Source organism: Burkholderia sp. E168m15, from assembly GCF_016586105.1.
GTDB lineage: Bacteria > Pseudomonadota > Gammaproteobacteria > Burkholderiales > Burkholderiaceae > Burkholderia > Burkholderia orbicola.
Map to the genome: position 1 here is coordinate 1 of NZ_BCPO01000075.1, position 54003 is coordinate 54003.

At 67.9% G+C, this 54003-nt stretch carries 62 protein-coding genes, 1 tRNA gene, 1 other RNA gene and 1 riboswitch (1 of these 65 only partly in view); of the genes, 30 read left to right on the forward strand and 34 right to left on the reverse strand.

Annotated features, from left to right (window positions below):
- The 3 genes from JMF86_RS12130 to JMF86_RS12140 all read right to left on the reverse strand — a co-directional run.
- The coding region (locus JMF86_RS12130) for a DoxX family protein (protein ID WP_201317002.1) at positions 1–239 on the reverse strand (239 nt) is incomplete at its 3' end.
- A 148-nt stretch (positions 240–387) separates the two neighbouring features.
- Entirely contained in the window at positions 388–525 is a 138-nt protein-coding gene (locus tag JMF86_RS12135) for a hypothetical protein (protein WP_164728347.1), read from the reverse strand.
- 73 nt (positions 526–598) lie between these two features.
- Positions 599–2101, reverse strand: a complete 1503-nt coding sequence (locus JMF86_RS12140) for a cobyric acid synthase (protein WP_041489325.1) — start codon at positions 2099–2101, stop codon at positions 599–601.
- A 74-nt stretch (positions 2102–2175) separates the two neighbouring features.
- Between JMF86_RS12140 and cobU the strand changes: the two genes are divergently transcribed.
- From cobU to JMF86_RS12160, 4 genes are read left to right on the forward strand one after another with little or no spacing between them, the layout of a single operon-like run.
- On the forward strand, positions 2176–2730 hold the full coding sequence (gene cobU / locus JMF86_RS12145) for a bifunctional adenosylcobinamide kinase/adenosylcobinamide-phosphate guanylyltransferase (protein ID WP_011545966.1): 555 nt from the start codon (positions 2176–2178) through the stop codon (positions 2728–2730).
- Complete coding sequence (cbiB, locus tag JMF86_RS12150) at positions 2724–3668, forward strand: adenosylcobinamide-phosphate synthase CbiB (protein WP_041489237.1); 945 nt, start codon at positions 2724–2726, stop codon at positions 3666–3668. Before cobU ends, cbiB begins: the two co-directional genes overlap by 7 nt.
- Positions 3661–4677 carry a threonine-phosphate decarboxylase CobD gene (gene cobD / locus JMF86_RS12155; RefSeq protein ID WP_011545968.1) on the forward strand — a complete coding sequence of 339 codons (1017 nt, stop codon included), beginning with the start codon at positions 3661–3663 and terminating at the stop codon, positions 4675–4677. The genes cbiB and cobD overlap by 8 nt, the downstream gene beginning before the upstream one ends.
- Positions 4674–5591, forward strand: a complete 918-nt coding sequence (locus tag JMF86_RS12160; RefSeq protein ID WP_011545969.1) for a cobalamin-binding protein — start codon at positions 4674–4676, stop codon at positions 5589–5591. Before cobD ends, JMF86_RS12160 begins: the two co-directional genes overlap by 4 nt.
- Positions 5592–5702: 111 nt before the next feature.
- On the opposite strand, the gene cobC is transcribed toward JMF86_RS12160, so the two are convergent.
- The 5 genes from cobC to JMF86_RS12185 all read right to left on the reverse strand — a co-directional run bounded on the left by cobC (position 5703) and on the right by JMF86_RS12185 (position 10085).
- Positions 5703–6287 carry an alpha-ribazole phosphatase gene (cobC, locus tag JMF86_RS12165; protein ID WP_011545970.1) on the reverse strand — a complete coding sequence of 195 codons (585 nt, stop codon included), beginning with the start codon at positions 6285–6287 and terminating at the stop codon, positions 5703–5705.
- Positions 6272–7024, reverse strand: coding sequence for an adenosylcobinamide-GDP ribazoletransferase (locus JMF86_RS12170; RefSeq protein ID WP_011545971.1), 753 nt, complete (start codon positions 7022–7024; stop codon positions 6272–6274). Before JMF86_RS12170 ends, cobC begins: the two co-directional genes overlap by 16 nt.
- 13 nt (positions 7025–7037) lie before the next feature.
- Positions 7038–8093: a nicotinate-nucleotide--dimethylbenzimidazole phosphoribosyltransferase gene (gene cobT, locus JMF86_RS12175; RefSeq protein WP_011694361.1), complete on the reverse strand. Its 1056-nt coding sequence runs from the start codon at positions 8091–8093 to the stop codon at positions 7038–7040.
- A 61-nt stretch (positions 8094–8154) separates the two neighbouring features.
- Positions 8155–8973 (reverse strand): ABC transporter ATP-binding protein, encoded by an 819-nt coding sequence (locus JMF86_RS12180; RefSeq protein ID WP_011545973.1) that lies wholly within the window; start codon positions 8971–8973, stop codon positions 8155–8157.
- The gene (locus JMF86_RS12185; protein ID WP_011545974.1) at positions 8970–10085 is read right to left on the reverse strand and encodes an iron ABC transporter permease; all 1116 of its coding nucleotides are present in this window, start codon (positions 10083–10085) and stop codon (positions 8970–8972) included. The genes JMF86_RS12180 and JMF86_RS12185 overlap by 4 nt, the downstream gene beginning before the upstream one ends.
- Positions 10086–10126: 41 nt before the next feature.
- A riboswitch (cobalamin riboswitch) is annotated at positions 10127–10376 on the reverse strand.
- Positions 10377–10530: 154 nt separating this feature from the next.
- Between JMF86_RS12185 and JMF86_RS12190 the strand changes: the two genes are divergently transcribed.
- From JMF86_RS12190 to JMF86_RS12210, 5 genes are all read left to right on the forward strand, one after another.
- Complete coding sequence (locus tag JMF86_RS12190) at positions 10531–10881, forward strand: ATPase (protein WP_006478092.1); 351 nt, start codon at positions 10531–10533, stop codon at positions 10879–10881.
- Complete coding sequence (locus JMF86_RS12195) at positions 10878–11192, forward strand: cell division protein ZapA (RefSeq protein WP_006478091.1); 315 nt, start codon at positions 10878–10880, stop codon at positions 11190–11192. The genes JMF86_RS12190 and JMF86_RS12195 overlap by 4 nt, the downstream gene beginning before the upstream one ends.
- Positions 11193–11273: 81 nt before the next feature.
- A non-coding RNA gene (gene ssrS, locus JMF86_RS12200) (6S RNA) lies at positions 11274–11455 on the forward strand.
- A gap of 70 nt (positions 11456–11525) precedes the next feature.
- A complete protein-coding gene (locus JMF86_RS12205) occupies positions 11526–11987 on the forward strand; it encodes an EVE domain-containing protein (RefSeq protein ID WP_006478090.1) in 462 nt (153 codons plus the stop codon).
- Positions 11988–12167: 180 nt separating this feature from the next.
- Positions 12168–12908: an SIMPL domain-containing protein gene (locus JMF86_RS12210; RefSeq protein WP_011545975.1), complete on the forward strand. Its 741-nt coding sequence runs from the start codon at positions 12168–12170 to the stop codon at positions 12906–12908.
- Positions 12909–13057: 149 nt separating this feature from the next.
- Here the strand turns inward: JMF86_RS12210 and lgt are convergent, their stop codons facing one another.
- Both lgt and JMF86_RS12220 read right to left on the reverse strand, forming a co-directional pair.
- On the reverse strand, positions 13058–13948 hold the full coding sequence (gene lgt / locus JMF86_RS12215) for a prolipoprotein diacylglyceryl transferase (RefSeq protein WP_011545976.1): 891 nt from the start codon (positions 13946–13948) through the stop codon (positions 13058–13060).
- Positions 13949–14037: 89 nt separating this feature from the next.
- A complete protein-coding gene (locus JMF86_RS12220; protein ID WP_006478087.1) occupies positions 14038–14952 on the reverse strand; it encodes a LysR substrate-binding domain-containing protein in 915 nt (304 codons plus the stop codon).
- A gap of 136 nt (positions 14953–15088) precedes the next feature.
- On the opposite strand from JMF86_RS12220, the gene ilvD reads away from it, so the two are divergent.
- Together ilvD and JMF86_RS12230 are read left to right on the forward strand one after the other, a co-directional pair.
- Positions 15089–16762, forward strand: a complete 1674-nt coding sequence (gene ilvD, locus JMF86_RS12225; protein ID WP_011694362.1) for a dihydroxy-acid dehydratase — start codon at positions 15089–15091, stop codon at positions 16760–16762.
- 124 nt (positions 16763–16886) lie between these two features.
- Entirely contained in the window at positions 16887–17213 is a 327-nt protein-coding gene (locus JMF86_RS12230; RefSeq protein ID WP_006478085.1) for a c-type cytochrome, read from the forward strand.
- A 147-nt stretch (positions 17214–17360) separates the two neighbouring features.
- On the opposite strand, the gene JMF86_RS12235 is transcribed toward JMF86_RS12230, so the two are convergent.
- Genes JMF86_RS12235 through JMF86_RS12245 form a run of 3 tightly spaced genes read right to left on the reverse strand, consistent with a single transcriptional unit; the run spans position 17361 to position 20104 of the window.
- Positions 17361–18116, reverse strand: a complete 756-nt coding sequence (locus JMF86_RS12235; protein ID WP_011545979.1) for a DUF2486 family protein — start codon at positions 18114–18116, stop codon at positions 17361–17363.
- Positions 18117–18141: 25 nt separating this feature from the next.
- Positions 18142–18558 carry a DNA polymerase III subunit chi gene (locus JMF86_RS12240; protein WP_006478083.1) on the reverse strand — a complete coding sequence of 139 codons (417 nt, stop codon included), beginning with the start codon at positions 18556–18558 and terminating at the stop codon, positions 18142–18144.
- A 34-nt stretch (positions 18559–18592) separates the two neighbouring features.
- On the reverse strand, positions 18593–20104 hold the full coding sequence (locus JMF86_RS12245) for a leucyl aminopeptidase (RefSeq protein WP_054928041.1): 1512 nt from the start codon (positions 20102–20104) through the stop codon (positions 18593–18595).
- A 122-nt stretch (positions 20105–20226) separates the two neighbouring features.
- On the opposite strand from JMF86_RS12245, the gene lptF reads away from it, so the two are divergent.
- The 3 genes from lptF to JMF86_RS12260 are packed head-to-tail and all read left to right on the forward strand — an operon-like array spanning position 20227 to position 22882.
- Complete coding sequence (gene lptF, locus JMF86_RS12250) at positions 20227–21321, forward strand: LPS export ABC transporter permease LptF (RefSeq protein ID WP_011694363.1); 1095 nt, start codon at positions 20227–20229, stop codon at positions 21319–21321.
- A gap of 3 nt (positions 21322–21324) precedes the next feature.
- Positions 21325–22473 (forward strand): LPS export ABC transporter permease LptG, encoded by a 1149-nt coding sequence (gene lptG / locus JMF86_RS12255; RefSeq protein ID WP_011694364.1) that lies wholly within the window; start codon positions 21325–21327, stop codon positions 22471–22473.
- Between the two features lie 25 nt (positions 22474–22498).
- On the forward strand, positions 22499–22882 hold the full coding sequence (locus tag JMF86_RS12260; RefSeq protein ID WP_011545983.1) for a sirohydrochlorin chelatase: 384 nt from the start codon (positions 22499–22501) through the stop codon (positions 22880–22882).
- A gap of 84 nt (positions 22883–22966) precedes the next feature.
- Here the strand turns inward: JMF86_RS12260 and cobA are convergent, their stop codons facing one another.
- From cobA to JMF86_RS12290, 6 genes are all read right to left on the reverse strand, one after another.
- Positions 22967–23716, reverse strand: coding sequence for a uroporphyrinogen-III C-methyltransferase (cobA, locus tag JMF86_RS12265; protein WP_011545984.1), 750 nt, complete (start codon positions 23714–23716; stop codon positions 22967–22969).
- Positions 23717–23776: 60 nt separating this feature from the next.
- Entirely contained in the window at positions 23777–25093 is a 1317-nt protein-coding gene (locus JMF86_RS12270) for a sulfate adenylyltransferase subunit 1 (protein ID WP_011545985.1), read from the reverse strand.
- A gap of 22 nt (positions 25094–25115) precedes the next feature.
- On the reverse strand, positions 25116–26078 hold the full coding sequence (cysD, locus tag JMF86_RS12275) for a sulfate adenylyltransferase subunit CysD (protein WP_006478076.1): 963 nt from the start codon (positions 26076–26078) through the stop codon (positions 25116–25118).
- A 76-nt stretch (positions 26079–26154) separates the two neighbouring features.
- Positions 26155–26904 carry a phosphoadenylyl-sulfate reductase gene (locus JMF86_RS12280; RefSeq protein WP_011545986.1) on the reverse strand — a complete coding sequence of 250 codons (750 nt, stop codon included), beginning with the start codon at positions 26902–26904 and terminating at the stop codon, positions 26155–26157.
- Positions 26901–27440 (reverse strand): DUF934 domain-containing protein, encoded by a 540-nt coding sequence (locus JMF86_RS12285; RefSeq protein WP_011545987.1) that lies wholly within the window; start codon positions 27438–27440, stop codon positions 26901–26903. Before JMF86_RS12285 ends, JMF86_RS12280 begins: the two co-directional genes overlap by 4 nt.
- Positions 27441–27465: 25 nt before the next feature.
- Positions 27466–29145, reverse strand: a complete 1680-nt coding sequence (locus JMF86_RS12290) for a nitrite/sulfite reductase (protein ID WP_011545988.1) — start codon at positions 29143–29145, stop codon at positions 27466–27468.
- Between the two features lie 214 nt (positions 29146–29359).
- On the opposite strand from JMF86_RS12290, the gene JMF86_RS12295 reads away from it, so the two are divergent.
- The 4 genes from JMF86_RS12295 (at position 29360) to JMF86_RS12310 (ending at position 32066) form a co-directional block, all read left to right on the forward strand.
- Positions 29360–30301 carry a CysB family HTH-type transcriptional regulator gene (locus JMF86_RS12295; protein ID WP_006478072.1) on the forward strand — a complete coding sequence of 314 codons (942 nt, stop codon included), beginning with the start codon at positions 29360–29362 and terminating at the stop codon, positions 30299–30301.
- A 70-nt stretch (positions 30302–30371) separates the two neighbouring features.
- A complete protein-coding gene (locus JMF86_RS12300; protein WP_011545989.1) occupies positions 30372–31556 on the forward strand; it encodes an ABC transporter substrate-binding protein in 1185 nt (394 codons plus the stop codon).
- A 102-nt stretch (positions 31557–31658) separates the two neighbouring features.
- Positions 31659–31743 (forward strand) — tRNA-Leu (locus JMF86_RS12305).
- 167 nt (positions 31744–31910) lie between these two features.
- Positions 31911–32066, forward strand: a complete 156-nt coding sequence (locus JMF86_RS12310; protein WP_201317003.1) for a hypothetical protein — start codon at positions 31911–31913, stop codon at positions 32064–32066.
- A 28-nt stretch (positions 32067–32094) separates the two neighbouring features.
- Here JMF86_RS12310 and JMF86_RS12315 read toward each other — a convergent pair whose 3' ends face one another.
- Positions 32095–32997: a LysR family transcriptional regulator gene (locus tag JMF86_RS12315; protein ID WP_011545990.1), complete on the reverse strand. Its 903-nt coding sequence runs from the start codon at positions 32995–32997 to the stop codon at positions 32095–32097.
- 120 nt (positions 32998–33117) lie between these two features.
- Here JMF86_RS12315 and JMF86_RS12320 point away from each other — a divergent pair, with 120 nt between their 5' ends.
- Together JMF86_RS12320 and JMF86_RS12325 are read left to right on the forward strand one after the other, a co-directional pair.
- Positions 33118–33855, forward strand: a complete 738-nt coding sequence (locus JMF86_RS12320; RefSeq protein ID WP_011545991.1) for an SDR family oxidoreductase — start codon at positions 33118–33120, stop codon at positions 33853–33855.
- Positions 33856–33898: 43 nt separating this feature from the next.
- Complete coding sequence (locus tag JMF86_RS12325) at positions 33899–34798, forward strand: SDR family oxidoreductase (RefSeq protein WP_011545992.1); 900 nt, start codon at positions 33899–33901, stop codon at positions 34796–34798.
- Positions 34799–34829: 31 nt separating this feature from the next.
- Here the strand turns inward: JMF86_RS12325 and JMF86_RS12330 are convergent, their stop codons facing one another.
- Positions 34830–35720, reverse strand: a complete 891-nt coding sequence (locus tag JMF86_RS12330) for an alpha/beta fold hydrolase (protein WP_011545993.1) — start codon at positions 35718–35720, stop codon at positions 34830–34832.
- A 106-nt stretch (positions 35721–35826) separates the two neighbouring features.
- On the opposite strand from JMF86_RS12330, the gene JMF86_RS12335 reads away from it, so the two are divergent.
- Positions 35827–36714, forward strand: a complete 888-nt coding sequence (locus JMF86_RS12335; RefSeq protein ID WP_041489238.1) for a LysR substrate-binding domain-containing protein — start codon at positions 35827–35829, stop codon at positions 36712–36714.
- Between the two features lie 98 nt (positions 36715–36812).
- Here the strand turns inward: JMF86_RS12335 and JMF86_RS12340 are convergent, their stop codons facing one another.
- From JMF86_RS12340 to copC, 4 genes are all read right to left on the reverse strand, one after another.
- Positions 36813–37742: a LysR family transcriptional regulator gene (locus JMF86_RS12340; RefSeq protein WP_011694365.1), complete on the reverse strand. Its 930-nt coding sequence runs from the start codon at positions 37740–37742 to the stop codon at positions 36813–36815.
- A gap of 166 nt (positions 37743–37908) precedes the next feature.
- On the reverse strand, positions 37909–38682 hold the full coding sequence (locus tag JMF86_RS12345; RefSeq protein WP_011545996.1) for an SDR family oxidoreductase: 774 nt from the start codon (positions 38680–38682) through the stop codon (positions 37909–37911).
- 177 nt (positions 38683–38859) lie between these two features.
- Positions 38860–39360: a DinB family protein gene (locus JMF86_RS12350; RefSeq protein WP_011545997.1), complete on the reverse strand. Its 501-nt coding sequence runs from the start codon at positions 39358–39360 to the stop codon at positions 38860–38862.
- 65 nt (positions 39361–39425) lie between these two features.
- Positions 39426–39800, reverse strand: a complete 375-nt coding sequence (gene copC, locus JMF86_RS12355; protein ID WP_011545998.1) for a copper homeostasis periplasmic binding protein CopC — start codon at positions 39798–39800, stop codon at positions 39426–39428.
- Between the two features lie 114 nt (positions 39801–39914).
- On the opposite strand from copC, the gene JMF86_RS12360 reads away from it, so the two are divergent.
- Complete coding sequence (locus JMF86_RS12360) at positions 39915–40631, forward strand: 16S rRNA pseudouridine(516) synthase (protein ID WP_011545999.1); 717 nt, start codon at positions 39915–39917, stop codon at positions 40629–40631.
- Positions 40632–40737: 106 nt separating this feature from the next.
- The gene (locus JMF86_RS12365; RefSeq protein ID WP_011546000.1) at positions 40738–40926 is read left to right on the forward strand and encodes a hypothetical protein; all 189 of its coding nucleotides are present in this window, start codon (positions 40738–40740) and stop codon (positions 40924–40926) included.
- Here the strand turns inward: JMF86_RS12365 and JMF86_RS12370 are convergent.
- Complete coding sequence (locus JMF86_RS12370) at positions 40909–41946, reverse strand: NAD-dependent epimerase/dehydratase family protein (protein WP_011546001.1); 1038 nt, start codon at positions 41944–41946, stop codon at positions 40909–40911. The genes JMF86_RS12365 and JMF86_RS12370 overlap by 18 nt on opposite strands.
- Before the next feature lie 107 nt (positions 41947–42053).
- Here JMF86_RS12370 and JMF86_RS12375 point away from each other — a divergent pair, with 107 nt between their 5' ends.
- The 3 genes from JMF86_RS12375 (at position 42054) to JMF86_RS12385 (ending at position 45031) form a co-directional block, all read left to right on the forward strand.
- Positions 42054–43085, forward strand: a complete 1032-nt coding sequence (locus JMF86_RS12375; RefSeq protein WP_006478058.1) for a CDP-6-deoxy-delta-3,4-glucoseen reductase — start codon at positions 42054–42056, stop codon at positions 43083–43085.
- Positions 43086–43377: 292 nt separating this feature from the next.
- A complete protein-coding gene (locus JMF86_RS12380) occupies positions 43378–44562 on the forward strand; it encodes an acetylornithine transaminase (RefSeq protein WP_011546002.1) in 1185 nt (394 codons plus the stop codon).
- A 13-nt stretch (positions 44563–44575) separates the two neighbouring features.
- Positions 44576–45031: a GNAT family acetyltransferase gene (locus tag JMF86_RS12385; protein ID WP_011546003.1), complete on the forward strand. Its 456-nt coding sequence runs from the start codon at positions 44576–44578 to the stop codon at positions 45029–45031.
- Positions 45032–45056: 25 nt separating this feature from the next.
- On the opposite strand, the gene JMF86_RS12390 is transcribed toward JMF86_RS12385, so the two are convergent.
- The 8 genes from JMF86_RS12390 to JMF86_RS12425 form a co-directional block, all read right to left on the reverse strand.
- Complete coding sequence (locus JMF86_RS12390) at positions 45057–45728, reverse strand: DUF2278 family protein (RefSeq protein WP_006478055.1); 672 nt, start codon at positions 45726–45728, stop codon at positions 45057–45059.
- Between the two features lie 223 nt (positions 45729–45951).
- Positions 45952–46668, reverse strand: a complete 717-nt coding sequence (locus tag JMF86_RS12395) for an ABC transporter ATP-binding protein (RefSeq protein WP_006478054.1) — start codon at positions 46666–46668, stop codon at positions 45952–45954.
- Complete coding sequence (locus tag JMF86_RS12400) at positions 46668–47444, reverse strand: ABC transporter ATP-binding protein (RefSeq protein ID WP_006478053.1); 777 nt, start codon at positions 47442–47444, stop codon at positions 46668–46670. Before JMF86_RS12400 ends, JMF86_RS12395 begins: the two co-directional genes overlap by 1 nt.
- A 23-nt stretch (positions 47445–47467) precedes the next feature.
- Positions 47468–48637 carry an ABC transporter ATP-binding protein gene (locus tag JMF86_RS12405; protein ID WP_006478052.1) on the reverse strand — a complete coding sequence of 390 codons (1170 nt, stop codon included), beginning with the start codon at positions 48635–48637 and terminating at the stop codon, positions 47468–47470.
- A gap of 19 nt (positions 48638–48656) precedes the next feature.
- Positions 48657–49607 carry a branched-chain amino acid ABC transporter permease gene (locus JMF86_RS12410; protein WP_006478051.1) on the reverse strand — a complete coding sequence of 317 codons (951 nt, stop codon included), beginning with the start codon at positions 49605–49607 and terminating at the stop codon, positions 48657–48659.
- 211 nt (positions 49608–49818) lie between these two features.
- Entirely contained in the window at positions 49819–50472 is a 654-nt protein-coding gene (locus tag JMF86_RS12415) for a hypothetical protein (RefSeq protein ID WP_011546005.1), read from the reverse strand.
- Between the two features lie 270 nt (positions 50473–50742).
- Complete coding sequence (gene ispH / locus JMF86_RS12420) at positions 50743–51723, reverse strand: 4-hydroxy-3-methylbut-2-enyl diphosphate reductase (RefSeq protein ID WP_006488968.1); 981 nt, start codon at positions 51721–51723, stop codon at positions 50743–50745.
- Positions 51724–51725: 2 nt separating this feature from the next.
- Positions 51726–52181, reverse strand: a complete 456-nt coding sequence (locus JMF86_RS12425) for a peptidylprolyl isomerase (protein WP_006488950.1) — start codon at positions 52179–52181, stop codon at positions 51726–51728.
- A gap of 135 nt (positions 52182–52316) precedes the next feature.
- On the opposite strand from JMF86_RS12425, the gene radC reads away from it, so the two are divergent.
- The 4 genes from radC to nadB all read left to right on the forward strand — a co-directional run.
- Positions 52317–53090, forward strand: coding sequence for a DNA repair protein RadC (radC, locus tag JMF86_RS12430; RefSeq protein ID WP_011546007.1), 774 nt, complete (start codon positions 52317–52319; stop codon positions 53088–53090).
- Positions 53091–53327: 237 nt separating this feature from the next.
- Entirely contained in the window at positions 53328–53561 is a 234-nt protein-coding gene (rpmB, locus tag JMF86_RS12435) for a 50S ribosomal protein L28 (RefSeq protein WP_004186391.1), read from the forward strand.
- A gap of 17 nt (positions 53562–53578) precedes the next feature.
- Positions 53579–53746, forward strand: coding sequence for a 50S ribosomal protein L33 (rpmG, locus tag JMF86_RS12440; RefSeq protein ID WP_006478046.1), 168 nt, complete (start codon positions 53579–53581; stop codon positions 53744–53746).
- A gap of 176 nt (positions 53747–53922) precedes the next feature.
- Positions 53923–54003 carry the 5' end (the start) of an L-aspartate oxidase gene (gene nadB, locus JMF86_RS12445; RefSeq protein WP_011546008.1) on the forward strand. It continues 1506 nt past the right edge of the window, so the window shows 81 of its 1587 coding nt (coding positions 1–81); the start codon lies at positions 53923–53925; the stop codon falls past the right edge of the window.

Here is a 54003-nt window from a genome sequence, read left to right on the forward strand (position 1 = left end):
AGCAGCACCAGCGCGGCGATGCGCACGCGGAACCCCGCGAGCAGCGCCAGGCCGCCCGCCAGTTCGACGAACGTGGTCAGGTAGGCGAGCCAGCCCGGCAGGCCGATCGACGCGAAGAACTGCGCGGTGCCGGGCAGCGTGAAAACAAAGACCTTCTGTGCGACGTGTGCGAGGTACAGCACGCCGAGGGCGACGCGCAGCAGCGTCGCGGCGAAATCGTTCAGGCGGTTGGCGTTCATGACGGAGTCCTTCGTGAGTGGATGGGAGTGGATCGCACTCTATTCGAATCGATTCGGCCGATAAACACGCCATACCGCTTAAATTGATTCCATCAAGGAACGAATCGACGCAAAAAAAGGGCATGACCGATCATGCCCTGCATCCCGCTCAGTAACCGCTCTTGCCTTGCGTGGCGTCGCCGCCGGACTGGCCGCCGCCCGGCGCATACGAATCGCACGCATGCGCCACCGCCGACACGCCCAGCAGCACCGCGAGCAGTACGCCCCACCACCGTCGCGCCCTCATCGTCGCCCTCCTTCGGGCGGACCTCCGCCCTCCTCTGTTGTACGCGATCGGGCGGAAAAAGCGAGGGCCGGCCTCAACGAAACTCGGCGTACAGCGCGTCGAGGTCGAGGTGCGCGGCGAACGTGTCGGCCAGCCGCTCCAGCGAAGCCTCGCGCAGCGCCGGGTAGTCGATGCGGGCCGCGCCGTCGAGCCCCGCCCACGCGAGCAGCGCCGCGCAGGCGTCGGGTGCGTCGAACAACCCGTGCACGTAGGTCGCGAGAATCTGGCCGTCGGCCGACAGCGCGCCGTCGGGACGCACGCCCTCCCGCGCGATATCGGCGGCCAGCATCAGCGCGGGCGTCTCGAGCGCCGGCCCGCGCGTGTCGCCCATGTGGATCTCGTAGCCGCGCACGGCGGCCGCGCCCGGCAGCGCGAGTTGCCCGGTCACGTTCTTCAGCGTCTTGTCGGGTTGCAGCGTCGTGTCGAAATCGAGCAGCCCGAGCCCCGGCACGCTGCCGGGCGCGCCTTCGAGGCCGAGCGGATCGTCGAGCGTGCGGCCGAGCATCTGCATGCCGCCGCAGATGCCGATCACCTTGCCGCCGTAGCGCAGATGGCGCCGGATCAGCGCGTCCCAGCCCGCATCGCGCAGCCACGCGAGGTCGCGCTGCACGCTCTTCGAACCGGGCAGGATCAGCAGATCGGCGTCGGGTACGGGGCCGCTCTTCCAATACGTGAATTCGACCTGCGGATGCGCGCGCAGCGGATCGAAATCGGTGTGGTTGCTGATGCGCGGCAGCGCGGGCACGACGACGCGCAACACGCCGGCATCGCTGCGAGCGGCGGCGCTGCGCGCCTGCGCGGGCAGCATGTCCTCCGCGTCGAGCAGCAGCCCGTGCAGATACGGCAGCACGCCGAACACCGGCTTGTCCGTCTGCGCGCGCAGCCAGTCGAGTCCCGGTTCGAGCAGCTTGAGGTCGCCGCGAAAGCGATTGATCACGAAGCCGCGCACGCGCGCGCGCTCGCTGTCCGACAGGCACGCGAGCGTGCCGACCAGATGCGCGAACACGCCGCCGCGATCGATGTCGGCGACGAGCACGACCGGACAGTCGACGCGCTCGGCAAAGCCCATGTTCGCGATGTCGCCTTCGCGCAGGTTGATCTCGGCCGGGCTGCCGGCGCCTTCGACGATCACCGTGTCGTACCCGGCGCGCAGGCGCGCATACGACTCGAGCACCGCATCGAACGCAACCGGCTTGTAGTCGTGATACGCGCGCGCGTCGAGGTTCATGCGCGCCTGGCCGTGAATGATCACCTGCGCGCCGCGGTCGCTCGTCGGCTTCAGCAGCACCGGATTGAAATCCGTATGCGGCGCGACGCCGGCGGCCAGCGCCTGCAACGCCTGTGCGCGGCCGATCTCGCCGCCGTCTGCCGTCACCGCGCTGTTGAGCGCCATGTTCTGCGGCTTGAACGGCGCCACGCGCGCGCCGCCGCGGCGCGCGAGGCGGCACAGGCCCGCGACGAGCGTGCTCTTGCCCGCGTCGGACGTCGTGCCCTGGATCATCAGCGTGCCGCGCGGCCGCGGCTCGGGTGCATTCATCGTGTGAAAGGTGTCGCGAAGCAAAGGCGGCATTATCGCCCGCGCCGGGTCGCCCGCGCCGTTACAATCACGCGATGATTCCGCACGACCTCACCTTCGTCCTCGGCGGCGCGCGCTCGGGCAAGAGCGCGCATGCCGAGCGGCTCGCCGCCGACAGCGGCCGCCCCGTCACCTACATCGCGACCGCGACCGCCGCCGATGCCGAATTCGCGCAGCGCATCGCGCATCACCGCGCGCGCCGGCCGGCCGACTGGGGCTTCGCCGACGCGAGCGTCGATCTCCCGGGCACGCTCGCGCGGCTCGACGATTCGCAGGCGTGCCTGCTCGTCGACTGCCTGACGCTGTGGCTCACCAACCTGCTGTGTCCCGCCGACGGCGAACCGCTCGACGATGCGCAGTACGCGGCGCAGGTCGAGCGGCTCGAACATGCGCTGCGCGGCGCGCGTGCCAAGGTGATCGTCGTCAGCAACGAGATCGGGCTCGGCGTCGTGCCGCTCGGGTCGGTCACGCGCCGCTACGTCGACGAGCTCGGGCGCCTGAACCAGCGCGTCGCCGCGCTCGCGACGCGCGTCACGCTGCTGGTCGCCGGGCTGCCGCTCGACCTCAAGGCAGGCGCGCCGTCATGCTGATGCTGTCGCTGCCCGTCGTCGCGATGCTCGCGGTCGCGGCCGCGATCGTCGACCGCGCCATCGGCGAGCCGGCCGGCTGGCATCCGCTCGTCGCGTTCGGCCGCTTCGCCGCGCGCATCGAAGCCGCACTGAACACGGGCCGGCGCGGCCGCGTAATCGGCGTCGCCGCGTGGCTCGCGGCGGTCGTGCCGCCGGTGGCCGTCGCGGCATGGCTCGTCGCCGTGCTGCCCTGGCCGTTCGCCGCAGCGCTGCACGTCGCGCTGCTGTGGTTCGCGCTCGGCGCGAAGAGCCTCGCCGACCACGTCGCGCCGATCGCCGCCGCGCTGCTGCGGCGCGACCTCGACGCGGCGCGCACGCTGACCGCGCGCATCGTGTCGCGCGACACGAGCCAGGCCGACGAAGGAGCGCTGTCGCGCGCGGCCGTCGAATCGGCGCTCGAGAACGGCAACGACGCGATCTTCGGCGCGCTCTTCTGGTTCGTCGTCGCGGGCGGCCCCGGCGCGCTGCTGTTCCGGCTCGCGAACACGCTCGACGCGATGTGGGGCTACCGCACGCCGCGCTTCCTGACTTTCGGCTGGGCCGCCGCGCGCATCGACGACGCGCTGAACTGGATTCCCGCGCGGCTCACCGCCGCGAGCTACGCGCTGCTCGGCGACACGGCAGCCGCGTGGCGCTGCTGGCGCACGCAGGCGCGCCACTGGGACAGCCCGAACGCGGGCCCCGTGATGGCCGCGGGCGCCGGCAGCCTGAACGTGCAGCTCGGCGGCCCGGCCGTCTATCACGGCGAAATCGAGGATCGCCCGGTGCTCGGCACCGGGGCCACGGCCACCGCCCTTCACATCGTCGCCGCGCTGTCGCTGGTCACGCGCACGCTCGCGCTGTGGCTCGCGCTGCTGGTCGCGAGCGGCGCACTCGTCATGGCCACCCATCATGTCTGATTCATCCATCGCGCACGGCGGCAACCTGCATGAAGCCGCCCGCCGCCACGGCATTCCGTACGACGCGTGGCTCGACCTGTCGACCGGCATCAATCCGGTCGGCTACCCGGTGCCGCCCGTGCCGGCCGACGCATGGCGCCGGCTGCCCGACGACGGCGACGGTCTCGCGGCCTGTGCCGCGCAGCACTACCACGCGCCCGATGCCGCGCACGTGCTGCCGGTTGCCGGCAGCCAGGCCGCGATCCGCGCGTTGCCCGCGTTGCTGCCGGCCGGCGACGCCGGCGTCGCGGCGCTCGCGTACGGCGAATACGCGCCCGCGTTCGCGCGCCACGGCCATCGCGTCGTCACGCTCGATATCCACGCCGATACGCTGCCCGCAACGCTGCGCCACATCATCGTCGGGAATCCGAATAATCCGACGGCCGAGTGCGTGCCGACCGCGCGCCTGCTCGGCTGGCATGCGCAACTGGCGGCACGCGGCGGCACGCTGATCGTCGACGAAGCGTTCGCCGATACGGGCGCCGCGCCCTCGCTCGCGCCGCGGGTCGATCGTCCGGGGCTCGTCGTGCTGCGCTCGGTCGGCAAGTTCTTCGGGCTTGCCGGCATTCGCGCGGGCTTCGTGCTCACGCATCCCGCGCTGATCGCCGCGCTGCGCGACACGCTCGGCGCGTGGACGGTCGGCGGCCCCGCGCGCCACGCGGTCGCCGCGGCGTTCGCCGATCGCGCATGGCAAGCTGCCGCCCGTGAGCGGCTCGCGGCCGACGGCGAACGATTGGCCGCGCTGCTGCGTGCGCACGGCTTCGCGGTTCGCGCGACGCCGCTCTTCAGCTGGAGCGACGACCCGCGCGCCGCGGCGCTGCATGCCGCGCTCGCGGCACGCGGAATCTGGACGCGGCACTTCCCGGCGCCGTCGAGCGTACGCATCGGCCTGCCGGCGAGCGAAGCCGAATGGCAGCGCCTCGGCGACGCGCTCGCGCATTGCGTGCCGCTGCTGAAGGCATCCGCATGAGCGCCCCCATGTTCCGCCGGCTCGCGCCGGCCGCGCTGCTGGCCGCGCTCGCTCACGCACCGCTCGTCCACGCCGACGTCACGACCCGCGACGACGCCGGCAACACGGTCACGTTACCCGCGCCTGCCCAGCGCGTAATCAGCCTCGCGCCGCACGCGACCGAGCTCGTCTATGCGGCCGGCGGCGGCGCGAAGCTCGTCGGCACCGTCACGTACAGCGACTATCCGGCCGCCGCGCAAGCGGTGCCACGCGTCGGCGACAACAAGGCGCTCGATCTCGAACGCATCGCCGCGCTGAAGCCCGACCTGATCGTCGTGTGGCGGCACGGCAACGCCGAGCGGCAGACCGACGCGCTGCGCGCGCTGCACATTCCGCTGTTCTTCAGCGAACCGAAGCATCTCGACGACGTGTCGTCGTCGTTGCGCCGGCTCGGCACGCTGCTCGGCACGCAACCGACTGCCGATGCCGCCGCGGCCGCCTTTACCCGAGACATCGCGACACTGCGCGCACGCTACGCGGCACGCCCGCCCGTCACGATGTTCTTCCAGGTGTGGGACCGCCCGCTGACGACGCTCAACGGCACGCATCTGATCAACGAAGTGTTCGAACTCTGCGGCGGCCGCAACGTATTCGCGTCGCTCAAGCCGCTCGCGCCGACCGTGACCGACGAGGCCGTGCTCGCGGCGAATCCGGAAGCGATCGTGACGACGAGTGCCGGCGCGACCCGTTCGAACGAACCGCTGCCGAGCCTCGCGCGCTGGCGTGCGTGGCCCGCGCTGACGGCCGTGGCGCGCAACAACCTGTTCGCGATCGACGGCGATCTGCTGACGCGGCCATCGCCGCGGATCGCGCAGGGTGCGGCCGCGCTGTGCGAGGATCTGGATGCCGCGCGTGCGCGGCGGCCGGTGCGCTGATTTCCCGCGCAGCGGCTCGCGCGTTCATCGCGCATCGGTGCCGGATGCGTCCGGCGGCCGAGCGCAGATCGATCCGTGTGCCGCGTCGTTCGCTTGCAGACGCAAGTGCACCTATGCGTCCCAGTGCACGACTTCCCATGTGCGCGTGTCGTCGTCCGTGCGCAGCCACACGACCCCGCCGGTCGGCACCGGCCGCGACAGCAGCGTATCGAGCGGCACGCGCAACACATGCGACGCGAATGCGCGGATCACGCCCGCATGCGTGACGACCCATTGCGGCCCGTCGAATGCCGCAAGCGCATCGGCCCGCCGCGCAACCCGCGCGACGAATCGCGCGACGCTTTCTCCGCCGTGCGCGCACGCATGCATCAGGTCGGCCGCCCATGCATCGAGCGCCGCGCGGTCGATATCGTCCCAGCGCTGCATTTCCCACGCACCGAAATCCATTTCCTGCCAGTCGGCATCGCGCCGCAACGGCACGTCGAAAGCCCGCGCGAGCCGTTCGGCAATCGATGCGCAGCGCGTCAGCGGGCTCGTCCAGACCTGCTCGGGTAACGGCGCACCGAGTTCCGCCAGATGCGCACGCACGGCCTGCGCACCGCCATCGGTCGAATCGGCGAGCGGCACGTCGCTGCGCCCGTAGCAGACGCCCGGCTCGATGCCGACGGCCGGATGGCGGATCAGGACGATGTCCATCCGAGCACCACGAGATAGATCGTCAGTTCGCCCAGTTGCTGCGTGAAGCCGAGACAGTCGCCCGTATAACCGCCGATCCGCTTCACGAAATAGCGGGCCAGCCACGCGCGCACGAGCATGAGCGCCACGCACGCGGCAACGCCCATGCGCCAGTCCGGCCAGAACAGCCACGGCAATCCGAACCCCGCCGCGACGCACGCCGCGCGTGCGCCCATCCGCTGCGCAACCGGCTTCGCCTTGCCTTCGGGCCGCACGTAGTCGAGCGACATCAGCAGGCTCACGGCCATCGCGCGGCTCGCCGCATGCGCGGCGATCATCGTCCATGCGGCGCGCAGCGGCAGCATCGCCGCCAGCGCCTGCCATTTCAGGCCGAGCGCGATCACGAGCGCGACCGCGCCGAACGTGCCGATCCGCGAATCGTGCATGATGCGCAGCACGTCGTCGCGCGTGTAACCGCCGCCGAACGCATCGCAGCTGTCGGCGAGGCCGTCTTCGTGGAAAGCGCCGGTCGCGAGCAGCGTCGCGGCCATCGACAGCCCGACCGCGATCGACGCGGGCAGCACGCGCAGTGCGACGAGATAGACGAGCGCGCCCCATGCGCCGACGCAGGCGCCGACGAGCGGGAAATAGCGCGCGGCCTGGTCGAGATCGCCGGCCGCGTAGCCGATCGAGCGCGGCACGGGCACGCGCGTGAAATAGCCGAGCGCGACGAAGAAGTAGCGCAGTTCGGCCCACATGCCGCGCGCGCGCTCAGGCGTCACGATTGTCGACGCCGGCGGACTCGAAGCTCGCCATCTCGCTGAGGAACGCGGCCGCCGCGCGCACCAGCGGCAGCGCGAGCGCTGCGCCCGTGCCTTCGCCGAGCCGCAGGTCGAGCGCGAGCAGCGGTTTCGCGCCGAAATGCTCGAGCATGCGCCGGTGCCCGGCCTCGTGCGACGTATGCGAGAACACGCAGTAGTCGCGCACGCCGGGCGCGATGCGCTCGGCGACGAGCAGCGCGGCGGTCGCGATGAAGCCGTCGACGAGGATCGTCATCCGCTCGCTCGCGGCCGCGAGGTACGCGCCCGTCATCATCGCGATCTCGAAGCCGCCGAACGTCGCGAGCACGTCGAGCGGCGCGATCGCATGCGAGTGCTTGACGAGCGCGCGGCCGAGCACCGCGCGCTTGTGCGCGAGACCCTGGTCGTCGAGGCCCGTGCCGCGGCCGACGCAGGCGTCGATCGGCACGTCGAGCAGGCGGCTCATCAGGCACGCGGCCGACGACGTGTTCGCGATCCCCATCTCGCCGAAACCGATCACGTTCGTGCCGAGCGACGCGTGCAGGCGTACCCGCGCCGCGCCGGCGGCCAGCGCCGTCATCGCTTCTTCACGGGTCATCGCCGGCTCCGTCGCGAAGTTGCGCGTGCCGCGCGCGACCGGCAGCGACACCAGCCGGTCCGATACCGGCAGCGGCGATACGACGCCCGCATCGACGATCTCGAGCGTGCTCTGTGCGACACCCGAGAACGCATTGATCGCCGCACCGCCGGCCAGGAAGTTCGCGACCATCTGCGCAGTCACCGCCTGCGGATAAGGACTGACGCCTTCGGCCGCGATTCCGTGATCGCCCGCGAACACGATCGTCACCGGACGCTGCACGACCGGCCGCTCGCTTAGCTGGATCAGGCCGATCTGCAGCGCGAGCGCCTCGAGCTGGCCGAGACTGCCGGGCGGCTTGGTCTTGTGGTCGATCACATGTTGGAGGCGCTTGCGCAGCGCGTCGTCGAGCGGCGCGATCGCGGGCGGGAATGGGGTGGGAGTCGTCATCGAGGAGCCGGGTCGTGGGCGCGGCATGCGCCGCGCATCGGAAAAATCGGAACAGGAAAGGTCATTGTCGCGCAGGCCACGCCGGCAGCAGCGCATCGCGGCCGTTCTCGCGGATCAGCACGAGCGGATAGCCGAACGCGTCGCTCGCGCGCTCGGGCGTCAACACGTCGTGCACGAGGCCGGCCGACGCATGGCCACGGCCGTCGAGCAATAGCGCATGCGTCGCGAAGCGCCGCGCGAGATTCAGGTCGTGACACGAAAACAATATCGTGCGCGGGGCTGCCGCGAGCCAGGCGGCCAGCGCAGTGAGGCAATCGATCTGGTGATGCAGGTCGAGATGCGCGAGCGGTTCGTCGAGCAGCATCAGCGGCGCATCCTGACACAGCGTCGCGGCCAGCGCGACCCGCTGCCGCTCGCCGCCCGACAGCGACATCACGTCGCGCGACGCGAGCGGGCTCAGGTCGAACGTCGCGAGTGCAGCGCGCGCGGCCGTGCGGTCGTCGTCGCGCTCCCAGCCCCAGCCGCCGAGATACGGAAAGCGGTTGAGCAGCACCGTGTCGAACACGGTCGCGCTGAACGCATCGTGCAATTGCTGCGGCATCAGCGCGCGGCGCCGCGCGAGTGGCTCGGGGCGCCACGCGGCAAGCGGCCGGCCGTCGATCTCGACGTGTCCGCCGGCCGGCGGCTGCAATCCCGCGAGCGTGGCGAGCAGCGTCGTCTTGCCCGCACCGTTCGGCCCGGCGACGCACCAGATCTCGCCGGGGCGGAACGCCTGCGTGAAGCGGTCGAGCAACGTGCGCGCGCCGGCCTTCAGCGTCAGGTCGACGGCCCTGTAGTGCAGGTCGCCGGCGGCGGCGTTCAGTGCCGCGGTGCCCGTCATCGCATCGGCCTCCTCAGCAACATCCACAGGAACACCGGCACGCCGATCAACGCGGTCATCACGCCGACCGGCAATTGCGCGGGCGCGATCGCGGTACGCGCGAGCAGGTCGGCCGCCATCACGCCGCCCCCGCCCGCGAGCATCGCGGCCGGCAGCAGCATCCGCTGGTCGTTGCCGAATGCGAGCCGCAACGCATGCGGCACGACGAGGCCGACGAAGCCGATCGTCCCGGCCGTCGTCACGGCAGCCGCGGCGGCCAGCGACGCGACGAGATAGATCCGCACGCGCAGGCGCGCGACCGGCACGCCGAGCGCCTGCGCGGTCGCGTCGCCGCGCAGCAGCACGTTCAGTTGCGGCGCGACCGGCAGCGCGACGCCTGCGCTCAGCAGCAGCGCGCCCCACGCGAACCATGGCGCCGTCGCGCCGTTCAGGTCGCCCGTCAGCCAGAAGATGACGCCGCGCAGCCGCGCGTCGGGCGCGAGCGACAGCAACAGCGTGACGAGCGCGCCCCACCCCGCCGCGATCACGACGCCGGTGAGCAGCAGCCGCGGCGACGCGTCGCGCGAGTCGCCCCGCCACAGCTCGCGCCGCGCGAGACCGAGCACCAGCGCGACCGATACGAGCGAACCGGCGAACGCGGATGCGTCGACGAGCCACCATGCGCCGCCCGCGATCATCGCGACGAGCGCGAAGCCGGCCGCGCCGCCGGACACACCCAGCACGTACGGCTCGGCGAGCGGATTGCGCAGCAGCACCTGCAACAACGCGCCGGCCAGCGCGAGCAGCGCGCCGCACGCGAAACCCGCGAGCGCGCGCGGCAGGCGCAGCGTCCGGACGATGTCGGCAAACAGGGTGTCGCCGCCGTGCGGCACGAGGGATGCGAGCGCCTGCCACGGCGACATCGGCACGCTGCCGATCGACAGCGACGCGACGAACAGCAGCGCGACCAACGCGGCCAGCGCGGCCCAGATGACGGTGGCGCGTGCGGCGCTCATGCCGCGCACGGCCGCGCGCACGACGCGCGGCGCATCCGCTTGCGGCAGCCGGCCGGGCGCGACAGGGGCGCGTGGCGGACGATTGGGGTCGGCATCGAAGAACGTTCCGTGAAACATTGCGCGCCCTGCTTCCCCGCAGGTCGCGCGTCATGAAGCCCGTGCGGGCTCCCCGTCTCGGCCGGTATCCGGGCTGGCGGCGGTCCGGCTCGCCTTCCCGCGCGATGACGCGCAGTGGCCCGCGCCCGCCTGCGACCTGCACGCGAAACGCGCCCGAGCCGGCCTGCGTCACACGACGCGGCCGCTTACCGTTGCGGGGGCAGCGCAGGTTGGCACGCTCGTGGAGCCCGCACCCTGCTTCCCGTTTAACCGCGCGTCCTGCGCGCGAGCACCGAGGCGGCGCCAGTTTAGGAGGCGGTCGCGCGAGCGTCAAGGAAGCGTCCGGCGCGGCGCGGGACACGCCTATTCGCGGCAAGAAGCCGGGGTGTTACGACTGGAAACGTTACAGATGTCGGATTGCGCGTTATTCCGCGCTAAAATGCTGGGTCTTTAGAGGACGCAGCAAATGCTCAACGAACTCGAAACCCTATCTCAAAATATTGGCCGTCTGATTTCGCTGAACAAGCGCTATCACTCGGAACGGCTCGCGCTCGAGGAGCAGGTCGCGCAATTGCGCGCGGAAGCGGACACGGTCCGCGCGGAACTCGCGCAGCTGCGCGACGAACGCAATGCGCTCGCGGCCGAGCGCGACACGCTGTCGGCGAAGATCGACGACGCCCAGGTGAAACTGAACGCGATTCTCGAAAAGCTGCCGCGCTCGAAGAGCGCGGAGCAAGCCGACAACCAGCTCGACCTGCTCGATGCGCAGGCGCGCACGGATGGCGATGACGCGGCCAGCCACGGAGAACATGCATGAGCACCAAGCAGATCGAAGTCTCGATTCTCGGTCAGCCCTATCGGCTCGCCTGTTCGGCCGAGACCGAAGCGGCGCTGCTCGAAGCGGTCGCACGCGTCGACGCCGAAATGTCGAAAATCCGCTCGAACAGCTCGGTGCGCGGCACCGATCGCATCGCGGTGATGGCGGCGCTGTCCCTCGCATCGGAATTGCTGCGACTGCAAACGAGCGTGCGGCACGGTGAAGCATTTCCGGCCGAGGAAATCCGTCGTACAATGCACCAGATGAACGAACAGCTCGGCGCGGTACTCGCACAGCACGAGACGCAGTAACGTTTCAAACGATACGTCGATTCCGCTTGATCTCGACGATCAACGGTGGTCAAATTGGCGCATCGAAACACAGTTCAGTCAGCTTCCCTGCCTGGTTCGCCAAGGTCATATATTCCTTGAACCAATGCCATGTGCACGGTTGCGGAAATTTGTAGCACGGGCGCGCGCGTCACTCTGTCTGATGTACCCGAAGTGCTGCTAACTGCGACCAATTCTGAACCTCAGGTTCAGGATGCCGGCCTAGCGGCCAAGGCGGGGGCCTATCCAACGGCATCGGGCAACGCCCGGTGCCGTTTTCTTTTGTAGCAGCCTCTTTCTGCGTCGATCACGACCATGCAATACTGGCTGATGAAGTCCGAACCGGACGAAGCGAGCATCGACGATCTCGCCAACGCACCGCAGCGCTCGCTGCCGTGGACCGGCGTGCGCAACTATCAGGCGCGCAATTTCATGCGCGACACGATGAAGATCGGCGACGGCGTGCTGTTCTATCACTCCAGTTGCCCCGAGCCGGGCATCGCGGGCCTCGCCGAAGTATCGTCGACGCCCTACCCCGATCCCACGCAGTTCGATCCGAAAAGCCCCTATTACGACCCGAAATCGACGCAGGAAGCGCCACGCTGGCTGCTCGTCGACGTGCGCTTCGTGAAGAAGTCGCCGCTCGTGCCGCTCGCCGCGCTGCGCGAACACGACGAGCTCGCCGACATGCGCGTGCTCGCGCGCGGCAACCGGCTGTCGATCACGCCCGTCACGCGGGCGGAATGGCGATTCATCACCGAAAAGTTGATGAAGTAGGCGCGCGCCAAACGTCAAATCCGGTCAGTACGCGTTGCCGTAACGGAACTCGCGAAGCATTCGCGCAGCCTAAGCAACCGCTGTCGGCCAATCGGGCCGGCTGTCGTTTTTTCGTCGCGCGGTACGCCCGCGTCGCGCACGCGTGATCCGCGTGCGCGCCCTCGCACAAGGAGTCCAACAATGACCAAGAAATCCGCACTCGCGCTGTCGCTCGCCCTCGCCGCCGCCGTTCCCGTCGCGCTGACGCTCGCGTCGCCCGCCGCGCACGCGCAGGCGGCGAATCCGCACTTTCCGGAGCCGGCGGGCGTGCTGTCGCTTTCGTCGCAGGCCAGTGCCGACGTGCCGCAGGACATCATCCACATCACGCTGTTCTACGAGCAGCAGGCCAAGGACCCGGGCAGCCTCACCGCGCAGTTGAACCAGCGCGCGGATGCGGCGCTGTCGCAGGCGAAGGGCGTGTCGGGCGTCACCGCGCACACGGGCGCGTTCTCCGTGTATCCGAGCACCGATCGCGACGGCAAGATCTCCGCATGGCGCGGCCGCACCGAGGTCGCGCTCGAATCGCGCGATTTCGCCGCGGCGTCGAAGCTGGCGGGCCAGTTGTCGAACCTGATGCAGGTCGCGAACGTCGAATTCTCGCTGTCGCCGGAAGCACAGCGCACGGCCGAGCAGAAGCTCACGACCGAAGCGATCAAGTCGTTCCGCGCCCGCGCGGACGAAGCCGCGAAGGCGTTCGGCTACAGCAGCTACACGATCCGCGACGTGAACGTCGGCAGCGGCCGCAACGTGCAGCCGTACCCGCGCATGATGGCGATGGCCGCGGCGCCGATGGACAGCGCGAAGATGAGCGCGCCGATCGCGGTCGAAGGCGGCAAGGCCACCGTGTCGGTCACCGTCAACGGCTCGGTGCAGATGAAGTAACGCACATCGCGCAGTCGTCGGAAACGAAAAACGCCGGCCCGAGGGCCGGCGTTTTCATGTGCATCGGGGTGACCGATGCGCGTGCCAGGCGCACGTGCATCGCTACTGCGTCATGCGGCCACCTCATGCAGCCACTTCATGTAGTCACTTCAAGCAGCCGCATTCGCCGCGCGACGCCGATACGCCCAGACCATCATCGCGATACCGGCGAGGATCATCGGCAACGACAGCCACTGCCCCATCGACAGGCCGAGTGCGAGCAGGCCGAGGAAGTCGTCGGGCTCGCGCGCGAACTCGACCGTGAAACGTGCGAGGCCATAACCGATCAGGAACAGCGCGGATATCGCGCCCATCGGCCGCGGCTTGCGCGCGAACAGGAACAGCACGAAGAACAGCGCGATACCTTCGAGCGCGATTTCATAGAGCTGCGAAGGATGGCGCGGCAGCATCTGGTATTGCATGAACACGTCGGCGAGATGCCACTTCTCGACGAGTTCCGGATGTTTCGGCAGCCACGCCGCATCGTCGCGCATCGCGCCCGGGAACAGCATCGCCCACGGCGCCGTCGGATCGGTCACGCGGCCCCACAGTTCGCCGTTGATGAAGTTGCCGAGCCGCCCGGCCGCGAGCCCCAACGGCACCATCGGCGCGACGAAATCGGTGACCTGCAGCCAGTGGCGCTTGCGCTGCCACGCGAACAGCATCATCGCGAGCGTCACGCCGAGGAAGCCGCCGTGAAACGACATGCCGCCTTCCCACACCTTGAACACGTCGAGCGGATGCGAGAAATAGAAATCGGCCTTGTAGAACAGCACGTAGCCGAGCCGGCCGCCGAGCACGGTGCCGAGCACGCCGTAGAACATCATGTCGTCGATGTCCTTCGCGGTCCAGCCCTGCGCCGCGACGTACGGCAGCTTCAGGCGGATCCGGCCGACGACGATTGCCGCGATGAAGCCGACGAGATACATGAGGCCATACCAGCGCACGGCCAGCGGCCCGAGATGGATCGCAACGGGGTCGAAATTCGGGTGAATGATCATGGGTTAGCGAAGAAGTTTTCGAATACGGTACGGCCGTCGCACATGTGCGGCACCGCGCGTTGGACGGGGCGCGCACGCCATCGTTCACGTCACGCGGCAAGACCTTGCGCGCGCACGACGTCGATGAAGCCGGCGAGCACGGGGCTCACGTCGCCGGTGCGCCACACGAGGCCCGTCTCGACGACCGGCGCAGGGCCGGCGAGCGGCCGGTAGACCACGCCGGTGCGCCGCAGGTTACGCAGCGATTGCGGCACCAGTGCGACGCCCATGCCGGCCGACACGAGGCTGACGATCGTCTGCATCTGGATCGCCTCCTGGCCGATGTGGGGGGTTTCCCCCGCCGCGCCGTAGCAGCCCGTAATGATGTCATAAAAGCCGGGCGCCAAACGACGCGGGAAGATCACGAGCGGCAACGCGGCAACCTCGGCGAGCTGCACGGGCGCGTCCTCCGGCGCATCGGATGCCCCGGCCGGCATCGCGACCACCAGCGGTTCGCGCACCACCGGCAGGTACGACAGCCCGGCCGCGTGTCGCGGCGGCACGGGTGGAATCACGAGCCCGGCATCGATGCGCCCGGCGACGAGTTCGTCGATCTGCACGTCGCTCGTCGCTTCCGCAAGTTGCAGCCGCACCTGCGGATAGCGCGCGCCGAACGCACGCAGCAACGACGGCAAGAGCCCGTAGTCGGCGGTCGACACGAACGCGAGCGACAGCGAGCCGGCCTCGCCGCGTGCGAGCCGCCGCGCGAGCGGCGGCAGCGCGTCGGCCGACGCCAGCAGCCGGCGCACGTCCGGCAGCAGCGCCGCGCCGACCGCCGTCAGCGCCACCGAGCGCTTGGTGCGCACGAACAGCGCGACCCCCAGCGCGTCCTCCAGCGCGCGAATCGCCTGCGACAGCGGCGGCTGCGTCATCGACAGGCGCTCGGCCGCGCGGCCGAAATGGCGCTCGTCGGCGACGGTGACGAAATAGCGCCACTGGCGCAGGTCGGGGGTGGGATCGGCCATGCTCGACTCATTCGTAAAACGACTTAATAAGCGACAAATAATATATTGGACATCCGATAACTGAAACTCCATGCTTGGTTGATCCACCCGGCGCACCGGTCGCGCCGGCGTCGCCAAAACAACGATGGAGCTCCCCATGTCGTACAACCGCCGCTCTAAAAACATCACGCAAGGCGTGGCCCGTTCGCCAAACCGGTCGATGTATTACGCCCTCGGCTACCAGAAGGACGATTTCGACAAGCCGATGGTCGGCGTCGCGAACGGCCACTCGACGATCACGCCGTGCAATTCCGGCCTGCAGCGCCTGTCGGACGCGGCCGTGGATGCCGTGAAGGCGGCCGGCGCGAACCCGCAGATCTTCGGCACGCCGACGATTTCGGACGGCATGTCGATGGGCACCGAAGGGATGAAGTACTCGCTCGTGTCGCGCGAAGTGATCGCCGACTGCATCGAGACCTGCGTGCAGGGCCAGTGGATGGACGGCGTGGTGGTGGTCGGCGGCTGCGACAAGAACATGCCCGGCGGCATGATCGCGCTCGCACGCCTGAACGTGCCGGGCATCTACGTGTACGGCGGCACGATCCGCCCGGGCAACTGGAAGGGCCGCGACCTGACGATCGTGTCGTCGTTCGAGGCCGTCGGCGAATTCACCGCGGGCCGGATGTCGCAGGAAGACTTCGAAGGCGTCGAGAAGAATGCGTGCCCGACGTCGGGTTCGTGCGGCGGCATGTACACCGCGAACACGATGAGTTCGTCGTTCGAGGCGCTCGGGATGTCGCTGCTGTATTCGTCGACGATGGCGAACCCCGACCAGGAAAAAGTCGATTCGGCCGCCGAATCGGCACGCGTGCTGGTCGAGGCGGTGAAGCGCGACCTGAAGCCGCGCGACATCATCACGAAGGAATCCATCGAGAACGCGGTGTCGGTGATCATGGCCACCGGCGGCTCGACCAATGCGGTGCTGCACTATCTCGCGATCGCGCACGCGGCCGAAGTCGACTGGACGATCGACGACTTCGAGCGCATTCGCAAGCGCGTGCCGGTGATCTGCGACCTGAAGCCGTCGGGACAATACGTCGCGACCGACCTACACCGGGCCGGCGGGATTCCGCAGGTGCTGAAGATCCTGCTCGATGCGGGGCTGCTGCACGGCGACTGCCTGACGATCACCGGCCGCACGATCGCCGACGAGCTGAAGGACGTGCCGGCCGTGCCGCGCGCGGACCAGCATGTGATCTTCCCGATCGACCGCGCACTGTACAAGGAAGGCCACCTGGCGATCCTGAAGGGCAATCTCGCGGAAGACGGCGCGGTCGCGAAGATCACCGGCCTGAAGAACCCGGTGATCACGGGCCCGGCGCGCGTGTTCGACGACGAACAGAGCGCGATGGACGCGATCCTCGGCGACCGGATTCGCGCGGGCGACATCCTCGTGCTGCGCTACCTCGGCCCGCAGGGCGGCCCCGGCATGCCGGAAATGCTCGCGCCAACTTCCGCGATCATCGGCAAGGGACTCGGCGAATCGGTCGGCTTCATCACGGACGGACGCTTCTCGGGCGGCACCTGGGGCATGGTGGTCGGCCACGTCGCGCCGGAAGCGTTCGTCGGCGGCACGATCGCGCTGGTGCAGGAAGGCGATTCGATCACGATCGACGCGCACCGGCTGCTGCTGCAATTGAACGTCGACGAGGCGGAACTCGCCCGGCGCCGCGCCGCGTGGCGACAGCCGGCGCCGCGCTATACGCGCGGGGTGCTCGCGAAATTCGCGGTGCTCGCACGACCGGCGAACCAGGGGGCGGTCACGGGTTGAAGCAGGGCCGCAAGGCATGCGACCCCGATAAACGAGGCCGCCGGGAACGCGCAAAACGTGCTTCCCCTTTGCTTCTATAATGCGCGGACCATGAAGCCGGCCGTCCCCGCCGGCGGAGAACCGCATGAAACAGACGATATTGCGCGTGCTGCTCGCCACGCTGCTGACCGGCAGCGCGGCGGCGGCGCGTGCCGACCAGACCGACGGGCTCGCGCTGGCGCAGCGCAAGAACTGCATGGCGTGCCATGCAATCGGCAAGCCGCTGATGGGCCCGTCGTTCCACGACATCGCCGGCAAGTACGCGGCGCGCGGCGACGCCGCCGATTATCTGGCGCAATCGATCGTAAAAGGCAGCGTCGGCGTATGGGGCAGCGTGCCGATGCCCGCCAATACGCAACTGACGAGCATCGAAGCCCACACGCTCGCCCAGTGGGTGCTGTCGGTCCGCTGAATCGGATACTCGCGCGGCGTACCCGCGCCGTGTGCAGTGCGCAGCAAGAAGGCGGCCTGGTACTGGCCGCGCCACACCTCTGCGGCGCCTTCGCAAGCCCTTACCGGACCCGCCCCCTCTTTTTCGCCAGCGCGAAAGATCGGCCGTTCAGCCGGAATGACCGACGCGACGGCGGGCGATCTCTTCATCGACCGCATCGCGCACCCAGTCCATCACCTCGGTTTCCAGCGCGAGGGCGACTTCGCGCGTGATCTGGCCGACCAGCCAGGCCGAATGCTCGTGCAGCGCATCGCGACAGCGCGCTTCGATGGCGTCGCGCCCCGCACCGGTCAGATAATTCGTCAGCCGATTGCGCAGCCGTTCGGCGATGTGCTGCGCATCTTCCGGCGTCAGCCCCGCTGCGGCCTGCGCGTCCGGCTGCGGCGCTGCACTCGGCAGGTCCGCCTGCGGCATCGCCGTGCCGGGCGCGTGCGCAACCGCTTCGGGCGCAATCGCGGCGAACGTGTGCGGCGGCAGGTCGTCATCGACCAGCGACGAGCGCAGCGGCGCCGTCATCGCTGCCGCGTCTTCTGCGACCACGTGCTCCGCGGCGCCGGGTTCGGCCGGTGCATCGGTCTCGCCTGCGGCGGCGGCCGTCGCCGCGTCGCCGGGCAACTCGACGGCCGGCACGTGCGGCGTGGGGATGGGCTCGACCACGACGGATTCGGGGTCGGCTTCGGTTTGACGGAAATCAGCCGGCGCCGCACCGGCGGCGCCCGGGGCGATCACGTCGGTTAGCACCGGAATGGCCGCGCTGTCGTGCGGTTGGGGCGCGGCGGACGCGGACGAACGCGCCGACGCCGGCTTGCCCGGCACCAGCACGTCGGTCAGTGTCGGGATCGAGGATGAATCGGCTTCTGTCACGGGAACACTCCGTCGACGGTTGCGGCTAGCCGCCCTGCTTGTAGTTGTTCAGCGCGTAACCGCGGTCGCGGTAGAACCGGTAGCGGTCGCGGCCCGCGGCCAGCTCTTCCGGCGCGTTGCCGACCACTTCGAGCAGGCGCTCGAAGCGGGCGAACTGCGCGGGCACGGTCGCGCCGAGGTTCAGCAGCACGTGATGATGCGGTGCACGATCGAGATCGGCGGCCAGCACGATCGGCGTGCCGGCTGCGTGCTCGCTGTCGACGCCGCAATGCGGGATGAAATCGAGCGGCGAGAACGTCCAGAGCCGCTCGTCGAGCGCGCGCAGGCGCGCGGGCTCGGCGAGCACGACGACCGGCTGCCCGGCCTGATAGGCCTTGCGCAGCAGCCGGCACGCGTACGCGAGCGAATCGCCGACGTTCGAGTGGAAATCGATCCGCGTCATTGCCCGCGCACCCGCAGCGTCGTCAGCCCCGCCATCACTGGCCGGCGCGGTCGATCAGGAACTGCGCGAGCAACGGCACCGGACGGCCCGTCGCACCCTTCGCGGCACCGCCCTTCCATGCGGTGCCCGCGATGTCGAGGTGGGCCCACGGATAGCTCTCGGTGAAGCGCGACAGGAAGCACGCGGCCGTCACGGCGCCGGCCGGGCGCCCGCCGATGTTCGCGAGATCCGCGAAATTCGACTTCAGCTGATCCTGGTACTCGTCGTCGAGCGGCATGCGCCATGCCGGGTCGTTCGCCTCGCGCGACGCGTCGAGCAGTTCGCCCGCGAGCGCGTCGTTCGTCGAGAACAGCCCGCTGTTGTGGCCGCCCAGCGCGATCACGCACGCGCCCGTCAGCGTCGCGACGTCGATCACGGCGGCCGGCTTGAAGCGCTCGGCGTACGTGAGTGCGTCGCACAGGATCAGGCGGCCTTCGGCGTCGGTGTTCAGCACCTCGATCGTCAGCCCCTTCATGCTGGTGACGATGTCGCCCGGCTTCGTCGCATTGCCGCCCGGCATGTTCTCGCAGGTCGGCACGATCGCGACGACGTTGATCTTCAGGCCCATCTCGGCGACCGCACGCATCGTGCCGAGCACCGAGCCCGCGCCGCACATGTCGTACTTCATCTCGTCCATGCCCTCGCCAGGCTTCAGCGAGATGCCGCCCGTGTCGAACGTGATGCCCTTGCCGACCAGCACGACCGGCGCGGCCTTCGCGGCGGCGCCCTGGTAGTGCAGCACGATGAACTGCGGCGGCTCGACCGATGCGCGCGCGACCGACAGGAACGACCCCATCTTCAGCGCCTGGATCTGCTTGAGCCCGAGGACTTCGGCCTTCAGGCCCCAATCCTTCGCGATCTTCTTCGCGGTGTTGCCGAGATAGGTCGGCGTGCAGACGTTGCCGGGCAGGTTACCGAGGTCGCGGGTGAGATCCATCCCGTTCGCGAGCGCGACGGCCTGCTTGATCGCGACCTTCGCGGCCTTTTCGTCCGCCGGGTCGACGCTGAACACGACGCGCTTGAGCGTGTGCGACGCCGGTTCCGGCTTGCTCTTCATCTGCGTGAAGCGGTAGGTCTCGTTGCGCAGCGCGAGGATCGCGGCGCGCACGCCCCAGTCGGAGCTGCGCTCGTCGACCGGCAGTTGCGCGAGCGAGAACGTGACCTGGACGACCTTGGTCGCCAGCAGCGCGCGCCAGGCGGTCGTCGCCGCATCGTTATAGGCTTTCTGATTGAAAGCATCCTGCTTGCCGAGCCCGACGAGCAGCACGCGCGACGCGCCGATGCCCGACACTTCGTGCAGGAACAGCGTCTTGCCGCGCTTGCCGTCCATGTCGCCGGCCTTCACCACGCGCGAGATCAGTCCCTTGGTGGCCGTGTCGATGTCGAGCGCCGCGCCCGACAGGGTCTGCGCCTCGAAGATGCCGAGCACGATGCAGTCGGACTTCCCGGTCAGGAACCCCTTGGCCTCGCCTTTGCTCCAATCACAGCCTTTTATGCTAAAGTCCATCGCGCTTGTCCTCGGATAAAATCTGGGCTAAGGATGAAAGCCGCAATTATCCGCTATTTTTCCCGTGGCGGCGCGAGCGCTCCACCACGCGTGCGCAGCCTCCCGCCCTCTTCTCATCAAGAATGATCTTCGAACGCTCCCTCCAGCGCGAGCTTGCGTATACGGCTGGCGCCGTGTTCATGGTGCTGCTCACGATCATGCTCACGACGATGATGATTCGCATCGTCGGCTACGCCGCGTCCGGCGAAATCGATCCGCGGGACGTGCTCGTGCTGATCGGCCTGACCGTGATCGGCTACCTCGCCGTGATGCTCGTCGTCACGCTGTTCGTGTCGATCCTGTTCGTGCTGACCCGGTGGTACCGGGACTCCGAAATGGTGGTGTGGCTCGCGTCGGGCGTGAGCCTCACGCGCCTCATCAAGCCGATCGGCGTGTTCGCCACGCCGATCATCCTGCTGATCACCTTCTTCGCGTTCGTCGGCTGGCCGTGGTCGAACCAGCAGAGCAAGATGATCCGCGCGCGCTTCCAGCAGCGCGACGAAATCTCGCTGCTCGCGCCGGGCCAGTTCCGCGAATCGGCCGCGAACCATCGCGTGTTCTTCATCGAGAAGATGTCGCCGGACCAGAGCAAGGTCCAGAACGTCTTCGTCACGTCGACGGAAAACGGCAAGGTCAACGTGGTCGTGTCGCAAACGGGCCATACGGAAACCTCGAAGGACGGCGATCGCTTCGTCGTCCTCGAGGACGGCCGCCGCTACGACGGCACGCCCGGCCAGCCGAACTTCAAGATCATGGAGTTCGAGCGCTACGGCGTGAAGATCACGAGCAAGCCGGTCACCAACGTGCAGACCACCAACAGCACGCCCACGCCCGACCTGCTGCGCAACCCGACGCGCGACAATCTCGCGGAATTCGCGTGGCGCGCGGGGCTGCCGCTGATCGCGATCAACCTGATGGTGCTCGGCATCCCGCTGTCGTACCAGAACCCGCGCCGCAGCCGCACGATCAACCTCGTGATGGCCGTGCTGATCTACCTCACGTACTCGAACCTGCTGAACGTCGTGCAGGCGCAGATCGAGCAGGGCAAGATGTCGTTCGGCGTCGGCCTCGTCGGCCTGCATGTGGTCGTCGCGGCGATCGTCGCGTTCATTTTCTGGTTGCGCGTGCGCAATCGTCCGTTGTTGACACGCGCGCTGTTCGGCCGCTCGGGAGCATGATCGATGCGGCTCTATGAAAAATACTTCGCGCGGCAGATCTACATCACGTTCGTCTTCATCCTGTTCGCGTTCTCGGGTCTGTTCTTCTTCTTCGACCTGATCAGCGAGCTGAACTCGGTCGGGCACGGCAACTACAAGTTCGGTTACGCGGTGCTGCGCGTCGCGCTGCAGACGCCGTCGCGCTTCTACGAGATCATCCCGGTCGCCGCGCTGATCAGCGCGATCTACGTGTTCGCGCAGATGGCCGCGAACTCGGAATTCACGATCTTCCGCGTGTCGGGCCTCGCGACCAACCAGGCGCTGCGCTCGCTGCTGAAGATCGGCGTGCCGCTCGTGATCGTCACCTACCTGATCGGCGAATTCGTCGGCCCGTACGCCGACCAGTTGTCCGAACGCGTGCGGCTGCAGGCGCTCGGCGCCTCGGTGTCGTCGAACTTCCAGTCCGGTGTGTGGGTCAAGGACACGCTCGCCGCCCGCGAGAACGGCGAGCAGGTCACGCGCTTCGTCAACGTCGGCAGCCTGTCGCCCGACTCGACGATCAGCAACGTGCGCATCTACGAATTCGACTCGAAATTCCAGCTGCAGAACGTGCGGATCGCGCAGACGGGCCGCTACGAGCCGCCCGGCCACTGGCTGCTGAAGGGCGTCACCGAGACGGAGCTGACGCCGATCAAGCCGATCACCGGCCAGCCGGCCGATGCGCTGAACCCCGTGTACCGGTCGCAGCAGGTGTCGCTGCCCGAATACCGGCTGCGCTCCGACCTGACGCCGCAGATCCTGTCGGTGCTGCTCGTGTCGCCGGAGCGCATGTCGATCATCAACCTGTTCCGCTACATCCAGCACTTGCGCGAGAACCAGCAGGACACGCAGCGCTACGACATCGCGCTGTGGCGCAAGCTGCTGTATCCGTTCGCGGTGTTCGTGATGCTCGTGTTGTCGCTGCCGTTCGCGTACCTGCACACGCGGGCGGGCGTGGTCGGCGTGAAGGTGTTCGGCGGCATCATGCTCGGCATGAGCTTCCAGCTGCTCAACACGCTGTTCTCGCACATCGGCACGCTGAATACGTGGCCCGCGCCGCTCACCGCCGCGACGCCGGGCCTCATCTATCTCGCGCTCGGCCTGTTCGCGCTCAAGTGGGTCGACCGGCACTGAGCGTCGTCACGACGGAGGCTTCCACATGAGTTCGCACGGTATCGTCCTGTTCGGCCACGGCGCCCGCGACCCGCGCTGGGCCGAGCCGTTCGAGCGGCTCGCCGCGCGGCTGCGCGGCGCCGGCTCCCCTGCCACGCACGTGTCGCTCGCGTTCCTCGAACTGATGACGCCGTCGCTCGGTGAGGCCGTGGCCGCGCAAGTCGCGGCCGGCTGCGCGCGCATCACCGTGGTGCCCGTGTTCTTCGGCCAGGGTGGCCACGTGCGCCGCGACCTGCCGCAGCTCGTCGATGCATGCCGCGCCGCGCATCCGGGCGTCGAGATCCGCTGCGCGACGGCCGTCGGCGAAGACGACGGCGTGCTCGACGCGGTCGCACGCTATTGCATCGACCAGCTCGGCGGCGACGCGTAGCAGCCCGCGCCTTCGCCGCACCCAAAGAAAAAGCGCCGGCATCTGCCGGCGCTTTTTTCGTTTCGGACCGCGTTCGAGCCGCGCTCAGGCGGCATGGCGCACCGACGCACCCGCCTGCGCCTGCCGTGCGCGTTCGGCGAACGCATCGCCGATCATCAGCAGGCTCGGTTCCGCGGGATCGAGCCACGCCTGCGCGTCGCCGGCCGCCATCTGCGCGAGCGTCAGCGTCAGCGTGCGTTCGCGTGCGGTGCTGCAGGCCTCGACGATCGCCACCGGCGTCGCCGGCGCACGGCCGGCGTCGATCAGTTCCTGCGCGATGCCGGGCGCGCTGTCGCGGCCCATGTAATAGACGATCGAATCGGCGCGCGCCGCTTCGCGGATCTCGTCGCTGCCCGGCGCGCGGCTGTGCGTCGCGAACGCGACGCTGCGCGACACGCCGCGCAACGTCAGCGAACGCTTGAGCGTCGCCGCACCGGCCAGCGCCGCGGTGATGCCCGGCACGACCTCGTAGTCGATGCCGGCCGCTTCCAGCGCGCGCATTTCCTCTTCCGCGCGGCCGAACAGCATCGGATCGCCGCCCTTCAGCCGCACGACGCACGCATGCTCGCGCGCCGCATCGACGATCTGCTTGTTGATGAAATGCTGCGCGGTCGAGCGCTGCCCGCAGCGCTTGCCGACCGCGATCCTGCGCGCGTTCGGCGCATAGTCGAGCATCGCGGGCTCGACGAGCGCGTCGTGCAGCACGACGTCGGCCTGCTCGAGCAGCCGCATGCCGCGCACCGTGATGAGGTCCGCCGCGCCCGGTCCTGCTCCGATCAGATACACCTTGCCCATGTTTGTCGCTTCGCTAAGGTCCTGCCGCGGCGGCCGGTTCGCCGCCGCGCAGATTGACGATTACGCCGAGAACGCGCGGATCATGCCCGCGGCGACCGTGTGATGCGTCGCCTCGTCGATCAGCACGAACGCGCCCGTACCGGGGTGCGCATCGTACGTGTCGCAGACGATCGGCTTTTGCAGCGTCAGCGCCACGCGGCCGATGTCGTTCATCTTCAGTTCCTGACGGTCGGTCGCGTGCGACAGCGTATGCACGTCGAGCACCTGCTTGACCGCGCCGATCTTCGCGAACACCGTGCTGGTGGTCTGCTTCAGCAGGTACTTGCGCTGCGGCGACAGCGGCGCCTCGTCGAACCAGCACAGGTCGGCCTCGAGCTTCTTGGCCGGCTCGACCGGCTCGGCGGTCGTGACGAACATGTCGCCGCGCGACACGTCGACGTCCTCTTCGAGACGGATCGTCACCGTCTGGCCCGCGAACGCGTGCGGAACTGCCGCGGTGCCGCCCGGCACCGGCGCGACGATCTCGGCAACCGTCGCGGTGCGGTTCGACGGCAGCACGACGATCGCGTCGCCGACCTTCACTTCGCCCGACTCGATGCGGCCCATGTAACCGCGGAAATCGTCAGCCGAGCTGCCGTCCTGGCGCGCGACCCACTGCACCGGGAAGCGCAGCGCGTCATGCGCCTGCGTCTCGACCGGCAGCGACTCGAGCACGTCGAGGAGCGGCTCGCCCGCGTACCACGGCATCCGCTCGCTCGCGCCGACGATGTTGTCGCCCTTCAGCGCCGACACCGGCACGAAACGCACGTCGGTCAGGCCGAGCTGCTTCGCGAGCGCGACGTACGCGTCGCGGATCTCGTTGAAACGCGCCTCGCTGTAGTCGACGAGGTCCATTTTGTTGATCGCGACGATCACGTGCTGCAGGCCGAGCAGCTTGACGATCGCGCTGTGGCGCTTGGTCTGCGGCAGCAGTTGCACGACGCCGTTCTCGACCGTGATGCGCGTCGCGTCGATCAGCACGATCGCCGCGTGCGCGGTCGACGCGCCCGTCACCATGTTGCGCGTGTACTGCTCGTGGCCCGGCGTGTCGGCGATGATGAACTTGCGCTTCGCGGTCGCGAAGTAGCGGTACGCGACGTCGATCGTGATGCCCTGCTCGCGCTCGGCTTCGAGGCCGTCGGTCAGCAGCGCGAGATCCAGCTCGTCGCCGACCGTGCGCTTGTTCTTCGCGCGCGACAGCGCGGACAGCTGGTCGGACAGCACGGCCTTGCTGTCGTACAGCAGGCGGCCGATCAGCGTGCTCTTGCCGTCGTCGACGCTGCCCGCGGTGATGAAACGCAACACGCCGAGGTCTTCGGTGTTCTCGATGATGCTCATGATGTGAATGTCCTCGTGTGCTTCAGAAATAACCTTGCTTCTTGCGCTGTTCCATCGCGGCTTCGGAGGCCTGGTCGTCCATCCGGGTCGCGCCGCGCTCGGTGATCTCGGTCACCGCCGTCTCGGCGATGATCTTCTCGACGTCGTCCGCGTCGCTCTCGACCGGGCACGTGCAGCTGATGTCGCCGACCGTGCGGAAGCGCACCTGCGCCAGCTCGCTCGTCTCGCCGTCACGCATCGGCGTGAGCGGCGTGACCGGCACGAGCAGCCCGTTGCGGCGCACGATCTCGCGCTGGTGCGCGTAATAGATCGACGGCAGTTCGAGGTTCTCGCGCGCGATGTACTGCCACACGTCGAGCTCGGTCCAGTTCGAGATCGGGAACACGCGCAGATGCTCGCCCTTGTGCAGGCGGGCGTTGTACAGGCTCCACAGTTCCGGGCGCTGCGCCTTCGGGTCCCACTGGCCGAATTCGTCGCGGAACGAGAAGATCCGCTCCTTCGCGCGGGCCTTCTCTTCGTCGCGGCGCGCGCCGCCGATCAGCGCCGTGTAGCCGTGCTGTTCGATCGTCTCGAGCAGCGTGACGGCCTGCGCGGCGTTGCGCGAATCGGTCTCGCGGCGCAGCACGACCGTGCCGCGCTTGATCGAATCCTCGACGTGACCGACCACCAGCTCGGCGCCGAGCTCTTGCGCACGGCGGTCGCGGAAGTCGATCACTTCCTCGTAGTTGTGGCCCGTGTCGATGTGCACGAGCGGGAACGGCAGCGTCGTCTTGCGGTTCGCGCCGAGGCCGAACGCCTTCAGCGCCAGATGCAGCACGACGACCGAATCCTTGCCGCCCGAGAACAACAGCGCCGGCTTGCTGCATTCCGCAACCAGTTCGCGCAGGATGTGGATCGACTCGGCTTCGAGCCAGTCGAGGTGGCCCATGCGGCTGTCGGCGCCGGTGGGCGGGGCAAAGGCGGATTGCTCGAGCGTCGTGCTCATGATTTCAGTCCTTCTCTTCTGGGTTCGTGCCGCCCGCTGTCGCAGGCGGCGCAATATTCAGTTTCTTATCGGGCGTTCAGTGCGCGGCGCCGGCTTCGGCATCCGCGGGAATCGGCGTGATCGTGATGTGCAGCCCGCATTCCTTCGTGTCGCGCGACTCCCACCACCAGCGGCCCGCGCGGCTGTCCTCGCCGGGACGGATCGCGCGCGTGCACGGCTCGCAGCCGATGCTCGGATAGCCGCGCGCATGCAGCGGGTTGACCGGCACGTCAAACGCCTTAAGGTACGCCCACACGTCGGCTTCCGTCCAGTCGGCGAGCGGGTTGTACTTCGCGATCCCGCGCGCTTCGTCCTGTTCTTCCTCGTGCAGCTCCGCGCGCGTGACCGACTGCTCGCGGCGCTGGCCCGTCACCCACGCGCCGACGTCGGCCAGCGCGCGGTTCAGCGGCTCGACCTTGCGGATGTGGCAGCACGACTTGCGCAGCTCGACGCTCTCGTAGAACGCGTTCAGGCCGTGCTCGGCGACATACTGGTCGACCGCGTCCTGCCGCGGGTGGAACTGCTCGATCTCGTAGCCGTAGCGCTCGCGCACGCGGTCGATCATGCCGAGCGTCTCCGCGTGCAGGCGGCCCGTGTTCAGCGAGAAGATGCCGATCGACACGCCCTTCGACAGGATCGCGTGCGTGAGCAGCATGTCTTCCGCGGCGAGGCTGCTCGCGAACTTCACCTTGTCGTGACGCTCGCCGATCTGCGCGAGCAGCGCGTCGAGGCGCTCGACCTTGGCGGCGAGTTCCGGCGTCAGCGCGGGGGCGGTCGCGGTGCTCATGCGCTCACCTTGGCGGCAGCCGCCTCGCGGCGGCGGAACAGCGGCGCCGGCTCGTCGAACGCGCCCTGGTAACGCTGCGTGAATTCCGTGAACGCATTCAGCGCGTCGTGGATGTCCTTGTCGGCACGCACCGCGAACGCGTCGAAGCCGCAACGCGACATGTACAGCAACTGGTCGCGCAGCACGTCGCCGATCGCGCGCAGCTCGCCGGTCCAGCCATGACGCTCGCGCAGCAGGCGCGCGATGCTGTAGCCGCGGCCGTCCGCGAAGCGCGGGAAGTCGACGGCGATCAGCGAGATCGCGCCGAAGTCGGCCACGAGATTGGCCGGTTCGCTGTCCGGCGCGAGCCACACGCCGAGTTCGTCCTTCGTCTTCGCGGCGACGAGCGCCGCGCGCCCGGCCTGCCACAACGCGAACGGCACCAGCACCTTGCCGGCCGGCAATGCGTCGACCGCGGGCAGCGTACCGTCTTCCGCCGCGCGTACGACCTGCCATGCGTCGTCGATCACTGCGCGGTTCTTGATAATCGAAGCCATCTGCAAATTCCCTCTACCCGGTTGATTACGCGTTCACTGCCTGGCGCGCCGCATACACGCGCTCCTTGAACGGCGCGATGCCGATGCGATCATACGTGTCGATGAAGCGCTCGCCGTCGATGCGCGCCTCGACGAACGTATCGATCAGCTTCGCGATCACGTCGGGCACTTCTTCCGCCGAGAACGACGGCCCGATCACGCGGCCGAGACGCGCGCCGTTGCGGCCCGTGCCCTGCTCGCCGCCGAGCGACACCTGGTACCACTCGGCGCCGTCCTTGTCGACGCCCAAGATGCCGATGTTGCCGACGTGGTGGTGACCGCACGAGTTCATGCAACCGGAAATGTTCAGCGACAGGTCGCCGAGGTCGTACACGTAGTCCAGATCGTCGAAACGCTGCTGGATCGCCAGCGCGATCGGGATCGACTTCGCGTTCGCGAGCGAGCAGAAGTCGCCGCCCGGGCACGCGATGATGTCGGTCAGCAGGCCGACGTTCGGCGTCGCGAAACCGGCCGCCTTCGCCTTTTCCCACAGCGCGAACAGGTCGCGCTTCTTCACGTTCGCGAGAATCAGGTTCTGCTCGTGCGACACGCGCAGCTCGCCCAACGAATACGCGTCCGCCCAGTCGGCGACCAGATCCATCTGCGCGTCGGTCGCGTCGCCCGGGGCCACGCGGTGGTCCTTCAGCGACAGCGTGACGGCCGCATAGCCCGGCACCTTGTGCGGCGCGACGTTACGCTCGACCCAGCGCGCGAACGCCTTGTTCTCGAGCAGGTGCTGTTCGAACGACGCGTCGGTGTCGGCCAGCTTCTCGTAGACGGGCGGCTGGAAGTACTGCGACACGCGGTCGATTTCGGCCTGCGTGAGCGTCGACGGGCCGTCCTTCAGGTGCTGCCATTCTTCCTCGACCTGCTGCGCGAACTTCGCCGGCGACAGCGCCTTCACGAGGATCTTGATGCGCGCCTTGTACAGGTTGTCGCGGCGGCCGTAACGGTTGTACACGCGCAGCACGGCTTCGCAGTACGTGAGCAGGTGCTGCCACGGCAGGTCTTCCTTGATCACCGCGCCGACGATCGGCGTACGGCCGAGGCCGCCGCCCGCGAGGATGCTCGCGACCACCTCGCCCTGCGCGTTCTTCTTCAGGTACACGCCGAGGTCGTGGATCTGCACGGCCGCGCGGTCACGCTTCGAGCCCGACACCGCGATCTTGAACTTGCGCGGCAGCCACGCGAATTCGGGGTGGAACGTCGACCACTGGCGCAGGATCTCGGCCCACGGACGCGGATCGATCTCCTCGTCCTGCGCGACGCCGGCGAACTGGTCGGCCGTGATGTTGCGGATGCAGTTGCCCGACGTCTGGATGCCATGCATCTGCACCGACGCGAGCTTCGCGAGGATTTCGGGTGTGTCTTCCAGCTCGATCCAGTTGAACTGGATGTTCGAGCGGGTCGAGAAATGGCCGTAGCCGCGGTCGTGTTCGCGGGCGATGCGCGCCAGCATCCGGAGCTGGTCGCTGCGCAGGTTGCCGTACGGAATCGCGATGCGGTGCATGTACGCGTGGCGCTGCATGTACAGGCCGTTCTGCAGACGCAGCGGACGGAATTCGTCTTCGCTCAACTCGCCCGACAGCCGGCGGCGCACCTGATCGCGGTACTGCGCGACTCGCTCGTCGACGATCGTCTGGTCGTATTGGTCGTACTGATACATTCGGGGACCCCAGGGTTTTCGTGGTGACTGCGCGACGTCCTAGCCACGTCGCGCCCGAATCTCCGTTCCGTCGTCACCGCCGCCAACCGCTGCCGGCTGGATTGCTAATGACGAAAACAGATATCCATATTTGAAAAACTCCGGTGAATCGTAATAAACTCGCCTTATATTTCAAACGACTAAAAAATTCTGTTGATATGCGGAAGGGTTATAAATGAACCTGCACCAATTTCGCTTCGTGCGCGAGGCCGTCCGGCAGAATTTCAACCTCACCGAGGCCGCCAAGGCGCTCTACACGTCGCAACCGGGGGTATCGAAGGCGATCATCGAGCTCGAGGACGAGCTGGGCGTCGAGATCTTCACGCGGCACGGCAAGCGCGTGCGCTCACTCACCGAGCCGGGCCGGATCATCCTCGCGTCGGTCGAGCGGATTCTCCAGGAAGTGGAAAGCCTTAAAAGGGTCGGGAAGGATTATGCAGCGCAGGACCAGGGCAACCTGACCATCGCGGCGACCCACACGCAGGCCCGCTACTCGCTGCCGGCCGCGATCGCCGAGTTCAAGAAGCGCTTCCCGAAGGTGCACCTGTCGATCCTGCAAGGCAGTCCGACGCAGGTGGCCGAGATGGTGATCCACGACCAGGCCGATCTCGCGATCGCGACCGAGGCGATCTCCGACTACAAGGAGCTCGTGTCGCTGCCCTGCTTCCAGTGGCATCACGCGGCCGTCGTGCCGGCCGACCACCCGCTGCTCGAACGCAAGCCGGTCACGCTCGACGATCTCGCTCAATACCCGCTGATCACCTACGACGATGCGTTCGCCGGCCGCAAGAAGATCAACCATGCGTTCGCGCTGCGCGGGCTGTCGCCGGACATCGTGCTCGAGGCGATCGACGCCGACGTGATCAAGACCTATGTCGAACTCGGCCTCGGCGTCGGCATCATGGCCGACATTGCGTTCAATCCCGAGCGCGATCGCGGCCTGCGGCTGATCCCGGTCGGCCACCTGTTCGGCAGCAACGTGACGCGCGTCGCGCTCAAGCAGGGCGCCTACCTGCGCAGCTATGTGTATACGCTGGTCGAACTGCTGTCGCCCACGCTGAACCGCAAGCTGATCGAGCAGGCGCTCAAGGGCGAAGCCGAATCGTACGAGCTTTGACGGACAGGTATGAACACGGGGGCGCACATTGCGCCCCTTTTCGTTGCCCGACGGAGATGGAGATTCCCGCATGACGCTTCCCGCCCTGTTGCGACGTCCCACCCTGTTGCGCCGCACCCGCCGCGCCGCCGGCGCCGCCCTCGTGCTGGCCTGCGCGGCCGCGCATGCCGACCTGAAGGTCGGCGTCGACCTGTCGTCGACCGGCCCGGCCGCCGCGATCGGCATCACGAGCAAGAACGCGATCCTGATGTGGCCGAAGACGATCGCCGGGCAACCCGTGCAGGTCACGGTGCTCGACGACGCGTCCGACCCGGGCGCGGCGGTACGCAACATCCGCAAGCTGGTCGACGAGGATCACGTCGACGTCGTGGTCGGCCCGAACATCACGCCGGCCGCGCTCGCGGCGCTCGACGCAGTGGCGGCCGCGCAGACGCCGATGATCACGCTGGTCGGCTCGGGCTCGATCGTCGAGCCGCAGGAGGGCGCGCGGACCTGGGCATTCAAGATGGCGCAGAGCGACCGCGCGATGGCCGACGTGATGACCCGCTACATGGCCAACCACGGCGTGAAGACGGTCGGCTTCATCGGCTTCGCGGACAGCTACGGCGACAGCTGGCTCAACGAATTCACGCGCTTCGCGGACCTGCGCAAGATCCGCGTGATCGCGACCGAGCGCTTCAACCGCACCGACGCGAGCGTCACCGGCCAGGCGCTGAAACTGATCGCGGCGAAGCCGGACGCGATCCTGATCGCGGGCGCCGGTACGCCGACCGTGCTGCCGCAGCGCACGCTGATCGAGCGCGGCTACAAGGGCCCGATCTACCAGACGCACGGGATCGCGACGCCGGAATTCATCAAGCTCGGCGGCAAGGACGTGGACGGGACGCTGTTTCCGACCCAGCCGGTGGTCGTCGCCCGCACGCTGCCGGCCGACCACCCGGCCCGCCAGGCCGCGCTCGCGTTCGTCGACGCGTACGAGGCGAAATACGGCGCCGGCACGGTCACGCAGTTCGCGGGCGATGCGGCGGGCGTGTACCCGCGCCTCGCCGATGCGGTCGGCCGCGCGCTGAAAGCGGCGCAACCCGGCACGCCCGCGTTCCGCGCGGCGCTGCGCCGCGAGCTCGAACGCGCGCACGAGCTCGTCGTGCCGAACGGCGTCGTCAATACCAGCGACAAGGATCACGTGGGGCTCGACCAGCGCGCGAGCGTGATGGGGATCGTGAAGCAGGGCCGGTTCGTGTACCTGAGCCAGTAGCAGAAGCAGCCGGTCGCCGGGCTGCTTGCCCGGTGCCCGGTTTTCCGCCATAATTCGCGTTTCGCCGCGCACAATCTGCATCGGGCGCGCGGCCAGGATCAAGCCCAGGTGGTGAAATTGGTAGACGCAGGGGACTCAAAATCCCCCGCCGCAAGGCGTGCCGGTTCGATTCCGGCCCTGGGCACCAGAATTTCGCAGCGTTATGCGCTGCCACTGTCGAAAGCGCTGCCACTGTCGAAACCCGCGCAAGCTCGCCGCTTCGCGGGTTTTTTGTTGTTGCGCCCGCATTCGCCGCAACAGGTGGCCCGCTCCGGTAGTCCAAGCATCAGGGAATGCCGACCATGGAGGCCGCCCATGTCCATGCGCGCGATTGCATGCCGGACCTGCCGCGGCGTGCTGGCGCTCGTGCTCGGCGGGTGCGACGTGCTGAGCGCGCCGCCCGTACCCGACTGGCCCGGCACGCATGCGCCCTATCCGTTCCCGGACAACATTCCGCATCGCACCGAATGACCCGACGGCCGCCGTTCGCTCGGCAGACTCAGGCCATCAACTCGCGGACGAAGTCGAGAAACACCCTAACCTTGGCCGAAACGAGATTCGACGCGTGGTGATACGCATAAAGCGGAAAAGTCTCGTCGGCCCACTCGGGCAACAACTGCGCCAACCGCCCGTCGGCGAGGATCTCCCGCGCATAGAGCTCCAGCAGTTGCGCGATGCCGACACCGCCCAGGCAAGCGCCGAGCAGCCCGCCCGTATCGTTGACGGTCAACCTGCCGGCGACGTCGACCGGCACCACTTCCTTGCCGCGATGAAACTCCCATTCGTACGGTCGCCCCGTCACCGGATCGCGGATCAGCACGCAACGATGCCCGTCCGCGAGATCGCGCGGATGACGCGGTTCGCCATGACGCGCGACGTAGGCCGCCGATGCGCAGGTCAGCACACGCGTCTCGAGCAGCAGTCGCGCCCGATATGACGACGGCTCCGGGATACCGAAGCGCACGGCCACGTCGAAACCGTCGGCGACGAGGTCGCCCATCCGGTCCCGCACGCTGATCTCGACCGACAGATCGGGAAAGCGGTCGAGAAATTCCGCCATCCGCGGCGCCAGCACGTAGTGGCCGAACGTGCCGTCCACGTTGACCCGCAGCCGCCCCCTCACGCGCGCCTTCGACTGGCCGGCGTCGAGCGCCGCCTCCTCGATGCCGGCCAGCAGCGGCGCGACCGCCTCGTAAAAGCGTCGCCCTTCGTCGGTCAACGTGATCGCGCGGGCCGTCCGGTTGAAGATCCGGATGCCGACCCGCTCTTCCAGCCGGGCAACGGCGCGGCTCACCGCCGGTTGAGTCAGCCCCATCGCCTCGCCCGCCCGCGCGAAGGTGCCGGCCTCTATCACCGCGGAGAGCACACCGATACCGCTGAGCAGCCTGCTGTCGAATCCCATGAGACATACTTTCAGTCATTCATCGACTGATCATTATTCATTATTTTTATTGATCGCGGAAGCCTACAGTTGTCCTGTCGCCGGATCGAACGGCATTCATCCAGTCATCAGGAGCAGGACATGAGCACATCGGAACAGGTCGCCGTCGTCACGGGTTCGTCGCGCGGCATCGGCGCGGAAATCGCCCGCCAACTCGCCCGGGACGGCTTCCGGGTCGTCGTCAACTATGCCGGGAGCGCCGGCCCGGCCCGCGAAGTGGTCGACGCGATCGTCGCCGACGGCGGCCATGCGATCGCGGTGCAGGCGAACGTCGCCGACCCGGCGGCCGTGGCCGCGCTGTTCGACGCCGCGCAACACGCATTCGGCGGTCTGGATGTGGTGGTCAATTCCGCGGGCGTGATGAAGCTCGCGACCATCGCCGACTGCGACGATGCGCTGTTCGACGAAACGCTCGCCATCAACGTGAAAGGCACCTTCAACGTCTGCCGCGAAGCGGCCAGGCGGGTGCGCGACGGCGGATGCATCATCAACCTGTCGACCAGCGTGATCGGCATGCGCATGCCGACTTACGGCGTGTACGTCGCCAGCAAGGCGGCGGTCGAAAGCCTCACGCAGGTGCTTGCGCAGGAAATGCGCGGGCGCGGCATCCGCGTGAATGCCGTCGCGCCCGGGCCGGTCGCGACCGAGCTGTTCCTGCAGGGCAAGAGCCCGGAACTCGTCGAGCGGCTCGCGAAGCTGAACCCGCTCGAGCGGCTCGGCCAGCCCGACGACATCGCGCGCGTCGTCGCGTTCCTCGCCGGCCCGAACGGCGCGTGGATCAACGGCCAGATCCTGCGCGCCAACGGCGGCATGTGCTGACGCCCCCTCGCCGCCACCTCATCTTTCTGCCAGGAGATCGCTCATGAAGGAAGTCGTCCTCGTCACCGGCGCGTCCAGCGGCTTCGGCTTGCTGACGGTCCAGGCGCTCGCGCGCGCCGGTCACACGGTCTATGCATCGATGCGCGAGCGCGCCGGGCGCAACGCGCCGCGCGCCGCCGCCGTCGCGGCCTATGCGCAGGAACACGGCGTCGACCTGCGCAGCCTCGAACTCGACGTCGGCGACGACGCATCGGTCGACGCCGCCATCGAGCGCGTGATCACCGACAACGGCCGTCTGGACGTCGTCGTCCACAACGCCGGCCACATGGTGTTCGGGCCGGCCGAAGCCTTCACGCCGGAGCAGCTTGCGCAGCTCTACGACGTCAACGTCGTGTCGACCCAGCGCGTGAACCGCGCGGCGCTGCCGCACCTGCGCCGCCAGGGCCGCGGCCTGCTCGTGTGGGTGTCGTCCTCGTCGGCGCGCGGCGGCACCCCGCCGTTCCTCGCCCCCTACTTCGCCGCGAAAGCCGCGATGGACTCGCTCGCGGTGTCCTACGCCGCCGAACTCGCCCGCTGGGGCATCGAAACGTCGATCGTCGTGCCGGGCGCGTTCACCCGAGGCACGAATCACTTCCTCCATGCGGGCAAGCCGGCCGATACCGCCGTGCAGGCTGCGTACGACAGCGGGCCGTACGCGGGCGTCGCCGATCAGGCGTTGACGGGCCTCGCCGCGCTCGAACCGGCGGACGCCGACGCCGGCGCCGTCGCCACGGCGATTGCCGAGCTCGTCGCGGCGCCGGCCGGCAAGCGCCCCTACCGCGTGTTCGTCGACCCGTCGCAGGACGGCGCCGAGGAAGTGTTCCGTGTCGGCGATCGCATCCGCCGCGAGATGTTCCGGAACATCGGGCTCGCCGATCTGCTCGCGCCGCGTGTCGACGGCTGATTTCTTCGCGCGCCGGGCCGGCCGGCGCGCGTCAATCCCGCTCGCAGAAGCCGAGAATCGCGTCAGCGACCGCCGTCGCGGATTCGCGCTGCGGGAAGTGCCCGATGCCGTCGAGCACCTGCCGCTCGTAGCGCCCGGCGAAGAACCGCTCGCGCCCGACCGAGCTGTCCGGATGATTGCAGGTGTCCGCGCCGCCGTGCAGCACGAGCGTCGGTACCGTCAGCACGGGCGCCGGGTTCAGCCGCGCGTCGTCGTCGGCATAAGCCGGCGTGCCTGGCGCGAAGCCCCAGCGCTGCCGGTACGAATGCAGCACGACGTCGATCCAGTCGGGTCCGTCGAACGCGGCGGCCGCCGCGTCGAAATCGCTGTCGCGATACCAGCCCGGCGGCGACCACGTATCCCACATCAGGCGCGCGAACGCGCGGCGGTCGTCGCGCAGCGCCTGCTCGCCGCGCGGCGTCGCCATGAACCAGTGATACCAGTAGTTGCGCGCCTGCTGCAGCGACAGCGGCTGGGCGGGATCGTTGGTGCCGTAGCCGACCGACAGCATCACGAGCTGCGAGGCAACACCGTCGCGTAGCCCGCATGCGTTCGCGGCCGCGCGGGCGCCCCAGTCGTGTCCGACCAGCACGGGCCGCTCGATACCGAGCACATCGACGAATTCGAGCAGGTCGCGCCCGAGCGCGGCGAGCTGGCCGCTGCGCGGCACGGACGCGTCACGAAAGCGCGTCGGCGCGAAGCCGCGCAACGCAGGGGCGAGCACGCGGTAGCCGCGTGCGGCGAGCGCCGATGCCACCGCCTCCCAGCCGACCGGGCTGTCCGGCCAGCCGTGCAGCAGCACGGCCACGCGTTCGCCGCGCGGATTCCATTCGAGATAGGCAATGTCGAGCGACGCGGTCGTCGCATGCGCATAGGTCGTCATCGTGTACTCCGTGAAGTCACCGTGAACCTACGATGGTAGGTCGGTCTTTCATCACAATTCACGGAGTATCATGATTCATTCTTCAATTCTTGCGTTGAATCGATCCATGCAACCGCCGACCGACCCCGCGTCGACCACGCTCGACATCGCGCTGCTGCGCACCTTTCTCGAGGTCGTCGACCGCCGCGGGTTCGCGCCGGCCGCGGAACGCCTCGCGCTGACGCCGTCCGCGGTGAGCGGCCACATCAAGCGGCTCGAACAGGCGGCCGGCACCGTGCTGCTGGCGCGCACCACCCGCCGGATCGCGCTCACGCCGGCCGGCGACACGCTGTACGCGTACGCGCGCAACATCGTCGACATGGAACGCGAGGTGCGGGCACGGCTGCGCGGCGCGCCGGCGCACGGGCCGCTGCGGATCGGCGCGTCGGAGGATTTCGCGGGCACGTGGCTGCCGCAGGTGCTGCGCACCTTCCGCGACCGCCATCCGCGCGCATCGATCGAACTGAAGGTCGGCATCACCGCATCGCTGCTGCGGGAGCAGACGTTCGGCCGGCTCGACGTCGTGTTCGGCAAGCAATGCCGACAGGTCGACACGCCTGGCGAACTGCTGTGGGAAGAGCCGCTCGTCTGGGCCTTCGCGGCCGATACGGCGCTCGACGCCGAGGAAGGCGTGCCGCTCGCGCTGTTTCCGGAACCGTGCGTGTACCGGGAAGCCGCGGTGTCCGCGCTCGCCGCGGCGCTGCGGCCGTTTCGCGTGCTGTTCGAAAGCGCGAGCATGGCCGGCTGCATGTCGGCCGCGCTCGCCGGCTTCGCGGTCACGGCACTCGCACGCAGCCAATTGCGCGACGGCTTGCGGGAATGCGGGCCGCACGACGGCCTGCCGGCGCTGCCGGCCGCACGCTTTTACGCATTCGCGTCGAAACCCTCAGGCGCCGGCGCCGCGCTGATCGACGCGGTGCGGGCCACCGGGCGCACGCGGCAGTTCGCCGCCTGAACACGCGCTGTGCGCTCGTCGCACGGGCCGCCTCGCACCGGAGCCGATCGGCCGGCGAGCAGCAGGCCTGCCCACTGGATACCGGCACGATGCCGCCGTCAGTCGCCGCTGCCGCGCGCGCCCGCGTCGTTCAACGCATCCGCCATCAACGCGCCGAACCACTCGATGAACGCGTTGAGCCGGCGCGAGCGATGCCGGCGGTGCGGATACACGGCCGATACGTCCATCGGCTCGGCGCGGTGGCCGGGCATCACGTCGACGAGCGCGCCGCTTGCGAGCAGATGCTCGACGTCGAAGCGCGGAATCTGGATCAAGCCCATTCCGGCGATGCAGCCGGCGATATAGGTTTCGGCGTTGTTGACGATCACGCGGCTCGGCAGTGTCAGCGTGTGCCGCTGCCCGTCCGCGCAGTATTCCCAGCCGAGCTCGCGCCCGGTCGTCGGCGACGCATAGCCGATCGCCCAGTGCCCGTGCGCGAGCGCGTCCGGATGCTCGGGTACGCCGCACTCGCGCAGATAGTCGGGGCTCGCGCAGTTGATCAGCGTGAACTGCCCGAGCGGCCGCACGACGAGGCTGCTGTCCGCGAGCCGCCCAACGCGGATCGCGCAATCGACGCCCTCCTGCACGAGGTCGATCGAGCGGTCCGTCGAGCCGAGCGACAGTTGCAGCTTCGGGTGGCGGCGAAACAGCGACGGCAGCGCGGGCGCCACGACGCGGCGCGCGATCCGGCTCGGCACGTCGACGTTCAGCCGCCCGACCACGTCACGGTCGCGGCGCCGAAACAGGCGGTCGAGTTCGTCGGCCTCCGCGAGCAGGCGCCGGCCGCGCTCGAGCAGCAGCGCGCCGTCGGCGGTCAGCTGCACCTGGCGGGTCGTGCGGTGCAACAGACGCGTGCCGAGCGCCGTCTCGAGCTGCTGGACGGCCGCCGACACGGTCGCGCGCGGCACGTCGAGCGCATGCGCGGCCTTGATGAAGCTGCCCATCTCGGCAACCTGCAGGAAGATCCTGACCTGATCCAGCTTGTCCATCGGCGGGAAACCCGGGTTCGAACGACGGTCGCCGCCGGCCGCCGCGCATCGCGGCCGGCTTCGGCGGCACAGAGAAAACGGGCGCGCGGCCTCGTGGTCGCGCGCCCGTCCATTGTCCACGCAAACGCGCCAGTGCGGTGCGCCGCGCGGCCGGCAAGCGCCCCGGTTACTTGGTCGTATAGCCGCCGTTGATCAGGATCGTCTGGCCGGTGATCCACCAGCCGTCGGTCACCAGATGGCGGATGAACGGCACGACGTCCTCGATGTCGGTCAGCCCCGTCTTGCTGAACGGCGACAGCGCGGCGGCCGTCTTGTGATACGCGACCGCATCGGCGCCTTCGGCCGGATAGAAGAACGGCGTGTCCATCGGGCCCGGCCCGACGGCCGTCACCGAGATCCCGCGGGCGCCGTACTCCTTCGACGCCGCGCGCGTGAAGTGCTCGACCGGCGCCTTCGATCCCTCGTACGCCGCGTAGAACGGCGTGAACGCGCCGAGCAGCGACGTCACGAGCGTGACGAGCTTGCCGTGATCCTCGAGATGCCGGCCGGCTTCCTTGATGAAGAAGAACGCCGACTTGCTGTTGACCGCGAACATCTCGTCGTATTCGGCCTCGCTGATCTCGGTGAACGGCTTCTTCAGCACCTTGCCGACCGTGTTGATCGCGATGTCGATCTTGCCGAAGCGCTGCTTCGCGTCGTCGAACAGCCTCTCGACCGCGGCGGCCGTCGTCAGGTCCGCCTGGAACGTCGCGGCCTCCGCGCCGGCCGCGCGCACCGCGGCAGCCGTCTCCTCGGCCTGCGCCTGCGACGCCGCGCTGTTGTAGTGAATCGCCACCGCCTTCGCGCCGTGGCCCGCCAGGTCCCGGGCGATCAGGCCGCCGAGGTTCTTTGCGCCGCCTGCGATCAGGACGACCTTGTCTGCGAGCGTATGAGTTGCCACGGTTGACTCCTTTTTTCGTTGAACGAAGCTAGGAGTGTAGGCATGCGCGACGCGCCGGTCAGCCGGCCGCGGCTGGATGGATTATCCAGAAAACCGATCCAATCAAAGCGGCACAAGGTGGTCTGCCGCACCGACGGCGACACCGGATTCTGAAGCCGAGCGCGGCCGCGGGCCAGGTCAGCGCGCGTACAGCGCCGCGTCGATCTTGCCGAGCAGCCACTGCATGCCGGCCAGATGCTGCTGGTCGTGGCTGCACAGGTAATGGACGAGCCCGCGCACGGTCAGCGAACCGTAGCCGTCGAACTCGCCGGTACGCTCGAACTGTGCGGGCGTGAGGCGCGACAGCCATTCCAGCGTTTCGCGTCGTGCGTCGCGGATCGCCGCAAGCACGTCGGACGCATACGCGTCGTCGTAGCGCCGCTCGATCGCGAGCGCGTCGCCGTCGATCGACACGAGCAGCGGGTGGTCTTCGTCGAGCATGCGCCGCAGCCGCACGTGATAGCCGTCGATCTCGATGTCGCGCACATGGCAGAGCTGCCCGAGCGGCGAGAAATGCTCGCTCGGCATGCCGGCCCAGTCGTCGGGTGTCCAGCGCGCATAGCCGTCGGGCACGGCCGCGAAATGCGCTTCGAGCTGACGAGGGAAATCCGCGAGTGCGTCGAGCGTCGTCGGATTCATGCGGGAGCCTCCTGTCGGATAAAGGCGGGCGGCAACCCTGGCACGGGCCTGCCGCCGCCGTTGCGTCACTTCACGCTGAAGCCGTACGCGCCCTGCGTGCGATGCCCGTCGGTCGCGACGGCCACCCACTTCACCGTATACGCGCCGGTGCCGAGCGCCGTGAGCGGCACCGTCATCCGCTTGCGGTTCGACGCGTCGATGCGCGCGCGGTCGTTCGACACCGTCTTGCCGTCGCCGTCGACGACGACGATCGAGCTGAATGCCGGCTCCAGCGGCTCGGTGAAGTCGATCGTGACGGCCGCCGGTGCGGCGGCCAGCGCCGCGCCCGCCGCCGGGTCGCTCTTCGCGAGATGCGCATGCGCGAACGCGGCCGACGAAACGGTCGCGGCCGCGATGACGGCGGCAGCGTGGCGGCCGAACGGGAATGAATCGAAAGGCATGGACTTTCCGTGAAGAATGAACGGGTGCCGCGCGCTGCGCGGCGTCCCGGCAGCTTACCAGCGCGGGCGCGTTCATGCCGCCCATGCGCCGGTGCTTGATAGAATGCGCGCGCTATGGATCTCGAAAGCATTCTCTACACCCAGGGCTTCGGCTCGCGCCGCCAGTGCCGCGGTCTGATCGAAGCGGGCCGCGTCGCCGTCGCGGGCGCCGCCGCGACCGACCCGGACGCCACCTTCGACACCGACGGCCTCGTGTTCTCGGTCGACGATACGGCGTGGCCGTTCCATGCACGCGCGTACCTCGCACTCAACAAGCCGGCGGGCTACGAGTGTTCGCGCGATCCGCAGCACCATGCGAGCGTGTTCAGCCTGCTGCCCGCGCCGCTCGTCGCGCGCGGCGTGCAATGCGTGGGCCGGCTCGACCAGGACACGACCGGCCTGCTGCTGCTGTCCGACGACGGCCAGTTCGTGCACGCGTACACGTCGCCGAAGCGCAAGGTGCCGAAGACCTACGTCGCGACCGTGCGCCACCCGCTCGACGACACGCAACTGCACGCGCTGCGCACCGGCGTGCAACTGCATGGCGAACCGAAGCCGATCGCGGCCGTCGCCGCCGACGCCCGCGACACGCATGCACTCGCGCTGACCGTGCTCGAAGGCAAGTACCACCAGGTCAAGCGGATGGTCGCCGCGGCGAGTAACCGCGTCGAATTGCTGCACCGCGAAAGCATCGGCGGGTTCGCGCTGCCGGCCGACCTCGCGCCCGGCGCATGGCGATGGCTCGACGAAGCCGACCTTGCCGCGCTGCGCAATTCCGTCAAAACCCTGTAAGGGAAAATCCGCACGACCGTTCGGTGCCTGGCCGCGTCTCGGCCGCAGGTTCCCCCGCTATACTGAAATCACAAGCTGCAAGAGCAGCGATGCAGGGGGAGGCATCATGAACATCAACCATTCTTTCGAACTGTCGTCGGTGATGATCGCGTTCGCGGTCATCGGTGTCATCGTGATCGGAGGCCTGCTGGCCACGATGCATCTGAAGCACAAATATCATCCGAACCTGATCGGCGCGCTGATCGGTGCGCTGCTGTGCTTCCTGCTGATCGAGGCGTTACCGGCGCTCACCTGACGCGCTGGCCGGCGCGAGCGTTTGAAGGAAATCGTCTACGGTCGGATAGCGCAACGTCACGCACAATTCGGCCTTGAGCCGTGTGTTGGACAGGCGCCGCGACTCGCGCATGAACGACAGCAGCGTCGGCTCGAGCAGGCGCTCGGCGTCCGCGCGGCTCACGCGCGGCGGCTTCGGCAGGCCGAGCACCTGCGCGACCCGGTCGAAATACTCTCCCATCCGCCATTCGGTGTCGTCCGACGCGTGCACGACGCGCGCCGGCTTGCCCTGCTCGGCCGCCCGGCGCAGGATCGCCGCGAGATCGTCCGCATGGATGTGGTTCGTGTAGACGTCGTCGGCCGGCTCGAGCGCCGGCGTGCCGCGCTCGAGCCGCGCGACCGGCAGGCGGTTCGCCGCGTAGATGCCGGGGATGCGCACGATGCGTGCGGACAGCACGCCGCGCACCGTCGCCGCACGCAGTTGCCGCTCGGCCGACACGCGCCGGAACGCGCGCGGATTCGCGGGGCGCAGCGGGTGCGTTTCGTCGATGCGCGCGCCGCCGCAGTCGCCGTAGACGCCCGTCGTACTGGCATAGACGAGCGTCGGCGCGCGAAGGCCCTCGGGTACAATACGCGCTGCCCGAACGGGCGCGCCGGCCTGTCGCGCCGCGGTGCGCAGCGTTCGGAGCCGGCCGACCGCCGGGGCCGGCGGTGCCGCCGGCCGACGCGCGGGCATGGACGTTGCGGCGATCAGCGCACGCGTGCGCCGGTCGTCACGGCCGTCGGATGGCGGCGGCGCGAGATGCAGGATCGTGCGGGCGAGGCCCGCGAGACGGCCGAGCGCCGCCCGGCGATCGAGGTCGCCGACGATCGGCGTCGCGCCCGCGGCGCGCAGTTCGTCGCGGCGAGCCGGATGGCTCGTCAGCGCGAGGATACGCAGGTCGGGGCGCGCGTTACGCCATTGCGCGACGCAGCGCATGCCGACGTCGCCGCAGCCGACGATCAGTACGCGCGGCCGGCGCAGGATTCGTGTCGCGATCATGTTGGTTGCGAAATCAGTAGCCGCCGTTGCGCGACGCGCAACGGCTTTGCATTGTAGCTGCCGTGCGCGACATGCACGGTCCCCCCATTTTGTTCTAGTTTGGTTCTATGGCATTCAACGTCACTCTCAAGCAAAGCGGCCGGCAATTCCAGGTCGAGTCGGACGAAACCGTGCTGGCGGCCGCGCTGCGCCAGAACGTCCATCTGCCGTACGGCTGCAAGAACGGCGCGTGCGGCTCGTGCAAGGGCCAGATCGTATCGGGCCAGATCGAACAGGGCCCGCATGCCGCGTCGGCGCTGTCCAACGACGAACGCACGCGCGGCCTCGCGCTGCTGTGCTGCTCGAAGGCGCAATGCGACCTCGAGATCGACGTGCGCGAGATCGCCGGCGTCGACGGCGTGCAGGTGAAGAAGCTGCCGTGCCGGATCGCCGCGCTCGAACGCAAGGCCGACGACGTGATGGTCGTGAAGCTGCAGTTGCCCGCGAACGAGCGCCTGCAGTACCTCGCGGGCCAGTACGTCGAATTCATCCTGAAGGACGGCTCGCGCCGCAGCTACTCGATGGCGAACGCGCCGCACGAGGAAGGCCCGATCGAACTGCACATCCGCCACATGCCGGGCGGCAAGTTCACCGACCACGTGTTCGGTGCGATGAAGGAGCGCGACATCCTGCGCTTCGAAGGCCCGCTCGGCACGTTCTTCCTGCGCGAGGATTCCGACAAGCCGATCGTGCTGCTCGCGTCGGGCACCGGCTTCGCGCCGATCAAGGCGATCATCGAGCACGTGAAGCATTCGGGCATCACCCGCCCGATGACGCTCTACTGGGGCGCGCGCCGCAAGAAGGACATCTACCTCGCCGAACTCGCCGAGCAGTGGGCGCGCGAGATCCCGAACTTCAAGTACGTACCGGTGCTCTCCGAGCCGGACGACGCCGACCAGTGGACGGGCCGCACCGGCTTCGTCCATCGCGCGGTGATCGAGGATCTGCCCGATCTGTCGGGCCACCAGGTGTACGCGTGCGGCGCGCCGGTGATGGTCGAATCCGCGCAGCGCGACTTCACGCAGCACCACGCGCTGCCGGCCGACGAGTTCTACGCGGACTCGTTCACGAGCGCCGCCGATCTCGCGCATCCGGTCTGAGCACCGGGCGCGGCGCGCCCCCGCTGCGCGCCGCCGTGTCACATCCGTGGCATCGCGGCGGTTTACAGTGGGGCGCGGGATGCCTTATGCTTGCGCACATGAACCGCTTCCTGTCCGCTTTCCGACGTCGCCGCTCGCCGCTCCGCCCGGATGCCGCCGGCTCGTCACGGACTCGCGCGTAACCCTCCTCCGCTTCACCGGTTACGCACAAGCTGTTCGACCCACCAGCCACGGCCTTCCGTGGCTTTTTTATTGCCCGTTTCCCTTTCAACGCCCGCTGGAGTCTGCTGCCATGCCCCTGAACGATTATCCGATCGACTCGCTGATGTACATCACGAACCGCCCCGACATCGTGTTTACGCACGGCAAGGGTTCGTGGCTCTACGATCACACGGGCAAGCGCTATCTGGACTTCATCCAGGGCTGGGCCGTCAACAGCCTGGGCCACTGCAACGACGGTATCGTCGAGGCGCTGAAGACGCAGGCCGAAAAGCTGCTGAACCCGTCGCCAGCGTTCTACAACGAACCGATGGCGAAGCTCGCGGGTCTGCTCACGCAGCACAGCGTGTTCGACAAGGTGTTCTTCACGAACAGCGGCGCCGAGGCGAACGAAGGCGCGATCAAGCTCGCGCGCAAGTGGGGCCGCAAGTACAAGAACGGCGCATACGAGATCATCACGTTCGACCACAGCTTCCACGGCCGCACGCTCGCGACGATGTCGGCCAGCGGCAAGCCGGGCTGGGACACGATCTACGCGCCGCAGGTGCCGGGCTTCCCGAAGGCCGAGCTGAACAACATCGAGTCGGTCGAGAAGCTGATCACCGACAAGACCGTCGCGGTGATGCTCGAGCCGATCCAGGGCGAAGGCGGCGTGATCCCGGCCACGCGTGAATTCATGCAGGCGCTGCGCGCGCTGACGAAGCAGCACAACCTGCTGCTGATCGTCGACGAAGTGCAAAGCGGTTGCGGCCGCGCGGGCAAGCTGTTCGCGTACGAGCTGTCCGGCATCGAGCCGGACGTCATGACGCTCGCGAAGGGCATCGGCGGCGGCGCACCGCTCGGCGCGCTGCTGTCGAAAGCCGACGTCGCGGTGTTCGAGGCCGGCGACCAGGGCGGTACGTACAACGGCAACCCGCTGATGACGGCGGTCGGCTATTCGGTGATCTCGCAGCTCGTCGCACCCGGCTTCCTCGAAGGCGTGCGTGCGCGCAGCGAGTATCTGAAGCGCAAGCTGCTCGAACTGTCGGAGGAGCGCGGCTTCGAGGGCGAACGCGGCGAAGGCCTGCTGCGCGCGCTGCTGCTCGGCAAGGACATCGGCCCGCAGATCGTCGAGAAGGCGCGCGACATGCAGCCCGACGGCCTGCTGCTGAACGCCGCACGGCCGAACCTGCTGCGCTTCATGCCTGCCCTGAACGTGACGACCGAAGAAATCGACCAGATGATGGCGATGCTGCGGTCGATCCTCGACACGCTGTAAGGAGACCGTCGCGATGGATGCCGCCGCCGATGCTGTCGCTATCCGCCCGTTCGAACGCGCCGACACCGATGCCGTGCTCGCGGTATGGCGCGACGCGTTCCCGCAGTACGACGAAGCCGGTGCGCCGCCGCACCGCGATCCGCTGCGATCGATCGAGCTGAAGCTCGCGACGCAGCCGGAACTGTTCTTCGTCGCGACCAGCGGCGCGCGCGTCGTCGGCACGCTGATGGCCGGTTTCGACGGACATCGCGGCTGGCTCTACTCGTTCGGCGTCGCGAACGACGCGCGCCGGCTCGGCATCGGCCGTGCACTCATCGCGCATGCGGAACGCGCGCTCGCCGCACGCGGCTGCCCGAAGATCAACCTGCAGGTGCTGCCCGGCAACGACGACGCATGCCGCTTCTATGCCGCGCTCGGCTATCGCGTCGAGGAACGCATCTCGTTCGGCAAGACGCTGTCGGCCGCGTAACACGGCCGCTCGTAGCAGTAGCGGCTCAGCGCGTGATCGGCCCCGCGCCCGGCAGCGGATTGCCGAGCGCGTCGGTCGGCACGGCCTGCTGCTCGAACGCCGCGAAATACGCGGCCCATTGCGTGTCGCTCACGCGCACGAGCAGCGCGCCGTCCTGCCAGACGTCGTTGTGGTCGTTGTGGTCGTCACCCGCGCGATGCAGGTAGTTCGGGCCCGTCGAGCCCTGGTTCATGTGCGTGTCGTGGATGCCATTGCCTTGCGCATAGGTGCGGCCGAACACGACGACGTCGAGGCCCTGCGACTGCGCGGCGTTCACGAGCCGCAGCAGCGACGGGATCGGCTCCGGATGCTCGGTGCCGTCCATCACCGCGCTCGCGCGCCACGCGCCCGTCTCGTTCAGGATGTCGCTGCGCAGGTAGTCGAGCGCGGGCAGCGCGGCCTGCCCCGTCAGATCGGTATAGCCCTCGGCCGCGGCGGCGAGCGTCGCCGTGACCGGATGGTGGAAATCGTAGACGAGCTTGTAGTTCAGCAAATCGTCCGCGTCGCTGGTGCCGACGTTGATCGCGACGTCCCAGTCGCCCGCCGGCAACGCCAGCGTCAGGTGAACGTGATACTGGATCTCGCGGCCGTGCGGCGAGCCCTTCAGCCTCGCCACCGACGTCACCTTCGCCTTCACGAAACCGTAGTCCAGACTCATGCGCGTTCTCCGTGTCCCGATGGGTCATCGATGCTACGCGGCCCGTGTGTCGGTTTGCCGACGGCCGGCCGCGTGCACGACCCGACAGTCGAATGGAGTGGCGTTTGCACGCAGAGTTCGACGCGATCGACCAAGACGAAAAAAAGCCGTCACGGTTTCTGCCGTGACGGCTTTTCGACAGCCCGGATGCGACCTGCGCAACCGGGCCCGCTCAGTCCATCGCTTACTCGCCCAGATACGCGGCGCGCACCTTCGGATCGTCGAGCATCTGCTTCGCGTCGCCTTCCATCGTGACCGTGCCCGAATCCATCACGTAGCCGCGGTCGGCCGCCTGCAGCGCGAGGCGTGCGTTCTGCTCGACCAGCAGCACCGTGATGCCCTCCTTCGAGATCTCCCGAACCACTTCGAAGATCTTCTCGACCATGATCGGCGACAGCCCCATCGACGGCTCGTCGAGCAGCAGCAGCTTCGGCTTGGACAGGATCGCGCGCGACATCGCCAGCATCTGCTGCTCGCCGCCCGACAGCGTGCCCGCGAGCTGCGTCGCCCGTTCCTTCAGGCGCGGGAAGAAGCCGAACATCCGGTCGACGTCCTTCTTGATCTGCTCGTTGTCGTTGCGCAGGTACGCGCCCATCTGCATGTTCTCGATGATCGACATGCGCGCGAAGATCCCGCGGCCTTCCGGCACCATCGCGAGGCCGCGCTTGAGCAGCTCGTGCGACGGGATGCCCTTGATCGACTTGCCTTCGTACTCGATGTCGCCGGCCGAATACGGCTTCAGCCCGGTGATCGCCTTCATCGTCGTGGTCTTGCCGGCGCCGTTCGCACCGATCAGCGTCACGAGCTCGCCCTGACGGACTTCCATGTCAACGCCCTTGACGGCCTGGATGCCGCCGTAGTTGACCTGCAAGCCCTTGATTTTCAACATTGCCGCTGCCATCAGTGCACCCCTGCGCCGAGATATGCCTCAATCACCTTCGGATTCTTCTGCACGTCCTGCGGCAGACCTTCGGCGATCACCTTGCCGTAATCGAGCACCGTCATCCGGTTGCACAGCCCCATCACGAGCTTCACGTCGTGCTCAATCAGGAGAATCGTGCGGCCGTCCGAGCGGATCTTGTCGAGCAGGCGCGTGAGTTCGACCTTCTCGGTCGCGTTCATCCCGGCTGCCGGCTCGTCGAGCGCGAGCAGCTTCGGGTCGGTCGCGAGGGCCCGGGCGATTTCCAGCCGGCGCTGGTGACCGTACGACAGGTTCCGCGACGTGTAGTCGGCGTACTGCAGCACGCCGACGTATTCGAGCAGCTCGATCGCGCGCTCCTTGATCTCGCGCTCTTCCTGGCGTTCGGCCGGCGTCTGGAACACCGCGCCGAGCAGCCCGTGCTTGGTGCGCACGTGGCGGCCCACCATCACGTTCTCGAGCGCCGTCATCCCGCCGAACAGGCGGATGTTCTGGAACGTGCGCGCGATGCCGGCCTTGGCCACCTGGTGCACGGCCGTCGGCGTGTAGTTCGTGCCGTCCAGCTTGAAGTCGCCGGAGTCGGGCGTATAGAGGCCCGTGATCACGTTGAAGAACGTCGTCTTGCCGGCGCCGTTCGGGCCGATCAGACCGTAGATCTCGCCTTCGCGGATCTGCAGGCCGACGTCGGACAGCGCCTGCAGCCCGCCGAAGCGCTTGTTCACGCCCGAGACGGACAGTCGGATTTGCTTGTCGCTCATGTGTGTATCCCCTTGTCCGTAGGTTAAGCGCGCACCGGCTTCTTGCTGTTGCGCTTCGCCAGTTTCGCGATCTTGTCCTCATGCTTCGGCGCGGGCCACAGGCCTTCCGAGCGGTACAGCATGATGATCACCATCGCGAGGCCGTACAGCGCCTGACGGATCACTTCGGTGTCGACGATGTCATGACCGAACAGCGCGTGCTGCAGCGGGCTCATCGTCGAGCGCAGGAATTCCGGGAAGATCGCGAGCAGCACCGCGCCCAGGATCACGCCCGGGATGTGGCCCATGCCGCCGAGCACCACGCAGGCGAGCACGACGATCGATTCCCAGAACGTGAACGACTCGGGCGACACGAAGCCCTGGAACGCGCCGAACATCGAGCCCGACAGGCCACCGAACGACGCGCCCATCGCGAACGCGAGCAGCTTCACGTTACGGGTGTTGATGCCCATCGCCTTCGCGGCGATCTCGTCCTCGCGGATCGCAGCCCACGCGCGGCCGATACGCGAGTGCTGCAGACGCGTACACACCCAGATCACCAGCAGCGAGCAGAGCACGAACAGGTAGTAGTACATGTACACCGACGGCAGCTGGAAGCCGAACAGCGTATGCGTCTGCGACAGGTTGAAGCCGCCGACGTGCACCGGATCGATGCCCGTGATCCCCTTCGGGCCGTTGGTGATGTTCACCGGACGGTCGAGGTTGTTCATGAAGATCCGGACGATTTCACCGAAGCCGAGCGTGACGATCGCCAGGTAGTCGCCGCGCAGGCGCAGCGTCGGCGCGCCGAGCAGGATCCCGAAGGTCGCCGCCAGCGCCATCGCGATCGGCACGATCAGCAGAAACGGCACGTGCAGCCCGTTCGGCGCGAGCGCCGCGATCCACTCGAACTGCGAGGTCAGGTGCGGCGAGCTCAGGAGCGCCGCCGTGTAGGCGCCCACCGCGTAGAACGCGATGTAGCCGAGGTCGAGCAGGCCGGCGAAGCCGACCACCACGTTCAGGCCCAGCGCGAGCATCACGTACAGCATCGCGAAGTCGAGCACGCGGACCCAGTAGTTGCCGCCGGCCGAGCCGATGATGATCGGCGCGGCGATCACGAACGCGGCGGTCAGGATGCCGATGACGACGGTCTTGGCGGTATTGCGCTCTTCGACCAGCGACGTCGACGATTCGATCGGTTGAATGGATGTCATGTTGTTTGCTCCCCTTCCGTTACGCGCGATCCGCGACCCGTTCGCCCAGCAGGCCCGACGGACGGAACACCAGCACGATGATCAGCACGACGAAGGCGAACACGTCCTGGTAGTTACTGCCGAATACGCCGCCCGTGAGGTTGCCGATGTAGCCGGCCCCGAGCTGCTCGATCAGGCCGAGCAGCACGCCGCCGACCATCGCGCCGCCGAGGTTGCCGATCCCGCCGAGCACCGCCGCGGTGAACGCCTTCATGCCGGGGATGAAGCCCATGTAGAAGTGCACGTTGCCGTATTCGGACGCGATCATCACGCCGGCCAGCGCGGCGAGCGCGGAGCCGATCATGAACGTCGCGGAGATCACGAAGTTCGGGTTCACGCCCATCAGGCTCGCCGTATTCGGGCTTTCGGCGATCGCGCGCATCGCGCGGCCGAGCTTGGTCTTGTGCACGAGCAGCAGCAGGCCGCCCATCACGATGAACGCGACCGCGATGATCACGATTTCAGTCACCGAGATCACGGCGCCGGGAGTCGTGTCGGTGGCCTTGATCACGTTGATCGGGTCGGTCGGCAGCAACTGCGGGAACGGCAGCGGGTTGCGCGACCAGATGATCATCGCAGCGGTCTGCAGCAGGATCGACACGCCGATCGCGGTGATCAGCGGGGCGAGACGCGGGGCGCGGCGCAGCGGCCGGTATGCGACGCGTTCGATGGTGAAGCCGACGAACGCACAGACGACCGCGGCGATGCCCAGGCCGATCGTCAGCGTCGCGACGTTGCCGAGTCCGGGAAAGTGGTTCTGCAGCACGGTGATGGCCGACAGCGCGACCATCGCGCCGATCATCAGCACGTCGCCGTGCGCGAAGTTGATGATGCCGAGAATGCCGTACACCATCGTGTATCCCAACGCGATGATGGCGTACACACTGCCGAGCACCAGCCCGTTGAGAACCTGCTGGACGAAAATATCCATTTAAAGCTCCTTGGCCCGTGCTGCCGGAGGACGTTGCGCCCCGCGGGTAAGCGAGGAATCGCGCCTTCTCGGCGACACTGCGGGTACTAGTCGATACCGGTAAGGGTGGATCGTTCCGGCGCGCGCCGCCCGGCCTGTACGGCCGGACCTGCCGCCGAAGCGGATACAAAAACGGCACCGCACTGTTCCGGTGCCGTCATGAGTCCCGTCGCTAAATCGTCACGACATCGAGGACGGTGTTCGTGGCCTCCTTGAAGTCGTGGGGCAGCATGCCGAGACGGCCGTCGTCCGGTTTCCCGGCATCCGTGCCTTGGCCCGTCCAGTGCCATGCAAGCATCGCGCCAGGACGGATCGGATTCCGCGTCGCGTCGCCGGCGAGGGCGTTGCGACAGCCGCGCCCGACTTTCGTCAGGACTGCATCGGAATCCATCGTACGAACCAGACTGCGCGTCGCGACACGGTCGGTCGCGGCGGCGCGCTGTTTCGTCGAATCGAATTGAAGGGGGGACAGTGGCCTCGGCACGCTGCCGGCCAGGCCGTGAGCATCCGGCATCCGTCGATCGGCGGCTGGCCGCGACGCAGCCGGCATGCCCGCTGCCGGCCCGGTCGCCAGGCTGCGCGCGTGGATTTCCTCGATCGTCAAACTCGTCAAACGTGCCCCGTTTTCCTTGTCCCTGCCCAGTTGCGCGATACGGCGCGCCGATGGCGCCGCACGTCCGGCTCCGGCGACGCGCACGCCGCCGGCCGATGGTGCCGCGCCCCCCGCGGCCTCCCTGCCCGCCTCGTCGTCGCTCTTTTTGCTGCAGCCGGCAAGCATTGCAACCGGTGCGGCGACGGACACGGCGTAAGCCAACTTCACATGCATTGAATGGTCTCCCGCGCCTTGCCAAATCCCGATTTCAAAGCCATTCCGGCTTGAAAACGGGCGCATTGTAACTCCATTTATAGGACGCCAATATTCCTGATTCGATGGGGTTTTCCTGCATTGCAACCAATTTTGAGACACGATTGGGCGCAGCCGGAGCAACCGGGTTGCACCATGACCGGGAATAATGGTTGCGATTTGAATGTCGAGGCACAAAAAAAGCGCGCCGGGAGGGCGCGCTTCGGTGTTCCGCGGAGTGCGATGCGGCAATCAGGCGGCGGGCGGCAGGTTCAACCCGCGCGGCAGCGGAAACGACACGTTTTCCTCGATGCCGTCGAGTGCGCGGACGTTGCGCACGCCGAGTTCGCGCAGCCGCGCGATCACGGCCTGGGCGAGCACCTCGGGCGCCGACGCGCCGGCCGTCACGCCGATGCGGCGCTTGCCGGCGACCCATGCGGGATCGATCTGGTCCGGTGCATCGACCATGTACGCGGCCACGCCGCGCTTTTCGGCCACTTCGCGCAGCCGGCTCGAGTTCGAGCTGTTCGGACTACCGACCACGATCACGACGTCGCATTGCGGCGCCATGAACTTCACCGCGTCCTGGCGGTTCTGCGTCGCGTAGCAGATGTCCTGCTTCTTCGGCTCGCGAATCTTCGGATACTTCGCCTTCAGCGCGCCGATGATCTCGGCCGCGTCGTCGACGGACAGCGTCGTCTGCGTGACGAGCGCGATGCGCTCAGGATCGGCGAGCTCGAGCTTCTGCACGTCCTCGACGCTTTCGACGAGGTGCATGCCGCGCTCCACCTGGCCCATCGTGCCTTCGACTTCGGGATGGCCCTTGTGCCCGATCATGACGATGTCGACACCGTCCTGGCGCATCTTCGCCACTTCGACGTGCACCTTCGTGACGAGCGGGCAGGTTGCGTCGTAAATGCGCAGCCCGCGCACGTCGGCCTCGTCGCGCACGGCTTTCGACACGCCGTGCGCACTGAAGATCACGGTGTTGCCGGCCGGCACTTCCTCGAGCTCCTCGACGAAGATCGCGCCCTTCTTCTTCAGATCCTCGACCACGTACTTGTTGTGGACGATTTCGTGACGCACGTAGATCGGCGCACCGTGCATCGCGATGGCGCGCTCGACGATCTCGATCGCGCGGTCGACGCCCGCGCAGAAACCGCGCGGCTGGGCCAGCAGGATTTCGGCGTCGGCGGCGACGGTCTGCCCGGACAGCGTATCGGTGGTACTCATGATTACAGGATTCCGATGATTTTCACTTCGAACGTGAGCGCCTGGCCCGCGAGCGGATGATTGAAGTCGAACAGCGCGGAAGTCTCGCTGACTTCCTTCAGCACCCCCGCGTAGCGACCGCCATCCGGCGCATTGAACTCGATGAGTTCGCCCGGCGTGAAATCGTCGCCGACCATCCCGTTCTCGCGCAGCGTCGACAGCGTCACGCGCTGGAGCATGTCCGGATTGCGGGGGCCGAACCCCTGATCGGGGGCTAGCTGAAAAGTCGAATGGTCGCCGACCCTGAGCCCGAGCAGAATCTGTTCCAGCGACGGCGCCAGTTGCCCCGCGCCCAGCAACAGCGTGGCCGGCTTGTCCGAGAAGGTGTTGACGATGTCGGCGCCGTCGGCCAGTGCCAGCCGGTAATGCAACGTGACGTGGGAACCGGGCTTCACTTCGGATAGATCGATGAGGCTCATGAATTACTCGTTCAGTCGGCGCCCGCTACGGCCGAATGGCCCGGCGCAAAGCCAATATTGTAAGTCACCTGAGCGTGCAAGGCGGAAAGTGCGACGACGTTGCGCCCGCCGCCCGCCGCCAATGGAGTTCCGACCATGCTGTCTCCCTGCCCCATCCTGCCGTCGGCCGAATGCCGCGACACCGCCGATACGCCGGCCGATCCGCCCGGCCGCGTCATCCCGATCAACCGGCGCAGGCGCCGTCCGGGCGACTGGCGGCCCGAGCGGCCGCGCGAACGGCTGCTGGAACGCGGGCCGGCCGCGCTGACCGACGACGAGCTGATCGCGCTGCTGCTCGGCACCGGCAAGCCCGGTCACGATGTATTCGTCACCGCCCGCGCACTGGTCGATCAGTTCGGCACGCTGCACGGGCTGCTCGAAGCGACCGCCGACGATTTCGAGGCGCACCCCGGCATCGGCCCCGCACGCTCGGCGCGACTCGTCGCGGTCACCGAGATCGCGCGGCGCATGCTGGTGGAGAAGGCGGAAGAACGGATGCAGATCGACTCGCCCGGTGCCGTCGAGGATTGTTTGCGACTGAAGATCGGCACGCGCCAGTACGAAGTGTTCATCGCGGTCTATCTGGACGCGCGCAACCGCCTGATCGACATGGAGGAAATCGCGCGCGGCTCGCTCACACGCATGGCCGTCTATCCGCGCGAGATCGTGCGCCGCGCGATGAAACACAACGCCGCGGCGCTGATCGTCGCGCACAACCATCCGTCGGGCGCGGTGCAGCCGAGCGCGGAAGACCGCCGCCTGACCCGCGTGCTGAAGGACGCGCTCGAACTCGTCGACGTACGGTTGCTCGATCATGTCGTCGTCGGCGTCAGCGATACTTTCTCGTTCGCGCGGGCCGGTTGGCTGTAGACTGTGGCGCGGCGGCCCATCCCAGGGCGCCGCAACGACGAAGCGAAATTAGGTTTGATTTTTCTGAACTTTTTCTGCTAGAATCGTCGTCTGTCTTTTTTCCAACCAGTTCTAGCCATCGAAGGGCCTTGTCTGTAAGGGCTACGGCGTTCTGAGTGCAGCCATGGATCACGTGGCGGTGCGATGGAACCTTCACCGGCGATCGAACCCCGAATTTAGCGTATTAGGAGTGCTCTCATGGCACGCGTATGCCAAGTAACTGGGAAAGCGCCGATGAGCGGCAACAACGTTTCCCACGCCAACAACAAGACGAAGCGCCGCTTCCTCCCGAACCTGCAAAACCGCCGGTTCTGGGTTGAGAGCGAAAACCGCTGGGTGCGCCTGCGCGTCTCGAACGCCGGCCTGCGCCTGATCGACAAGAACGGCATCGATTCCGTGCTCGCTGACCTGCGCGCACGCGGCGAAGCCTAAGCCCAAGGAGCACAATCATGGCAAAAGGCGCCCGCGACAAGATCAAGCTTGAGTCGACCGCTGGTACGGGTCACTTCTACACGACCACGAAGAACAAGCGCAACATGCCGGAAAAGATGGCGATCAAGAAGTTCGATCCCGTCGTCCGCAAGCATGTGGAATACAAAGAAACCAAGATCAAGTAATCTCCGCTCCGGTTTCTGCCAGCCTGACGGCGACCGAAAAGCCCCGCACATGCGGGGCTTTTTGTTTTGCGCGTGTTTTGCGCGCACGCTCGAGCCCGACGCGGTATGCTCTCCCCTTTCCGCGGCCGCGGCCGCCGGAACGCACAAGATCAAAAGCGTAACGATGGAGATGCAGCATGAAATTCGACGTGGCGATCGTCGGCAGCGGCCTGGCAGGGCTGTCGGTCGCACTCAACCTGGCCAGCACGCGACGTGTC

Bases quoted from the DNA above. Each gene is read 5' to 3' on its own strand.
- JMF86_RS12135 (WP_164728347.1), bottom strand. From the start codon at position 525: ATGAGGGCGCGACGGTGGTGGGGCGTACTGCTCGCGGTGCTGCTGGGC.
- JMF86_RS12140 (WP_041489325.1), bottom strand. From the start codon at position 2,101: ATGAATGCACCCGAGCCGCGGCCGCGCGGCACGCTGATGATCCAGGGC.
- cobU (WP_011545966.1), top strand. From the start codon at position 2,176: ATGATTCCGCACGACCTCACCTTCGTCCTCGGCGGCGCGCGCTCGGGC.
- cbiB (WP_041489237.1), top strand. From the start codon at position 2,724: ATGCTGATGCTGTCGCTGCCCGTCGTCGCGATGCTCGCGGTCGCGGCC.
- cobD (WP_011545968.1), top strand. From the start codon at position 3,661: ATGTCTGATTCATCCATCGCGCACGGCGGCAACCTGCATGAAGCCGCC.
- JMF86_RS12160 (WP_011545969.1), top strand. From the start codon at position 4,674: ATGAGCGCCCCCATGTTCCGCCGGCTCGCGCCGGCCGCGCTGCTGGCC.
- cobC (WP_011545970.1), bottom strand. From the start codon at position 6,287: ATGGACATCGTCCTGATCCGCCATCCGGCCGTCGGCATCGAGCCGGGC.
- JMF86_RS12170 (WP_011545971.1), bottom strand. From the start codon at position 7,024: ATGTGGGCCGAACTGCGCTACTTCTTCGTCGCGCTCGGCTATTTCACG.
- cobT (WP_011694361.1), bottom strand. From the start codon at position 8,093: ATGACGACTCCCACCCCATTCCCGCCCGCGATCGCGCCGCTCGACGAC.
- JMF86_RS12180 (WP_011545973.1), bottom strand. From the start codon at position 8,973: ATGACGGGCACCGCGGCACTGAACGCCGCCGCCGGCGACCTGCACTAC.
- JMF86_RS12185 (WP_011545974.1), bottom strand. From the start codon at position 10,085: ATGTTTCACGGAACGTTCTTCGATGCCGACCCCAATCGTCCGCCACGC.
- JMF86_RS12190 (WP_006478092.1), top strand. From the start codon at position 10,531: ATGCTCAACGAACTCGAAACCCTATCTCAAAATATTGGCCGTCTGATT.
- JMF86_RS12195 (WP_006478091.1), top strand. From the start codon at position 10,878: ATGAGCACCAAGCAGATCGAAGTCTCGATTCTCGGTCAGCCCTATCGG.
- JMF86_RS12205 (WP_006478090.1), top strand. From the start codon at position 11,526: ATGCAATACTGGCTGATGAAGTCCGAACCGGACGAAGCGAGCATCGAC.
- JMF86_RS12210 (WP_011545975.1), top strand. From the start codon at position 12,168: ATGACCAAGAAATCCGCACTCGCGCTGTCGCTCGCCCTCGCCGCCGCC.
- lgt (WP_011545976.1), bottom strand. From the start codon at position 13,948: ATGATCATTCACCCGAATTTCGACCCCGTTGCGATCCATCTCGGGCCG.
- JMF86_RS12220 (WP_006478087.1), bottom strand. From the start codon at position 14,952: ATGGCCGATCCCACCCCCGACCTGCGCCAGTGGCGCTATTTCGTCACC.
- ilvD (WP_011694362.1), top strand. From the start codon at position 15,089: ATGTCGTACAACCGCCGCTCTAAAAACATCACGCAAGGCGTGGCCCGT.
- JMF86_RS12230 (WP_006478085.1), top strand. From the start codon at position 16,887: ATGAAACAGACGATATTGCGCGTGCTGCTCGCCACGCTGCTGACCGGC.
- JMF86_RS12240 (WP_006478083.1), bottom strand. From the start codon at position 18,558: ATGACGCGGATCGATTTCCACTCGAACGTCGGCGATTCGCTCGCGTAC.
- JMF86_RS12245 (WP_054928041.1), bottom strand. From the start codon at position 20,104: ATGGACTTTAGCATAAAAGGCTGTGATTGGAGCAAAGGCGAGGCCAAG.
- lptF (WP_011694363.1), top strand. From the start codon at position 20,227: ATGATCTTCGAACGCTCCCTCCAGCGCGAGCTTGCGTATACGGCTGGC.
- lptG (WP_011694364.1), top strand. From the start codon at position 21,325: ATGCGGCTCTATGAAAAATACTTCGCGCGGCAGATCTACATCACGTTC.
- JMF86_RS12260 (WP_011545983.1), top strand. From the start codon at position 22,499: ATGAGTTCGCACGGTATCGTCCTGTTCGGCCACGGCGCCCGCGACCCG.
- cobA (WP_011545984.1), bottom strand. From the start codon at position 23,716: ATGGGCAAGGTGTATCTGATCGGAGCAGGACCGGGCGCGGCGGACCTC.
- JMF86_RS12270 (WP_011545985.1), bottom strand. From the start codon at position 25,093: ATGAGCATCATCGAGAACACCGAAGACCTCGGCGTGTTGCGTTTCATC.
- cysD (WP_006478076.1), bottom strand. From the start codon at position 26,078: ATGAGCACGACGCTCGAGCAATCCGCCTTTGCCCCGCCCACCGGCGCC.
- JMF86_RS12280 (WP_011545986.1), bottom strand. From the start codon at position 26,904: ATGAGCACCGCGACCGCCCCCGCGCTGACGCCGGAACTCGCCGCCAAG.
- JMF86_RS12285 (WP_011545987.1), bottom strand. From the start codon at position 27,440: ATGGCTTCGATTATCAAGAACCGCGCAGTGATCGACGACGCATGGCAG.
- JMF86_RS12290 (WP_011545988.1), bottom strand. From the start codon at position 29,145: ATGTATCAGTACGACCAATACGACCAGACGATCGTCGACGAGCGAGTC.
- JMF86_RS12295 (WP_006478072.1), top strand. From the start codon at position 29,360: ATGAACCTGCACCAATTTCGCTTCGTGCGCGAGGCCGTCCGGCAGAAT.
- JMF86_RS12300 (WP_011545989.1), top strand. From the start codon at position 30,372: ATGACGCTTCCCGCCCTGTTGCGACGTCCCACCCTGTTGCGCCGCACC.
- JMF86_RS12310 (WP_201317003.1), top strand. From the start codon at position 31,911: ATGTCCATGCGCGCGATTGCATGCCGGACCTGCCGCGGCGTGCTGGCG.
- JMF86_RS12315 (WP_011545990.1), bottom strand. From the start codon at position 32,997: ATGGGATTCGACAGCAGGCTGCTCAGCGGTATCGGTGTGCTCTCCGCG.
- JMF86_RS12320 (WP_011545991.1), top strand. From the start codon at position 33,118: ATGAGCACATCGGAACAGGTCGCCGTCGTCACGGGTTCGTCGCGCGGC.
- JMF86_RS12325 (WP_011545992.1), top strand. From the start codon at position 33,899: ATGAAGGAAGTCGTCCTCGTCACCGGCGCGTCCAGCGGCTTCGGCTTG.
- JMF86_RS12330 (WP_011545993.1), bottom strand. From the start codon at position 35,720: ATGACGACCTATGCGCATGCGACGACCGCGTCGCTCGACATTGCCTAT.
- JMF86_RS12335 (WP_041489238.1), top strand. From the start codon at position 35,827: ATGCAACCGCCGACCGACCCCGCGTCGACCACGCTCGACATCGCGCTG.
- JMF86_RS12340 (WP_011694365.1), bottom strand. From the start codon at position 37,742: ATGGACAAGCTGGATCAGGTCAGGATCTTCCTGCAGGTTGCCGAGATG.
- JMF86_RS12350 (WP_011545997.1), bottom strand. From the start codon at position 39,360: ATGAATCCGACGACGCTCGACGCACTCGCGGATTTCCCTCGTCAGCTC.
- copC (WP_011545998.1), bottom strand. From the start codon at position 39,800: ATGCCTTTCGATTCATTCCCGTTCGGCCGCCACGCTGCCGCCGTCATC.
- JMF86_RS12360 (WP_011545999.1), top strand. From the start codon at position 39,915: ATGGATCTCGAAAGCATTCTCTACACCCAGGGCTTCGGCTCGCGCCGC.
- JMF86_RS12365 (WP_011546000.1), top strand. From the start codon at position 40,738: ATGAACATCAACCATTCTTTCGAACTGTCGTCGGTGATGATCGCGTTC.
- JMF86_RS12370 (WP_011546001.1), bottom strand. From the start codon at position 41,946: ATGATCGCGACACGAATCCTGCGCCGGCCGCGCGTACTGATCGTCGGC.
- JMF86_RS12375 (WP_006478058.1), top strand. From the start codon at position 42,054: ATGGCATTCAACGTCACTCTCAAGCAAAGCGGCCGGCAATTCCAGGTC.
- JMF86_RS12380 (WP_011546002.1), top strand. From the start codon at position 43,378: ATGCCCCTGAACGATTATCCGATCGACTCGCTGATGTACATCACGAAC.
- JMF86_RS12385 (WP_011546003.1), top strand. From the start codon at position 44,576: ATGGATGCCGCCGCCGATGCTGTCGCTATCCGCCCGTTCGAACGCGCC.
- JMF86_RS12390 (WP_006478055.1), bottom strand. From the start codon at position 45,728: ATGAGTCTGGACTACGGTTTCGTGAAGGCGAAGGTGACGTCGGTGGCG.
- JMF86_RS12395 (WP_006478054.1), bottom strand. From the start codon at position 46,668: ATGGCAGCGGCAATGTTGAAAATCAAGGGCTTGCAGGTCAACTACGGC.
- JMF86_RS12400 (WP_006478053.1), bottom strand. From the start codon at position 47,444: ATGAGCGACAAGCAAATCCGACTGTCCGTCTCGGGCGTGAACAAGCGC.
- JMF86_RS12405 (WP_006478052.1), bottom strand. From the start codon at position 48,637: ATGACATCCATTCAACCGATCGAATCGTCGACGTCGCTGGTCGAAGAG.
- JMF86_RS12410 (WP_006478051.1), bottom strand. From the start codon at position 49,607: ATGGATATTTTCGTCCAGCAGGTTCTCAACGGGCTGGTGCTCGGCAGT.
- JMF86_RS12415 (WP_011546005.1), bottom strand. From the start codon at position 50,472: ATGCATGTGAAGTTGGCTTACGCCGTGTCCGTCGCCGCACCGGTTGCA.
- ispH (WP_006488968.1), bottom strand. From the start codon at position 51,723: ATGAGTACCACCGATACGCTGTCCGGGCAGACCGTCGCCGCCGACGCC.
- JMF86_RS12425 (WP_006488950.1), bottom strand. From the start codon at position 52,181: ATGAGCCTCATCGATCTATCCGAAGTGAAGCCCGGTTCCCACGTCACG.
- radC (WP_011546007.1), top strand. From the start codon at position 52,317: ATGCTGTCTCCCTGCCCCATCCTGCCGTCGGCCGAATGCCGCGACACC.
- rpmB (WP_004186391.1), top strand. From the start codon at position 53,328: ATGGCACGCGTATGCCAAGTAACTGGGAAAGCGCCGATGAGCGGCAAC.
- rpmG (WP_006478046.1), top strand. From the start codon at position 53,579: ATGGCAAAAGGCGCCCGCGACAAGATCAAGCTTGAGTCGACCGCTGGT.